The sequence below is a fragment of the Anaerotignum lactatifermentans DSM 14214 genome, from assembly GCF_900142265.1.
Lineage (GTDB): Bacteria > Bacillota > Clostridia > Lachnospirales > Anaerotignaceae > Anaerotignum > Anaerotignum lactatifermentans.
Map to the genome: position 1 here is coordinate 1 of NZ_FRAH01000024.1, position 46,520 is coordinate 46,520.

The 46,520-nt window shown below is 51.1% G+C and carries 46 protein-coding genes and 4 pseudogenes; 11 read left to right on the forward strand and 39 right to left on the reverse strand.

The window, feature by feature from the left end; translation table 11 throughout:
- The 6 genes and pseudogenes from BUB35_RS07940 to BUB35_RS07965 all read right to left on the reverse strand — a co-directional run.
- On the reverse strand, nucleotides 1–615 hold a 615-nt coding region (locus BUB35_RS07940), incomplete at its 3' end, for a DNA-methyltransferase (protein WP_143158960.1).
- A complete protein-coding gene (locus tag BUB35_RS07945) occupies nucleotides 612–3,047 on the reverse strand; it encodes a VirB4-like conjugal transfer ATPase, CD1110 family (RefSeq protein WP_072850728.1) in 2,436 nt (811 codons plus the stop codon). The genes BUB35_RS07940 and BUB35_RS07945, both read right to left, overlap by 4 nt.
- A complete protein-coding gene (locus BUB35_RS07950; RefSeq protein ID WP_072850730.1) occupies nucleotides 2,959–3,399 on the reverse strand; it encodes a PrgI family protein in 441 nt (146 codons plus the stop codon). The genes BUB35_RS07945 and BUB35_RS07950 overlap by 89 nt, the downstream gene beginning before the upstream one ends.
- A 36-nt stretch (nucleotides 3,400–3,435) precedes the next feature.
- Nucleotides 3,436–4,305 carry a VirB6/TrbL-like conjugal transfer protein, CD1112 family gene (locus BUB35_RS07955; protein ID WP_015573975.1) on the reverse strand — a complete coding sequence of 290 codons (870 nt, stop codon included), beginning with the start codon at nucleotides 4,303–4,305 and terminating at the stop codon, nucleotides 3,436–3,438.
- 19 nt (nucleotides 4,306–4,324) lie between these two features.
- Nucleotides 4,325–4,495 (reverse strand): Maff2 family mobile element protein, encoded by a 171-nt coding sequence (locus BUB35_RS20265; protein WP_072850733.1) that lies wholly within the window; start codon nucleotides 4,493–4,495, stop codon nucleotides 4,325–4,327.
- Nucleotides 4,496–4,505: 10 nt separating this feature from the next.
- A pseudogene (locus tag BUB35_RS07965) lies at nucleotides 4,506–6,038 on the reverse strand (recombinase family protein); the annotation flags it as partial.
- Between the two features lie 219 nt (nucleotides 6,039–6,257).
- Here BUB35_RS07965 and BUB35_RS07970 point away from each other — a divergent pair.
- On the forward strand, nucleotides 6,258–8,846 hold the full coding sequence (locus BUB35_RS07970) for an SNF2-related protein (RefSeq protein WP_007888782.1): 2,589 nt from the start codon (nucleotides 6,258–6,260) through the stop codon (nucleotides 8,844–8,846).
- Nucleotides 8,847–8,891: 45 nt separating this feature from the next.
- On the opposite strand, the pseudogene BUB35_RS07975 reads toward BUB35_RS07970, so the two are convergent.
- From BUB35_RS07975 to BUB35_RS07990, 3 genes and pseudogenes are all read right to left on the reverse strand, one after another.
- Nucleotides 8,892–9,500: pseudogene (locus BUB35_RS07975) on the reverse strand (aminoglycoside 6-adenylyltransferase); the annotation flags it as partial.
- A 488-nt stretch (nucleotides 9,501–9,988) separates the two neighbouring features.
- Complete coding sequence (gene aph(3')-IIIa, locus BUB35_RS07985; protein WP_001096887.1) at nucleotides 9,989–10,783, reverse strand: aminoglycoside O-phosphotransferase APH(3')-IIIa; 795 nt, start codon at nucleotides 10,781–10,783, stop codon at nucleotides 9,989–9,991.
- A gap of 92 nt (nucleotides 10,784–10,875) precedes the next feature.
- A pseudogene (locus tag BUB35_RS07990) lies at nucleotides 10,876–11,277 on the reverse strand (GNAT family N-acetyltransferase); the annotation flags it as partial.
- Between the two features lie 105 nt (nucleotides 11,278–11,382).
- On the opposite strand from BUB35_RS07990, the gene BUB35_RS19575 reads away from it, so the two are divergent.
- The 3 genes from BUB35_RS19575 to BUB35_RS08005 are packed head-to-tail and all read left to right on the forward strand — an operon-like array spanning nucleotide 11,383 to nucleotide 16,087.
- On the forward strand, nucleotides 11,383–12,399 hold the full coding sequence (locus BUB35_RS19575; protein ID WP_072850737.1) for a DNA methyltransferase: 1,017 nt from the start codon (nucleotides 11,383–11,385) through the stop codon (nucleotides 12,397–12,399).
- Nucleotides 12,400–12,406: 7 nt separating this feature from the next.
- The gene (locus BUB35_RS08000) at nucleotides 12,407–12,925 is read left to right on the forward strand and encodes a hypothetical protein (protein ID WP_009860794.1); all 519 of its coding nucleotides are present in this window, start codon (nucleotides 12,407–12,409) and stop codon (nucleotides 12,923–12,925) included.
- Between the two features lie 6 nt (nucleotides 12,926–12,931).
- Entirely contained in the window at nucleotides 12,932–16,087 is a 3,156-nt protein-coding gene (locus BUB35_RS08005) for a type III restriction-modification system endonuclease (protein ID WP_009860795.1), read from the forward strand.
- 19 nt (nucleotides 16,088–16,106) lie between these two features.
- Here BUB35_RS08005 and mobQ read toward each other — a convergent pair whose 3' ends face one another.
- The 7 genes from mobQ to BUB35_RS08045 form a co-directional block, all read right to left on the reverse strand.
- Complete coding sequence (gene mobQ, locus BUB35_RS08010; RefSeq protein WP_009860797.1) at nucleotides 16,107–17,813, reverse strand: MobQ family relaxase; 1,707 nt, start codon at nucleotides 17,811–17,813, stop codon at nucleotides 16,107–16,109.
- Nucleotides 17,814–18,251: 438 nt separating this feature from the next.
- Entirely contained in the window at nucleotides 18,252–18,458 is a 207-nt protein-coding gene (locus BUB35_RS08015; RefSeq protein ID WP_009860798.1) for a hypothetical protein, read from the reverse strand.
- Between the two features lie 4 nt (nucleotides 18,459–18,462).
- Complete coding sequence (locus tag BUB35_RS08020; RefSeq protein ID WP_014078521.1) at nucleotides 18,463–18,675, reverse strand: DUF6471 domain-containing protein; 213 nt, start codon at nucleotides 18,673–18,675, stop codon at nucleotides 18,463–18,465.
- A gap of 389 nt (nucleotides 18,676–19,064) precedes the next feature.
- Nucleotides 19,065–20,444 (reverse strand): DNA primase family protein, encoded by a 1,380-nt coding sequence (locus BUB35_RS08030; protein WP_072850739.1) that lies wholly within the window; start codon nucleotides 20,442–20,444, stop codon nucleotides 19,065–19,067.
- Entirely contained in the window at nucleotides 20,422–21,042 is a 621-nt protein-coding gene (locus BUB35_RS08035; protein ID WP_072850741.1) for a CHC2 zinc finger domain-containing protein, read from the reverse strand. Before BUB35_RS08035 ends, BUB35_RS08030 begins: the two co-directional genes overlap by 23 nt.
- Nucleotides 21,043–21,110: 68 nt before the next feature.
- Nucleotides 21,111–23,033: a recombinase family protein gene (locus BUB35_RS08040; RefSeq protein WP_014078520.1), complete on the reverse strand. Its 1,923-nt coding sequence runs from the start codon at nucleotides 23,031–23,033 to the stop codon at nucleotides 21,111–21,113.
- Between the two features lies 1 nt (nucleotide 23,034).
- Nucleotides 23,035–23,238 carry a transposon-encoded TnpW family protein gene (locus BUB35_RS08045; RefSeq protein ID WP_007885061.1) on the reverse strand — a complete coding sequence of 68 codons (204 nt, stop codon included), beginning with the start codon at nucleotides 23,236–23,238 and terminating at the stop codon, nucleotides 23,035–23,037.
- A gap of 262 nt (nucleotides 23,239–23,500) precedes the next feature.
- On the opposite strand from BUB35_RS08045, the gene BUB35_RS08050 reads away from it, so the two are divergent.
- The 3 genes from BUB35_RS08050 to BUB35_RS08060 are packed head-to-tail and all read left to right on the forward strand — an operon-like array spanning nucleotide 23,501 to nucleotide 26,314.
- Nucleotides 23,501–24,337: a hypothetical protein gene (locus tag BUB35_RS08050; RefSeq protein ID WP_072850759.1), complete on the forward strand. Its 837-nt coding sequence runs from the start codon at nucleotides 23,501–23,503 to the stop codon at nucleotides 24,335–24,337.
- A 31-nt stretch (nucleotides 24,338–24,368) separates the two neighbouring features.
- Entirely contained in the window at nucleotides 24,369–25,289 is a 921-nt protein-coding gene (locus BUB35_RS08055; RefSeq protein ID WP_007885059.1) for a DNA gyrase inhibitor YacG, read from the forward strand.
- Nucleotides 25,286–26,314: a virulence RhuM family protein gene (locus tag BUB35_RS08060; RefSeq protein ID WP_071432522.1), complete on the forward strand. Its 1,029-nt coding sequence runs from the start codon at nucleotides 25,286–25,288 to the stop codon at nucleotides 26,312–26,314. The genes BUB35_RS08055 and BUB35_RS08060 overlap by 4 nt, the downstream gene beginning before the upstream one ends.
- Nucleotides 26,315–26,380: 66 nt before the next feature.
- Here BUB35_RS08060 and BUB35_RS08065 read toward each other — a convergent pair whose 3' ends face one another.
- The 21 genes and pseudogenes from BUB35_RS08065 to BUB35_RS08160 all read right to left on the reverse strand — a co-directional run bounded on the left by BUB35_RS08065 (nucleotide 26,381) and on the right by BUB35_RS08160 (nucleotide 40,979).
- A complete protein-coding gene (locus tag BUB35_RS08065; protein WP_002596150.1) occupies nucleotides 26,381–26,656 on the reverse strand; it encodes a DUF6809 family protein in 276 nt (91 codons plus the stop codon).
- 13 nt (nucleotides 26,657–26,669) lie between these two features.
- Nucleotides 26,670–27,020: a TnpV protein gene (locus tag BUB35_RS08070; RefSeq protein ID WP_071432524.1), complete on the reverse strand. Its 351-nt coding sequence runs from the start codon at nucleotides 27,018–27,020 to the stop codon at nucleotides 26,670–26,672.
- A 154-nt stretch (nucleotides 27,021–27,174) separates the two neighbouring features.
- Nucleotides 27,175–27,270, reverse strand: a pseudogene (locus tag BUB35_RS19230) (recombinase family protein); the annotation flags it as partial.
- A gap of 111 nt (nucleotides 27,271–27,381) precedes the next feature.
- Nucleotides 27,382–27,570 carry a transposon-encoded TnpW family protein gene (locus tag BUB35_RS08075; RefSeq protein ID WP_000427739.1) on the reverse strand — a complete coding sequence of 63 codons (189 nt, stop codon included), beginning with the start codon at nucleotides 27,568–27,570 and terminating at the stop codon, nucleotides 27,382–27,384.
- Nucleotides 27,571–27,584: 14 nt separating this feature from the next.
- On the reverse strand, nucleotides 27,585–28,424 hold the full coding sequence (locus BUB35_RS08080; RefSeq protein ID WP_000200031.1) for an ATP-binding protein: 840 nt from the start codon (nucleotides 28,422–28,424) through the stop codon (nucleotides 27,585–27,587).
- Nucleotides 28,421–29,155 (reverse strand): replication initiator protein A, encoded by a 735-nt coding sequence (locus BUB35_RS08085; RefSeq protein ID WP_432765087.1) that lies wholly within the window; start codon nucleotides 29,153–29,155, stop codon nucleotides 28,421–28,423. Before BUB35_RS08085 ends, BUB35_RS08080 begins: the two co-directional genes overlap by 4 nt.
- A 132-nt stretch (nucleotides 29,156–29,287) precedes the next feature.
- Nucleotides 29,288–29,674, reverse strand: a complete 387-nt coding sequence (locus BUB35_RS08090; protein WP_000998386.1) for a cysteine-rich VLP domain-containing protein — start codon at nucleotides 29,672–29,674, stop codon at nucleotides 29,288–29,290.
- Nucleotides 29,664–31,331 (reverse strand): relaxase/mobilization nuclease domain-containing protein, encoded by a 1,668-nt coding sequence (locus BUB35_RS08095; protein WP_009249723.1) that lies wholly within the window; start codon nucleotides 31,329–31,331, stop codon nucleotides 29,664–29,666. The genes BUB35_RS08090 and BUB35_RS08095 overlap by 11 nt, the downstream gene beginning before the upstream one ends.
- A complete protein-coding gene (locus BUB35_RS08100) occupies nucleotides 31,303–31,701 on the reverse strand; it encodes a plasmid mobilization protein (protein WP_001126628.1) in 399 nt (132 codons plus the stop codon). Before BUB35_RS08100 ends, BUB35_RS08095 begins: the two co-directional genes overlap by 29 nt.
- Nucleotides 31,702–32,357: 656 nt before the next feature.
- Nucleotides 32,358–32,549, reverse strand: coding sequence for a hypothetical protein (locus BUB35_RS19580; RefSeq protein ID WP_000841357.1), 192 nt, complete (start codon nucleotides 32,547–32,549; stop codon nucleotides 32,358–32,360).
- Nucleotides 32,550–32,680: 131 nt separating this feature from the next.
- Complete coding sequence (locus tag BUB35_RS08110; protein WP_001909500.1) at nucleotides 32,681–32,878, reverse strand: helix-turn-helix domain-containing protein; 198 nt, start codon at nucleotides 32,876–32,878, stop codon at nucleotides 32,681–32,683.
- A complete protein-coding gene (locus tag BUB35_RS20345) occupies nucleotides 32,871–33,035 on the reverse strand; it encodes a hypothetical protein (protein ID WP_005924781.1) in 165 nt (54 codons plus the stop codon). The genes BUB35_RS08110 and BUB35_RS20345 overlap by 8 nt, the downstream gene beginning before the upstream one ends.
- Before the next feature lie 78 nt (nucleotides 33,036–33,113).
- The gene (locus BUB35_RS20350) at nucleotides 33,114–33,293 is read right to left on the reverse strand and encodes a hypothetical protein (RefSeq protein WP_005924787.1); all 180 of its coding nucleotides are present in this window, start codon (nucleotides 33,291–33,293) and stop codon (nucleotides 33,114–33,116) included.
- Nucleotides 33,294–33,463: 170 nt separating this feature from the next.
- A complete protein-coding gene (locus tag BUB35_RS08120) occupies nucleotides 33,464–34,231 on the reverse strand; it encodes a class I SAM-dependent methyltransferase (RefSeq protein WP_002586626.1) in 768 nt (255 codons plus the stop codon).
- A 50-nt stretch (nucleotides 34,232–34,281) separates the two neighbouring features.
- Nucleotides 34,282–36,201 carry a tetracycline resistance ribosomal protection protein Tet(W) gene (tet(W), locus tag BUB35_RS08125; RefSeq protein ID WP_002586627.1) on the reverse strand — a complete coding sequence of 640 codons (1,920 nt, stop codon included), beginning with the start codon at nucleotides 36,199–36,201 and terminating at the stop codon, nucleotides 34,282–34,284.
- A 640-nt stretch (nucleotides 36,202–36,841) separates the two neighbouring features.
- A complete protein-coding gene (locus BUB35_RS08135) occupies nucleotides 36,842–36,982 on the reverse strand; it encodes a Maff2 family mobile element protein (protein WP_072850743.1) in 141 nt (46 codons plus the stop codon).
- Nucleotides 36,983–37,187: 205 nt separating this feature from the next.
- Nucleotides 37,188–37,415 (reverse strand): hypothetical protein, encoded by a 228-nt coding sequence (locus tag BUB35_RS08140; protein WP_015573986.1) that lies wholly within the window; start codon nucleotides 37,413–37,415, stop codon nucleotides 37,188–37,190.
- Complete coding sequence (locus BUB35_RS08145) at nucleotides 37,412–39,196, reverse strand: VirD4-like conjugal transfer protein, CD1115 family (RefSeq protein WP_072850746.1); 1,785 nt, start codon at nucleotides 39,194–39,196, stop codon at nucleotides 37,412–37,414. Before BUB35_RS08145 ends, BUB35_RS08140 begins: the two co-directional genes overlap by 4 nt.
- Nucleotides 39,193–39,675, reverse strand: coding sequence for a PcfB family protein (locus tag BUB35_RS08150; protein ID WP_072850748.1), 483 nt, complete (start codon nucleotides 39,673–39,675; stop codon nucleotides 39,193–39,195). Before BUB35_RS08150 ends, BUB35_RS08145 begins: the two co-directional genes overlap by 4 nt.
- An 80-nt stretch (nucleotides 39,676–39,755) precedes the next feature.
- A complete protein-coding gene (locus BUB35_RS08155; RefSeq protein ID WP_015573987.1) occupies nucleotides 39,756–39,974 on the reverse strand; it encodes a DUF5348 domain-containing protein in 219 nt (72 codons plus the stop codon).
- A gap of 21 nt (nucleotides 39,975–39,995) precedes the next feature.
- Nucleotides 39,996–40,979 carry a DUF6017 domain-containing protein gene (locus tag BUB35_RS08160; RefSeq protein ID WP_015573988.1) on the reverse strand — a complete coding sequence of 328 codons (984 nt, stop codon included), beginning with the start codon at nucleotides 40,977–40,979 and terminating at the stop codon, nucleotides 39,996–39,998.
- 199 nt (nucleotides 40,980–41,178) lie between these two features.
- Between BUB35_RS08160 and BUB35_RS18690 the strand changes: the two genes are divergently transcribed.
- A complete protein-coding gene (locus tag BUB35_RS18690; RefSeq protein ID WP_330391129.1) occupies nucleotides 41,179–41,448 on the forward strand; it encodes a manganese catalase family protein in 270 nt (89 codons plus the stop codon).
- Nucleotides 41,449–41,632: 184 nt separating this feature from the next.
- Nucleotides 41,633–42,697 carry a sporulation integral membrane protein YtvI gene (gene ytvI / locus BUB35_RS08170; RefSeq protein ID WP_072850750.1) on the forward strand — a complete coding sequence of 355 codons (1,065 nt, stop codon included), beginning with the start codon at nucleotides 41,633–41,635 and terminating at the stop codon, nucleotides 42,695–42,697.
- A gap of 222 nt (nucleotides 42,698–42,919) precedes the next feature.
- Here the strand turns inward: ytvI and cysK are convergent, their stop codons facing one another.
- The gene (gene cysK, locus BUB35_RS08175; RefSeq protein ID WP_072850752.1) at nucleotides 42,920–43,852 is read right to left on the reverse strand and encodes a cysteine synthase A; all 933 of its coding nucleotides are present in this window, start codon (nucleotides 43,850–43,852) and stop codon (nucleotides 42,920–42,922) included.
- 224 nt (nucleotides 43,853–44,076) lie between these two features.
- Here cysK and BUB35_RS08180 point away from each other — a divergent pair, with 224 nt between their 5' ends.
- A complete protein-coding gene (locus BUB35_RS08180; protein WP_072850755.1) occupies nucleotides 44,077–44,946 on the forward strand; it encodes a methionyl aminopeptidase in 870 nt (289 codons plus the stop codon).
- Nucleotides 44,947–44,984: 38 nt separating this feature from the next.
- The gene (locus BUB35_RS08185) at nucleotides 44,985–46,181 is read left to right on the forward strand and encodes an MFS transporter (RefSeq protein ID WP_072850757.1); all 1,197 of its coding nucleotides are present in this window, start codon (nucleotides 44,985–44,987) and stop codon (nucleotides 46,179–46,181) included.
- A gap of 149 nt (nucleotides 46,182–46,330) precedes the next feature.
- Here BUB35_RS08185 and BUB35_RS08190 read toward each other — a convergent pair.
- The coding region (locus BUB35_RS08190; protein ID WP_200777584.1) for a transposase at nucleotides 46,331–46,520 on the reverse strand (190 nt) is incomplete at its 5' end.

The window sequence follows — 46,520 nt, forward strand, 5'->3', positions numbered from 1 at the left end:
GTATTTGCTGTTCGCGCTGCGCCCCAGTCGGTACCGCGCCGCCGTTTTCGGGGAAATGGGTTCGGCTATGGCTGCCGCGTCATAGTAGTATTTCTTTTCTTTCGTCAGCAGGAAGATATGTTCATAGCAGCGGGTCGGGCGGTCTTTGCAGCTTTCCGGCATGGGGTTTTCTTTCTGCCAGATAATATCGCTCCGCAGATACCACCCGTCCGAGCGCAGGGAAAAGGCTAAGAGCCACGGGATACCGATTAAATCTTTTTGCTTGATACCCGCCGCTTTTCGTGCGATTGATACGCTTTGCCCGTTCCTGCCTTTCGGGTTTTTCGGGTCGGTAGAGCTGCCTTTGCTTCCAGTGCCGCAGTAAGTGTCTGCGATATTCAGCCAGAGCGTCCCGTCCGGGCGCAGCACCCTCCGCAGCTCCCGGAAAATCACGGTCAACCGCCGGATATATTCCTCCGGCGTGTCCTCGCGCCCTATCTGCATGGTAAGCCCGTAATCGCGCAGCGCGTAGTAGGGCGGGCTTGTCACGGCACAATGGACGCTTTCAGAGGGAAGTTCCCGCAGGGCATACAGCGCGTCCCGGTTGATAATGGTGTCTGTCGTCAGCCCGTTCATGCTTCCCCCACTTCCTCCGGCTTCGTCGTCATTACCTTGTAAAGCTCCGTGTCCTTCGGGAAGCGGTCTACAAAAGGCAGCACCACGTTCCCGTAGAAGATAAGCCCCTCGCCCGCTTCGGTGTGGGTCACATACTTCATCTGCTGCGGGGAAATGCCTAACTGTCCTGCAAGGATAGCCCGGTCGCCCTGTGCCTGATTGAGCATGAGGACAAAATCGCTGTTCTCAAAGATATTCTCCACTTCGCGGGAAGCAAGCAGGTCTTTGACGTTCTGGGTAATGGCGGTCGGAATGCCGCCCCACTTACGGAAACGCTTCCAAATCTCCACGGAATAGGCGGCGGTCTGTTCTTCTTTCAAAAGCAAGTGAAATTCGTCCATGTAGTAGCGCGTCGCTTTTTTCTCTGCCCGGTTGACCGTCACGCGGTTCCATACCTGGTCTTGCACAATGAGCATACCTAACTTTTTGAGCTGTTTCCCAAGCTGCTTAATGTCAAAGCAGACAAGGCGGTTGGAAAGCTCCACGTTCGTCCTGTGGTTGAACACGTTAAGACTGCCGGAAACGTAAAGCTCCAACGCCGCCGCAATCCGCGCCGCTTCCGGCTCCGGCTGCTTCAAAAGTTCATTGTAAAGGTCGCCAAGGACAGGCATTTTCGCCGGGTCGGGGTCGGCAAGAAACGGTCGGTACACATTCCGTACAGCCCGGTCAATGACGGTCTTATCGACAGGCTGCAAGCCCTCCTTGCCGCCGATAACAAGCTCGCAGAGGGAAAGGATAAAGTCGCTTTTTAAGGCAAGGGGGTTGTCGTCCTCGGAATAGTTGAGGTTTATATCCATAGGGTTTACATACTGTGGCTTGCCGTCCATGCCTTTCCCCGCCGGGGAGAGCCGCACCACCTGTCCGTTGAGCCGCTGCACAAGGGAAAAATACTCGGCTTCCGGGTCGCAGATGATAATATCGTCGTCCGTAATGAGAAACGCATTTGTCATTTCCCGCTTTGCCGCAAAGGATTTCCCGCTTCCCGGCGTCCCAAGGATAAGCCCGTTCGGGTTTTTGAGCTGCTTCCGGTCGCAGAGTATCATGTTGTTAGAAAGCGCGTTCAGCCCGTAGTAAAGGGCTTCCCCGGTCTGGAAAAGCTCCTGCGTGATAAAGGGGATAAAGATTGCGGTACTGCTCGTCGTCAAGCCCCTCTGGATAGGGACAAGGTTCTCGCCCAGAGGGACGCTGCTCATCAAGCCTGCTTCCTGCTGATAGTCAAGCCGGGTAAGGGCGCAGTTATATTTCTGTGCGATACCCGCCGCCGCGAACACGTCATTTTCCAGTTTCCGCTTCGTGTCTGCCATGTTTACCACAAGGAAGGTCAACAGGAACATTCGCTCATTCCTGCTTTGTAAATCCTGCAAGAGATTTTTCGCTTCGCTGCCGAACGTGGCAAGGTCGGACGGGATAATATCCATGTCGTACCCGGAACGGACAGCTTTTTTCTGTTCCTCAATCTTCATCTTGTCAAGGTCTGTGATTTTCCGCTTAATGGTCTTTATGGCTTCCGTCTGGTCGATACTGCGGATATGTAAGTTTACGATTACGCCCGTTTCCAAGTCCAGAATGTCGGCAAGCATACGGTCGTTCAGTTCCGGCGCAAGGATTTCAAGGAAGCTGACTGCGCCGATTTTACGCCCCATGCGGAAATACCTGCCCTCCCCGAACCGGAAAGAGGACGGGGCGATAAAGTCCTTTGTAGTAAGCCCTGCCGGGGCAAGCCAGTCATAGGAAAACGCGAACGGCTCCCCGTCCGGGTGGAATACCCCATGCAGCACCTTTAAGCGTTCCTGCCCGTTTAAGGGGCGGGCGGTCACGCCAAGCACTTTAAAATTGTTGAGTATGTCGGTTTCAATACGGGCAAGGCGGGATTTTGCCGCCGCCGGATTGCCGGCTTCAATGGAAAATGTAATATACTTGTGCTTCACAAGCCCGTTGTTCCCTTTGGAGAGCTGATTTTTCAGCATACCCGCGTACTCGCTGCGGATTGAGTTGAAAGCGTCGTCCTGCATGGGAATATCTATGGCTTTTTCCGCTTCCTCCCGCTGCGTTCCCTGATTGATAAAGGAAAGCTGCACGCTTACGCTTGCGTCAAAGTAGTTGAGGAAGTCGCACCAGTTTTCAAAAATGGCGGTCTTATCGTCGCTGCCTGCAAGCTGATAGTTGATGTCCTCAAACACGATACTCTTTGAATACTTTTTATCCGTTACCTGGCAGATACCGTCCGGGTACATCTGCAAGTAGGGAATGGTCTGCTGCGCGGTGTGGGCTTTCCCGTCGCCTTTTGCCTGTCTTATAATGCTTTCAATCTGTTTCTTTTCGGCGCGGGTCAGCTTCCTTTTTCCCTTTGCGGGGACGGCTGCCCGCGCCTGCGCTGCCTGTCTTTTTGACAATCGCTGATACCTCCTTTTCAAGTTTTCTCTGCCGTTCCAGAACGGCGTAAAGGTTTTCCGTCTGGTAGGGGCGTTCCTTTGGACGGATAAACTGGGTCTGTATGATGTTCTTTACAATCACTTCAAGGGGCTGCCCGTGTTTCTCATACATGGCAAAGAGGAAGCAGGGCAGCATGACGACAATCATAGCCATAGCCGCAAGGCTCGTCCCTGCGCTGCCTTTGAGTAAAAAGAAAAGCGGCAAGCCTGCGCCCAGGGCTGCCGCAAAACAAATGAGCTGCCGCTTCGTTAGGTTGAAAGCGACTTTTGTTTTGACTTTGGATAAATCTTTCGGTACGGGTACATACGCCAAGTGAAAACCTCCTTTCTGCGGGGAAGCTCCCCGCGTTTAATGTGCATTGAGGATTGATTTTGCCAGTGCGCCGGATTTGAACAGGGAAAAACAGAGGATAACCGTATAGGCTGCAAGGGAGAATATCGCGCTGTGTAAGTTATCGGCGACAATCATATCATTTACAAGAACGGCGTAAATGCCGACGCATATCATAATGAGGAACCCTTGAAAGCCAAGGGCGAACAGCCCTTTCAGGTAGTTGTTCCCTATCTGTCCCCATTCCCGGTTTGTCATGGTTGCAAATGGGATAGGCGATACCGAACAGTAAAGGTAAATTTCAATCATTCTGCCGTAGAGGATAACCGTTATCAGTACGGACATGATTTTCATGCACAAGCTCACAAGGCTTGTTTCAAGCATGAGTAAGAGAAGTTCGGGGATTTCCATTCCTTCAAGCCCCTCCTGCATGGAAGCAAGGGCTTCGGCAGCGTCGATAGCCGTATCGCTGCTGATTACCCCCGCCGCGCCGGAAACAATGTGCTGCGCCATGTCAAAGACTGCCATAGTAATGTCAAAGGTATGCGTTACCAGAAAGACGGCAACGAACGCTTTGAAAAACCACTTGAAAAACATAAAAGTGTCAATGTCGTGCAGATTGTTCTTTTCCGTTACCATGCTGATAAGCTCCACGCATAGGACGTAGGTAATGACAAGCCCCGCAATGGGGACGATTACATTCTCCGACAGGTTTTGTATCATGGAGAAGATGTTCGCGTTCCACCCCTGCGGGGTCTTGCCTACCTCGTTTGCGATAGTGCCTACCTTTTCGTTTACGTCCCCGAACATAGTTGACAGATTCCCGTTAATGGCTCCGATTAAGATACCCTTTATCCATTCGTTAATCGCGTCAAGTATGCTCTGCATAGGCGGTTACTCCTGCGGCTTATCCGAAAAGTCCGGCAAGCTGCGGTACAAGGAGCATACCGATAAGGGCAACGCCGCCGCCCGCCATAAGCTGTTTCATGCCCTGGCTTTTTGCTAATGTGCGATAAAGAAGTAATAGAAGTGTAAAAAATTTTGCCGTTCCTATCCGGCACTTAGGGCTGTGTCGGATAGGTCAGGCGTTAGGCTTCCGGCAAGTCTATCTTGCCGACAAAGCTGTAATAAATCTCAATGTCCTGCCTGCGGGTGCCGTTCTCGTCATAGCTGCACTCATGCACGACGATTTTCTCAATCATTTCCCGCAAGAGGGTGGGGGTCAATTCTTCAAAAGCAAGGTGCTTTCTCACAATCCCCATGAATTTCTCGGCGTTGACGGTGGCGGCCTGCGACTTGGAAAGTTCCTCCTGCAAAGCGGCAGCCCGGTCTTTCAGTTCCCGCTGCTCCTGCTCATAGTCCGCCGACAGCTCCATGAAACGCTCGTCGCTGATTTTGCCGCTTACATTGTCCTCATACAGCCGCTTGATAATGCGGTTCACTTCGGCAATGCGTGTCTGGGCCTGTTCAAGCTGCTTCGTGGCTGCGGCGGTCTTTCTCTTGCCGCCGATTTCGTTCTGCTGGATGAGCAGCTTTACAAAGCGGCTCTCATGCCTGGCGGCGTATTCCGTCACTTGCCGGAGATTGGAAAGCACGCCCGCCGTCAAAAGGTCGGTGCGGATAAAGTGTGCCGTACAGTCACGGGTACGCTTCTTGTAGCTGCCGCAGATATAACAGTCCTGCTTGCGGTTCTTGTTCTGATACCGCTGCTGATACAGCACATGGCCGCAGTCGGCGCAGAACAGCATACCAGAGAACAGCCCCACTTCATCATAGCGGTTCGGGCGTTTTCGCTGCTTGCGTAACTCCTGCACACGCTCCCATGTTTCCGTGTCGATAATCGGCTCATGGTGATTTGGGAAGATAGCCTGCTTCTCGATGGGGTTCTCAACGCTGTGCTTGACCTTGTAAGAGGGCTTCTCCGTCTTGAAGTTTACCAGACAGCCAGTGTACTCCCGGTTTTCCAGCAGATGGACGACGGTGTTTGTCGCCCACTTGCACTCATAGCCGGGGTGGTAGCGTCGGGTGCTGCCCGTCCTGCGGTATTCCAGCGTCCCCGGCGTGGGGATTTGCTGCTCCGTCAGCATACGGGCAATCTTGGTCGGGCCATTTCCCGCAAGGCAAAGCTGGTAAATCTGCCGGACAACCGGGGCGGCTTCCTCGTCAACGATATAGTTCTCGTCCTTGTCCATGAGATAGCCATAGACTGGCTTGCTGGTTACAGGCTTGCCGCTCATGCCTTTTGCTTTCTTTACTGCCTTGATTTTCTTGCTCGTATCTCTCACCAGCCATTCGTTAAATAAGTTCCGCAGAGGGGTAAAATCATTGTCCATGCCGCCGTTTGCGCTGTCCACGTTGTCATTGACAGCGATAAAACGCACTCCCTTTTGAGGGAACAGCATTTCCGTGTAAAATCCCACCTGCAAGTAATTACGCCCCAGCCTGCTCATGTCCTTGACTATGACGGTGCCGACTTTCCCGGCTTCAATGTCTGCAAGCATGGCTTGAAATCCGGGCCGCTGGAAGTTCGCACCTGAGTAGCCGTCGTCGGTGTACCAGCGCAGATTGGTAAAGCCGTTCTGCTTGGCGTAGGCTTCCAAAATCCGTTTCTGGAAAGAGATTTGTCAAGGGTGTTTTACCATTCAGCAACGAATTAAGGCATAAACAATATCACATTTTTATAATGCTTTTTGACCACAATCAGTCCGGCACTGATTGTGGTCTTTATTTTGGAAATGACATTTTCCCCTTAAATAAAGGAATCAATCGTCGTTGCGTTTTTCGTCAATATCTGCCATAATAAAAAGAAGTGTAAATAAAAGAAAAAGGGGGGAATTGCCATGCCGCAAACACCGTTTCATGCCTATTACAAGGCCCGACTTTTGGAACAACTGCCGGAAGCAGAACAGTTCCTTCCGGTCTTTGCATCATCGGATATTGAAATCTATCCGTTTCAGATTGCAGCGGCCAGCTTTGCCCTGCGTTCCCCCTATCAGAAAGGTGCCGTTCTGTGCGATGAAGCAGGTATGGGCAAGAGCCACGAGGCCATGCTGGTCATCAATCAAAAGTGGCTGGAGGGATACAGCCGGATTCTGTTGGTCATTCCCAATGCCGACCTGCTGCACCAGTGGACGGAAATGCTGGAGCGATTCTATACCGTCCCATATGTGGTGCTGACCAATCGGGACCAATGGCGGCAGAACACCAGTGAGGACAACTCCAACGCTTTTATCCAAGATGCCATTGTTATTACTACCTACGACTTCGCCGCCGACAATGAGGAGGCCGCAAAGGTAGTTAACTGGGATCTGACGGTATTCGAGGAAGCCAATGCCCTCTCTCCAGTCTACCGGGAGGACAACAAGCAGGCCAAGGCCCTCAAGCGGATCGCCGGAGACTCCTTCAAGCTGCTGCTGACCGGCACTCCCATTGAAAAGAACATCATGGACTTATACGGTCTGATCTGGTTCATCGACGAAACGCTGCTGCCGGGAGAAAAAGAGTTTCTGGCCCGGTATCTGCGCCGACCAGAGAACTACCCGGAACTCAGCGAACAGGTCAGCCGCTATTGTTTCCGTACCCTCCGTTCCCAGGCCAAGCACTACGCCAAGGTGACGGAACGTGTGCTGCTGACCGTGGAGTACACCCCCGGCAAGGCAGAGCGGCAGCTCTATGAGCTGCTGTACGCCTACATCAACCAGCCGGAAAAGCGAGCCTTTCCCGAAATGAACCAATATGACCTGGCTCTGCGGCTGCTGGGCCTGTTGGGTTCCTCTACGGCGGCAATTTTGCAAACCATCAAAGGTATCGTCAAGCGGCTCCAGGGGCTGGAAAACGCAGCGGACGAACTAAGCCAATGGCAAGAGATTCAAACCGCAGCCGAAAGCATTCCCCAGGATGCCAAGGCCGGTGAGCTGCTGACCGTTCTCAAACAGGGATTTTCCCTGATGAAGAAAACGGGAGCCAAACAGAAAGCGGTTATCTTCACCGAGAGCGTGGAAACCCAGAAGATGCTCCAGAATCTTCTTTCTGACCGGTACCGCACTCTGGCCTACAACGGCAGCGCCGATTACTCCGTGATCCGCCAGTTCAAGGAGGATGGCGAGGTGCTGATTTCCACCGATAACGGTGCCAAGGGCTTCAATCTGGAGGAGGCTGCTTTCATCATCCACTACGACCTGCCGTACAACACCTTAAAGCTGGAGCAGCGTATCGACCGCTGCCACCGGCTGGGTCAGGAAAACGATGTGCTGTCAGTGGCCTTCATCGACAAGAACAACTTTGCCGATGTTCGCAAGCTGGAGCTGGTCAACAAGCGGATGTTGGTGACAGACGGTGTCTTTGGTATTACCGATGACGTGCTGGGCGGTTTTACAGATGATGTAAAAGCAGCCTTTCCGGTCATTGCCCAGCGGTTGCGGCCCAGGGCACAGATTGAGCAGGCATACCGCCAGACCCTGAGTACCCACGAGGAAGATAACCGGCAGACCGTCTCCGCAGCGGAGGATATTCTGTTTACCACCTTCACCAAGGAACTGGCCGACAAGGTGAAGATCAATCCCAAGTATGTGAATCGCCGTGGACAGGAGCTGAACAACGACCTCTGGGAAATTACCAAATGGTTTTTTACTCGTTATAATGAAAAGAACGATGATTGCCGTTTTGTGATTGACGAATTCAACCGTACGATCACGGCCACGGAGTACCGGGAACTGCCGGTGCTGTTCTACTACTGGACGGGGAGCCGGAACCGGCCCTATCGCAGCCAGAAGATGTACGGCATGGCAAAAGACTTCAAACCCAAGGCCGGACAGATTACCCTGTCCAGTATCATAGGCCGTGGGATTCTCCACGAGCTGGAGTGTGCCAACGAGGGAGTGCTGACCATCCCGACGGTGCAGGCGCCGTGCCAGATAGCCCTTTATACTGTCACCCTGGTTTCAGGCTCCAGCCGCACAGAACACGCCGTACTGTGCGGTTTGACGGATAGCGGCAAGGCCCTGGACGATGCAGCTTGCCGCAGCATCTTTGACTTGCCGGTGGAGAGCAGCACGGAGGATGAGCGGAGATCCCCCCACTGGTTAAAAGGAACCAGCCGCCCCCACCCGCTGGATCGGCTGGTGCCGAGTGATAAGATGATGGCGGAGCAACTGGAGCGCCTTTCGCCTGCCCAGGCCGAGGAAATGGAGCGGATGAAGCAGCAAGTGTCCGCTGATAAGGCGGCATTGAGCCGAGAACTGAACACCCTGGACAGCCAGGTACAGCAGGCGCAAGCGGAGCTGGAGGCCGTCACCGGCGACCGGCTGAAACGTCTGGCTGCACAGAAGAAAATCAACCAGCTTCGGCAGGAATATATGAAGCACCAGGAGAGCCAGTTCTTTGACGCCATGCGGCTGGATATGGAGCTGGAAGAAAAAATGAAAAGATAATCGAAACATTACCGGTGTTTCAATAGACCACGAGTATGTAGTGTGTTATACAAAGCAATTCGGACACCGGGTATTCCGTGGAACCGACAGAAAAACAGAACAATATAAGAATCCTGACAATGACCCCCGTGGCCCTTGGACAAGTGCTAACATGGTATCATACTCCGGATAGGCATAATGAAGCCTTTCCGCCACCTCACCGGATACCGCCCTGAACAATTGATGGCATAGAAATAATGCTTCCCATATGTTTTCATAGGAATCCATCCGGTAGGTGGACAAAAGTTTCTCCCACAAATCCTCGGATATATACCTTTCAATAAACTTATAGTTCTTGCCTACACTTAATTTAAAGCCTGTTTCGATGCCGACCTTCCATGATATCATTCTCAGCAGCTCATGGCGAACAATCTGATTAAAATGATCAATAGCAAATAAAATTTCCTTACGGCACAATCCTTTAATAACATAAGGTGTTACATTCCAAAATTCATTGCAGCAATCATCATACTCCCTTGCGCTTGGCTTTCTTACATGATAATCTATATCAGTCGGAACTATGTCCCTTTTAATTCTACAATCTTTATCAATTAGAACCTTTATTAATTTATCGCCCTTTAGGTAATTATCTAACTCTTCCAAGGGCAATAAGGTATCTTTATCTTCCTCTCTAAGATACTTAACTAGCCCCGGATAATTGCTTATCCTTACAGTTCGGATCAATTAGAATTAGCCGAAAACGGCGGCGAAGAAACGAACCACCGAGAAGCACCGCCGCATTGCCGAGCTTGATACCCTCATTGAACGACTGTATGCGGACCGGAAAAGGCGCGGTTGACCGCCTTGCCCTCAAAGGCTTAGGGGCATATCAACTATATATTGGGGCCGAGTGCCGTTACTTTAACACCGCCGCTAGCCATGAGCTTATGCTTCCTTTAGGACACTGTCCCAACAGACACTTTTTAAAGTATGCTGCACTAATCCTTATTTTTCACAGCATAGCGCAATGACAGACAGCCATGTTCTGCATTCTCTGTTCCCTGCAATTCCAAATTAACTTTTTCAGATAACAGAAGGTTATCAAATAGTTAGATGTCTAAAAAGCTTGTAGTTAAAGCTTTTTAGACATCTAAATCTAGGTACTAAAACAATTCATCCAGTAAAATATAATATTTTATTTTCTCCCAATCAGGCTTGATCCCCAGTAAGTCAAAAAATAGCTCGACATACTGTTCTTCCCCGATATCCTCCCTGATCGACCGGACGCAGAAGGCAATGTCATACCACTTGTCCGCCCTGCCGCTTCTCCCAAGATCAATAAAGCCACTTACTTTGCCATCTTTCACAAAGATGTTGCTGTCTCCCAGGTCGCCGTGGGAAAAGACAAGTTCCTCTTCGGGCTTTTCCGTCTTTAAAAAATCATACAGCTCGCGCGGATCTTTAAATGGAGTGTCTTCTTCCCAGTTTTCGCAATCCACATCGGCCAGATCGTTATTCAGTAAGTAATCCAATTCGGCTAAGCGGCTGTCTAAGCTATTCGTATAGGGACAATCCGATATGTCGATGGAGTGAAAGAGCCTGATGCACTCCGCATACAGCTCGATAATCTTTTCAGGGCTTTGTTCATCTTCATACTCTTCCGAGCAAAGGACGCCATCGGCCTCACTCATGAGCAGATTGCTCCAGCCATCATGCCGTTCAAAGTGCAGGACCTTTGGAACAGGCAGCTTTCCTTCCAGCCATAGCATCATGTCCTTTTCCCGTTCCACATCATAGGTGGTCCCTTTATACCGGCTGTCCGTCATTTTTAAATATAGGTTTTCATTTTCTCCCACCAGCTTATATACCTTAGCAGGAGACATTCCTTCCGTATCTTTTACGCAGCGGTATTTTTCGATCAGTTTTTTCAATTCCGGTGATATTCTCATTTTAGCCATTTATTATTTCCTTCCTCTTTTCTACAGTATTTAAAGATACCCCAAGAAGCTAATTATAACAAGACGAACTCCAATTCACTGTTCCTTGCATTCTAAAACCTTAAATACCAGAAAACAGCTTTTTCAAAGTTGTTTTCAAAGTTGGCGTATAACATAGTATCGACGGAGCCGATTTTGAAACCACAATTATGATAGAATTTACAAGCTATAAGGTTATTGTCCTGGGTTTCAAGCATTAGTCCATGCAAGTTTTTATGCTTTGCCCATTCTATAGATATATTGATAAGCGCGCTGCCTATGCCTTGCCCCCTGAAATCCTTACATACGGCGATATCTTCTATATAAGCGTACCGGTTCCAATTTTTTCGCAGTTTAACTTTTCCGACGCATTTATCGTCTTGGTAGTAAAGATATATTATCTTATCAGTATTGTCAATATATTCAAGGCAATCTGCCTCCTCATCCTCTTCATCCTCTTCGTCTTGGTAGGACTTGCTACTGCCGATGCTCGTCCAAATTTGCACTATGATTTAATCAATCCGGCAGATGGAAGAAACTACGGATGCCCCGAAAAAGGCTGGCGATATGATCGAAATACCATGAATCGGCTCATTCAAGAGGGCAGGATTATTTGGCCCGACAACCCAGATGGGCGGCCGCGCAAAAAATCATTTTTGAACGAGCTGTCAGACAATCTTCCTGGTTTTTCATCTGTTTTCAGCACTGGCGTTTATACAAATACTGCAACCAAGGAAATTGGAGGATTGTTTAATAAGTATTTATTTGATTTTCCAAAGCCAGTCGAGGTTATTAAGCAATTAGTTTCCCAAGTGTCTAACACGGATGACATCATCCTTGACTTCTTCTCCGGTTCTGCTACTACCGCCCATGCAGTGATGCAGCTCAACGCTGAGGACGGTGGAAATCGGCGCTTTATTCTGGTACAGCTTCCCGAACTGTGCGACGAAAAGAGCGAGGCATACAAGACCGGGTACAAGAATATCTGCGAGATCGGTAAGGAGCGAATCCGGCGGGCTGGTAAAATGCTAAAAGATGCGCTTGAAAGTTCCGGTTTGTTTGTTCGTGCAATGAAACGCCATCAAGATCAGCATGATTCACTTGAAGGATTTGCTTATGCGGAGTGGGAAGAAAGTCCAGAGGTAATCAATGCAAAAAAAGAAATGGCAGCAAAACTGGATGTGGGCTTCCGTGTTTTCAAGCTGGACACCTCCAATCTGGAAACCTGGGACGCCACCCCCATTGAGGACGAGCAGCTCGACCTGCTGTATCGGCGGATGAACAGCATGATTCATCGGGTGAAGCCGGAGCGCACCGACCTGGATATGATTTATGAAATCATGCTCAAACTGGGTGTGCCGCTGACCTACTCCGTGACACCGTTCTCCATCAATAACAAGACTGTCTATGGCGTGGGCGATGACTGCCTGCTGCTGGTCTGTCTGGCCGAGGATGTGCAGCCCGAGGACGTGGAGCAGATGACCGAATATGCCCCGGCAAAAATCATCATCTCCCGTGACAGCTTTGCTGACGATACCGCTATGGCTAATGCCTACTATATCCTGCGGGATCATGGGATTGAGCTGAAACTGGTGTGAGAAAGATATGAATAACACTCTAAAATGGTTTCATGTAATCACAAAAACCATTGTACATTGCTTACTTGGAACAATCGAATACATTGGTATTCCATTTTTACTTGCTTGTCTTTCTACATTCATTTCCCCTATCTCCAGCGGTAATACTTTGTGGCTTTGGATTGAGCGGATTGCTTTTTGCTTTACGATATACGAAGTAATTATTGTTGGTGTGCGAAAAATGCAGATTGACATACGCAAAGATGCACTATTAGCACTAAAAACCGCCTACGAACGAGCAGCCCTGTATTGTGAAACAGGAAATCAAGACATATATCGGAACTTAACTTCAAAAATAGATCAGGTGCTTGACAATGGGATACTAAATCAACTTGATGTTGTGCAGAGCTATAAAAATCTCAAGCTCTACATGGACAGCAAAAATATTGTTGGAATCAAATATGAGATTATCAATATTCAGCACTCCATTGAAGCAGATAATCTCTTATGGAACTATACCCTGTTCCTGCGGTTATTTAAGAGGTGAACAGGCATGAAACTGAAATTCAAGAATCAAGCCTTCCAAATGGATGCAGTCAACGCTGTGGTGGATTTGTTTGCCGGCCAGGAGAAAACACGGAGCACCTTCTCCGTCATGGAGGAAGCCCAGACCAATTTCTTAAATGAGCTGGGCCAGGGCAATGCTCTCTACATTGACCAGGAAACATTGACCGCCAATATGCACACCGTCCAGAAGCGGAATAACCTGCCCCTGACCCCCACAGCGGAAGGCTGCCAGTTCTGTATTGAGATGGAAACTGGCACCGGCAAGACCTACGTCTACACCAAGACCATCTTTGAGCTGAACCGCAAGTACGGATTCACCAAGTTTGTTATCGTGGTGCCGTCGGTGGCCATCCGGGAGGGCGTCTACAAATCCTTTCAGGTCACGCAGGAGCATTTCGGCCTGCAATACGACAACGTGCCATGCCGGTACTTCATCTACAACTCTGCCAAGCTGTCCGACGTGCGGCAATTTGCCACCAGTTCCAATATCGAAGTGATGATTATTAACATCGACGCTTTCAAGAAAGCGGAGAACATCATCAATCAAGCGCAGGATCGGCTCAACGGTGAAACGGCTATGGGCTTTATTCAGAACACACACCCTATCGTTATCATCGATGAACCCCAGAGCGTGGACAACACCCCCAAGGCCAAGGAAGCCATTGCCACGCTCAATCCCCTGTGTGTGCTGCGGTACTCCGCCACCCACCGAGAAAAAATCAATCTGCTTTACCGCCTGACTCCGGTAGACGCCTACCAGATGGGGCTGGTCAAGCAGATCGCCGTATCCTCCAATCAGGTTGCCGGTGGCTTCAATCAAGCCTATGTGCGGCTGCTTTCCGTCAGCAACGACAAGGGCTTTAAGGCCAGAGTGGAACTGGATGTGAAGGGCAAGACCGGAGCCGTGACCCGCAAGGCCATGACTGTCAAGCCGGGCGACGATTTATTCCTGCTGTCCGGCGGGCGGGAACTGTACGAAGGCTACACCGTTACCGGAATTGACTGCACTCCCGATTTTGAACATATCGAGTTTGGCAATACCCAGGAGGTCAAGCTGGGCAAGGCCATTGGAGACGTGGACGAGAACATCGTCAAGAAGGCGCAAATCCGGCGCACCATCGAAACCCACCTTGACAAAGAGCTGCGGTATCTGGACAAGGGGATCAAGGTACTGTCCCTGTTCTTCATCGATAAGGTGGACAAGTACCGCCACGAGGACGGCACACCCGGCATCTACGCCACTATGTTTGAGGAGTGCTATCAGGAGCTGATCGCAAAGCCCAAGTATGCGCTCCTCCGAGAGCGATTCACCACAGATGTGAGCAAGGTACATAACGGCTACTTCTCTCAGGACAAGAAAGGACGCCTGAAGGACACCAAGGGCGACACCCAGGCCGACGATGACACCTACAACACCATCATGCGGGACAAGGAGTGGCTTCTCAGCTTTGAGTGTCCGCTGCGGTTTATTTTCTCCCACTCGGCGCTGCGGGAAGGCTGGGACAACCCCAACGTGTTTCAGGTCTGCACCCTGATCGAGCAGAAGTCCACCTTTACCTGCCGCCAGAAGGTGGGCCGTGGCCTGCGCCTGTGCGTGAACCAGGACGGTGAACGCATCGAGGACAAGAATATCAATGTCCTTCACGTCATGGCCAACGAGAGCTTTTCCGAGTTTGCTTCCACCCTCCAGAAAGAGATCGAGGACGAAACTGGCGTCAAGTTTGGTGTACTCCAGCTCAGTTTGTTTGCTGGGATGACCTATCAGGAAGAAGTTACCCGTGAGCATACGATTGACAGAGAAGAGGCCCACGAGCTGGTAAAAACCTGGATGGACGACGGCTCCATTGACAAATGGATGGCCGACCCCGAAATGACGGCAGCGGAAGAAAAAATTACAGCGGAATTGGAATCAGGGAAAATCACCGAACCGCCCAGCCCCGTAACGGAAGTCATGCGCCAAATTAAAAACGGTGCGACCGCTGAACAGGCAGCAGAGGCAATTATTGGAATCACCAGTACAATCACTACCGTAGAGGAACATACCGTCACCCACGAGGAAGCTACGGAGCTGCTGGAGCATTTTGAGCAGAAGGGGTATATCACCAGCACCGGTAAGGTCAAGGATACCATGAAGAACGCTTTGAAGAACGGAACCCTTGACCTGCCGAAAAAATATGAAGCTGCCAGAGAGCGTTTTGAGCAGATTATCGCCAATGCCGACCGGAAGCCCCCGGTGCGGGATGCCTCCCGTGATGTGGTGGTACGGCTCAACAAACAGGTCATGCTCTCCCCGGAGTTCCTGGAGCTGTGGAGCAAGATCAAGCAGAAAACCGCCTACCGGGTGAGCATTGACACAGAGCAGCTGGTGAAGAACTGCGTCAAAGCCTTTCAGGAAATGCCCCATATCCCCAAAACCCGTCTGGTGTCCCAGACTGCCGATATTCACATCCAGCAGTCCGGGATCAGCCACATGGAACGGGAAATGCGGACGATGGAGATTGCCAACGATTATCAGGCCCTGCCGGACATCATCACCGCCATCAGCGATGAAACGCTGTTGACCCCGGCTACCGTCAATCGGATTCTGGTAGAGAGCGGACGGTGTGGCGATTTCCTCAACAATCCGGAGGCATTTCTGGAGCAAGCCGTAGAGCTAATCCGCAGCCACCGCCACGCCTTGGCTATCGACGGTATCCGTTATGTGAAGCTGGATGGCCAGGAATATTATGTGCAGGAAATCTTCGACACCACGGAGTTGCTTGCTAACCTGGATCGAAACGCCGTAAAGGTGGAACACAGCGTCTATGACTATGTGGTTTACGACAGCTCCACGGTAGAGAAGCCGGTGGCGGTGGCCCTGGACAACGACCCGGATGTGAAGATGTTCTTCAAGATTCCCAGCCGCTTCAAAATTGAAACCCCCATTGGCACGTACAACCCCGACTGGGCTGTGTATCTGAATAAGAACGGTGAGGAAAAGCTGTACTTCGTCCTGGAAACCAAGGGTGACACCAGCTTTATGCACCTGAAAACCAGTGAGCAGCTAAAAATCCACTGCGGCAAGGAGCATTTCAAAGCACTGGACGCAGGTGTGGAGCTGGAGACTGCAACCAGTTGGACGGAGCTGCGCAAGCGCATTTGACAGAGATAGAAAGAGCTTTTTATCTCACATCTCGTCCTTGATTCTTGCGCTTTCCCTTGTTGGAAATCTGCTGCTCCTTCTGCGTCTGGCGCACCATTCTCCGCACGGCCAGCCGCTCTGCATCCTCGTCCAGCATCCGGGACACCGCCTTTTTACTGTCAAACATCAGAAGTGGGCTGTACTTCTCAACGTAAACCTGCTGTGCCTGGTTCTCCGCTTCCTGTTCTTTGCCGGGGCGGATGGCCTGTCTTGCTTCATACAGCTGCACTGGGTCGAAGCCCTGGGCCTGCTCCCGAAGCCCGGCATACTCGTTCAGGGCAGCGTCCAACTCGGCGGAATATTTCTGTTCCTGTTCTTCCAGCCGTTTCAGGCTCTGCTCCATGGCGGCGATGTCTTTGGGAAATTTATCGGCGGCATCTTCCTCGGAATATGCCAGCGACGCCAGAAGCAGATTTTTCTCCGAACGCAGTTCCTCCAAATCCTCTGTCAGTGCCGCAATCTTAGCCGCCAGTTCCCGGTGCCAGAATACATGAACCGCAGAGAGCGCCTTTTTCTCGGAAAGCAGACTGCGGCGCTCCTTCGTCTTATCCCGAATGTCCTTTGCAAGCTGATTGTACTGTGTGAGGGCAGGGCGCAGCGTATTCAGCGAAGCATTCAGGCGTTCCTTGCCCTTGCGGAGATACCCCAGCTGATAGCAGAACAGAAGCAAATTTTTTCGCAGATTCTCCATGGTCTCGGCGAGCGCCGGGATGGTATTTTTAACTGCCTGCGCCAGCTTTTTGACCTGTCCTCTCAGCTCCCGGAGCAGGGCATTGTCCGCCTTGATCTGCCGGTTTAGTTCGCACCGGTCAGAGATAATGCCCTTTTTCTCCATGGCTCTGGCAACCACACCCTCATGGACCGTGGGCCGCTCCAGCAGAGCACGCTCGGCATGGCTGCGGTGGTCGATGCGTTCTTCGTGCCCGGTGCGCTCCAGATGGCGGTTTGCCACATCCGCCCATGCAGCCCGCCACAAAACAAGCTGCTCGTCGCTGTTCCAGTGTTCCGTGATGGGATTTTGCCTGCCATATTTGGTGCTTTTAGGATATTTGGATACCCGTTCATAGCCCTGCGCCTGCGCTGCGGACGGGGCCATATACACCTTCTTTTTGCCCACTTTGTACTGGTACTGTTTCTCCCAGCCGTCGGCCTGTGCCTGTTTGAACTCAGCGGCGGTAAAGCCCTGTTCTTCGCCGTCTTTGACGCAGAGATATTCTTTCTCGGTCTTGTACTGCCATTTTCCCTTTTCATCCAGCGGGCGCACTGTCAGCAGGATATGGGCATGGGGATTGTGTCCGGGGGGATACGGGTCATGGATAGCAGCATCAGCGCACATTCCGTCTGCCACAAACTGCTCCTTGATGAAATCTTGCAGGAGCTGAATCTGTTCCTCCCGGCTTAACTCTATGGGCAGCGCCGCCACAAATTCACGGGCAAGGCGACTGTCCTTTGCGGTTTCGGTTTCCTCCACAGCGTTCCACAGGATTTCTCGATCCTGCCACTCTGCGGGGGCGGTGGCTGGCAGAAAAACCTGCCGCCACCCAAGGCCCTGTTTGCGGGTGTAGTCGTGCTGCACCCCGTCATACTCGTTGAGCATCCGGGAACAGCTCAGATAGGCCGCAGCAGCTACGGCGGAGCGTCCAGCTCCACGGCTGACTATTTTGGCCTCCAAATGATAAATCGCCATTGTCTATCGTCCTTTCCGAAGGGCTACTGTGAAACGCAGCAGCCCTTCTTCCGTACTCGATTACAACAGGTACGTCGTGAAATGCGACGTACCACCAGCAGGGGTGGAGCGAATCGTTCCACCCCTGTATCTGTGTCAAGCTGCCGGTGGCAGGTTGACGCAGGCAGGCGGCGGGATGGGGTGGCAATATACCACCCCATGAACAGGGGATTCCAAAACGAAAACCCCTGCGCCGACTGCATGGGCAAGGCTGGCAGTTTGGCAGAAATGCAGCCTTGTCCAGCGGCTCCCGCAGGAGTCGCAATCCCTCTCGGAGAGCGCACGTGCCCGACCAACGGGAGGGCTACCACCGCCTGCTTTAGCAGGTGGTGAGTAAGTGCGCCCTTCGGGATGAAAAAGAGGAAGGCCCCCGGTTTCCCGGAGACCTCCCAGCCATTTTCAATCGTGCGCTGCCAGCTTTCGCCGCAGGTATTCTTCCAGATTATCAAGCCCTACCGCCTGTACTTCCGGCAGCACTTTTTCCAGCACAGCGCCCTCCTGAATGAGCCGCCTTGTCCGGGCTTTTCGTGCCTTCACCCGGTCCCGTGCCTGGGCTTCCTCCAAGCGGTGCTTTGCCTGTAACAGTTTCTTTTCTTCACTTGTCATAGGTTTACCTCCGTTTCTGCCAGATCAGGTCATAGCCCAGCACATCGGCCAGCTCCACGACCTCTTTATAGCGAATAGATTCTCGCTGGAGCTTGGCGGACAGGTTGGAAACACTGTCCGACCAGCCGTATTCCTCATGAAGCCGGTCAACCAGCTCCTGCATGGTGTATCCCGCCCGGACGATCTGTGCCTTAATTTCGTTGCGTACCGTCATCATCAAAAATCCTCCTAAATTTACTTGATAAAAAAGCGAAGCCGGTACGCCCTCTGGCATAGCCGCTTCGCTGTGTCGTGAAAAATTCTCTTATCAATAAATCCGTTCAGAATTGCCGGTGTGATGTCCCGTCCATAGGTCGCACCTTCCGACTTTCCCGTTCCGTGTGACTTGGTTTGAAACCGTGCATTTTCCCATGGTTCCATGCACTCGGTTCACCGGGGTGAGAAGCACGGTTTCGCAAAATGATTTCTTCCAACCGTCAAATACTTTTCGATTCCCACTTGCCTTGATTTACCCCTCCGATTTTGCCAGCGATTTTTGATATACAACCGCTGAATTGCTATAAAAGGGAGAACAACTGTCAATCAAAGCGTACGTACGTACACGATTCAGCGCCGCCATTCCTCCGGCACATCTTCCGGTACGTACGTACGCATCGAATCGCCGGAAAACACTGATATATGATTTCTCACCAATACTTCAACCCCCAGAAAACCACGCACCCGCCGTCCGGCTGCGTTGGTCACATTGTTGCAGTATTCCAGATTGTAGCGGCTCTGGCAGGCGATCAGAGCTTCGCTGAAGCTGCGTGGTTTCAGGGCAGGCAGGTTGTTCTCGGTGCAGTAAATCTGGTATGCTTCGTACAGTTCTTTGGAGCTGGCAGATAGATCGGCTTTCAGGCGAACATACCCGTCAGAATCCAGAAAATCATAGACATTGTTGTTGTCCCGTTTGACTGCCTCCCGGTTTTCTCTGGTGCGGTCACTTTCGGTGAACTTGAAGTTGTTGGCGGCCAGCCGCTGCAATCCCTCAAAAGCCCACAGCAGAATACCCTCCACCTCGGCTTTCATCTTCTCGGCCAGGTCGGGATCATCCACACGGCCAGCCGGTTTTTCTTTTGTGGTCAGCACCAGCTGACGGCGGTAAAATCCGTCGCTCCGGTCAAACAGCGCCTGCAAATCTCCGTTGGAGAAAGCCAGCAGCCGGGCGCACATCCATCCCTGATAGCTCTGCTTGCCCTTGCGCTCCAAATCCATTTTGCCCTGGGCGGTGACGATGGATTTTACATAGTTGGTCTGGCGCAGAGCCTCCATCCGCATATCGTCATCCACGCACAGGAGGATATGCTCCAGATCAGCACGGGCAAACCGGTTCTCGGATATTTTCCCGATGCTGCCGTCCTTCATGTTGGAACCGAACAAAGTTCCCAGCACAGCGCCGATCTGCGACTTTCCTTCGCCGCCGCTGCCCTTAATCACCATCATCCGCTGTCCCTTATTGCTGGGGATCAGGCAGTAGCCGATATATTCCTGCAAGGTGGGAATATCCTCCGGGTAGAGCAGACCATCCAGAAATTGCAGCCAGAGAACAGGCTTTGGGGCGTTGGGGTTGTAGGCCACGGGGAAACGGTTGCGGACGTTTTCCGGCTTTCCCTCCGCAAAGGTTCCATCCAGAAAAAGCGTCCCGTTGGAAAGGTGAATCCGGTCCGGCTCCGGGGGAAAATCCTCCACCAGCGCCGCCAGCTTCATCAGCTCCACAATGTTGCTGATTTTGCGGGGAATGTTGCTGACCGCACAGCATTTCAGCTCCTCAAAAATCTCTCCCCGCAGGGGCAGTTCGTCTGTCACACGGCCTTCGGGCGTGAAAAAAGCCCCGTTTGTGAAGATGATCTTGTGCGTCTGCAAGAACTCCTCACAAAACAGGGCTTCGTTGATGCTTTTGCCATCGAACCAGACGGGCATCCCGTCAAGCTGCGTTTTGTTTTTCATGGGCGTTATCCTCCTTTTTCAGCCTGTCCAGCCGTTCCTCCAAACCGGCAATCAGGCCATCCTTGTTCAGCATTTCTACGATTTTCACCCGCTGTTCCAGTTCGGCGGCAATGAGCAAATCCGCCAGATACTCCACATAGTCCAGCATCTGGCAGGCTTCCACAAACCGGTCATCTAAACTGTCATCTGGATTGGATGGGGCGTAGTTCTGTTTCCAACCTTCCAGAAGATGCAGATAATCACACAGCACCCGCAGGCAGCGCACTTGCTCCTGCCGGTATGCTTTCAGCAGGGGACGCTCCGGTTTGGGCAGGGCAGCTGCCGCAGGCGGCTTGTCCGGGCCAATCCCAAAATCCTGGGCCAGCTTCTGTGCTGCCTCGTAGCTGCTCAGGTCAAACAGCTTCGCCACAAGGTCGATCACATCGCCGGTGGCTCCGCAGCCGAAACAGTAAAAATAACGCTCGTTCAGCTTCATGCTGGGGTGCCGGTCCTCATGGAACGGACAGCTGCACATCCCGTTTCGGCTGACTTGCAGCCCATAGTGTTCAGCCGCATCGGGCACACAAATATTCTGTTTTACCAGTTCAAAGAGTGTCATAAAAAATCCCTCCGTTTCAGGGCATAAAAAATGCGGCCTGCCCGGTTTATTTGGGCAGGCCGCAGTCTTTATGCAGTTTGTGATGCTTCCGTTTCTTTGGCTTTCCGCTTTTCCTGCCGGTAGAACTTCTCCCGGCAGGCGGGTTTGCAGAATTTAGCGTTGGGGCGGATAGACTGGAACGACTCTCCGCAGCACTGGCACACCAGCTGGTACGGTTCACCCGGAACGATCAGCCCTTCGGCAATCTTCTGTTTGCGCTCCTTCTGGCGCAGATATTTTTCATGGTCACGGATGCGCTTCTGGCGGCGCTTTTCCTCCGCAGCCAGTTCTTCCTCGGTGGGTTCGGGCATGGGCACTTCAAATTTCCCGATAAAGTTCAGGTAAATCTCGATTTCCTGAACCCGTTCCCCGGTGCTTCTGTCCGGGGCATGGACCAGAATCTTCTCCACAAATTCATGGATCATAGGGGCGGTCAGCTCGGTGAAATCTGTATATTTCTGTGCCAGCGCCAGAAAGTGACTGGCACGGTCCGTGTCCTCATGGAACTGGTTCAGCTGCGCCTGCTCGGAGGCAAGCAGCTGTTCCAGCTCGGCCTGTTCCTTCTCATATTCGGCACACAGCAGCTCGAACCGTTTTTCCTCCAACTTGCCCATGGCATAGGTTTCATACAGCTTTTTAATCAGCACGTCCAGCTCGGCGCTGCGCCTGCGCTCCTTGGCGACCTTGCGTTTCAGCTCCTTGGCTGCTTCCTGCTGGCGAACCTGTGAAATGCTGCGAACCTTCTGAATAAATTCCTCCCTGTTCTGGATGGCATAGCTGGCGGTAGTGCGGATGGTTTCCAGAATCAGGGCGTTCAGAGCCTTGGTGCTGACGCTGTGGGAAAAACACATCTGGGTTTCTCGTTCGATGGTCAAGCAGTAGGTGGAACAGTTATAGGTGTCGTTTCTGTACTCCTTGCCATCTGCCCGTGTGTGTTTGCCCCGGTGGTTATACATCTTTGCTCCGCAGTCGGCACAGAACACAAGGCCGGTCAGGGGATTGGCGACGCCAGTGGTATCTGTCCGGCGCACCGTCCGCTTCACCTGCTGGGCCAGCTGCCAGGTTTCCGGGTCAACAATGGCCTCGTGGGTATTCTCAAAAATCAGCCAGTCGGACGGGTCATTTTTTACCCGCTTATCCCGGTAGGACTTTTTGGAGGAACGGAAATTCACGGTATGCCCCATATATTCCGGTTTCTCCAACATGGAGCTGACCGTAAAGCCGTACCAGTCATAGGGGCGGCTGGTGTCCACGGTATTCTTCCGGCTGCCCCTGCCGTTGCGGGCCAGATAATAGGCGGGGCACTCCACCTTCTCGGCTGTGAGCATTTTGGAAATCTCATAGGGGCCGTGTCCCTCCACCGCAAGCCGGAAAATTCGCCGCACCACAGTGGCAGCTTCCTCGTCCACCAGCCAGTGGTCCTTGTCCTCCGGGTCTTTTTTGTAGCCATAGATGGCGTTGTTGGTGGTGGGCTTGCCCGCCTTGCCCTTGACACGGTATGCTGCCGAAACCTTTTTGGACTGGTCACGCAGATACCATTCGTTCATGATATTGAGAAAGGGTGCAAACTCGCCGCTGTCCTGTTCCTCGCTGTCAATGTTATTGGCGACAGCAACAAAATGAACCCCATTCTGCCGGAACATTACCTCGGTGTAAAAGCCGGTTTGCAGGTAGTTTCTGCCGATCCGACTTAGGTCCTTACACAGCAGATGGGCCACCTTGCCCGCCTCAATGTCCGCCACAAGGCGCTTCCATGCGGGACGGTCAAAGTTGCCGCCGGACCACCCATCGTCTGTGTAGTGGACGATATTGGTGTAGCCCCGCTGTGCTGCATAGCTTTCGAGATAACGTTTCTGGTTCAGAATGGAGTTCGAGTCGCCCGTGAGGTCATCGTCACGGGACAGGCGCTCATAGAGCGCAGTGATTTTTTCTTCCGTCTGTCTGTTTGCCATATCAGGCGCTCCTTTCAGACGGACGGCTCATTTGTGGCAGTTCCATTATACCACATTCCGGCTGATTTGCCAGCCCGTCGTTGCGGATCAGCCGCAGAATTTTATCTTCCATCGTTTCCTCGGCGGTTTCGCTGAGGTAGACACGAACTTTATAGGTGGTGTTGCCAATGTGCCGGGTCAGAAACACGGCGTTTTTATCTGCCATAGAACCTCTCTTTCTTGCGCTTTCGGCGCATCCGGTGTATACTGTTGTTATAGTTCCGTTGTTTGTAACCTGCGATTGTGTTACTGCTTTTTTGTATCAAGCCTGAACATGGCGAAAGCCCCCTTTCTCCTGCGTGAACGAGCGAATGTAACCCAAGTAACTTGTTTTTAGATTACTCTTTCACTAATAGGAGAAATCTGGGGTGCAAAACGGAACCATTTTTGAAAAATCGCAAAATATTTTTTTGAAAAGAGGTGGGGTCATGGCGTATCTGTCTGATGACGAGCTTCTGGATACCGAAGGTGGCTTCACCGGATGGGACGCTGGGGCGGAAGAAACGCTGGAACAGGCGCTTGCGGAAGAACGTCTGGCCGAGCTGGAAAATGAGCTGGAGCAGGACGAGCATCCCATCGACTATGAAGCAGAGCTGGAGGACGAGGAAGAAGAAGCTGCCCCGGTCAGCGATAAGCGGCTGAAACGGGAGATGCGGGCCGAGGCCATACGGCGGCTGGAGGAAGCAGCCCGCACCGAAAAGGATTTCCGAGCCGTGGTGGAGGAATGGAACAAGCTGGACCGGAACCGGGAGCGCCGGGAACGGGACCATGAAAACCTCCGTGGGGATGTGCCGCTGGAGTATCAGGCGGTCCCGGAACCGAAGCTCATTCCCCGCTGGATGAACAACCCCACATACCGGCAGCTGATGGCCGGGAACTTTCTGGACATCCTGTTTGACTGCCCCTATGAGATGCACAACCTGACCGCTGACTCCTTTATTTCCCGCATGGTGGAGGAACTGAGCGAAGAACATAAGGAAGTTTTGTATTTCCTCTCTTTGCGGCTGTACAGCACCACCCGGCTTGCCGCTGTCCGTGGGCAGTCTGACCGCAATATCCGCAAACTGCGGAAAACCATCCACAAGAAATTACAGCGCCAGATGTATGACCATCTGTGCGGCAAGCAGGAGCATGGCGGCAGCCTGACCTTGCGGGAACGCCAGTTTTTGGAGGAATACTCGAAAATTGCAAGGAAACAGGGCAAGGACGCCGTGATCCGGCGAGAGAACAAGACCAAGCGCAGAAAAAAGAAAAACCACCCCTGATAATTGGGACGATTAAGGAGAAAGGGCGTGTATGATGAAAAATTTGTTTGAACAGTCCCGTTCCCATTGGGTGCGGTACGATCACTACGAGCTGAAAACAGCGGAAGATGGCAAGCGGTACATCACCCCCGGCAAGAGTGCAAAGCCGGATGTCTACAATCCGCTGAAAGAGGTCCCCAACATTGTGCTGGATGCCCTGAATGTAGGGATGTTGATGATGGGACGCAAGCCGGAAGCAGAAGTGGAAAAGGCAGTGATGGAGTTTGTCACCCGGTACGGCCTGCTGGGGCTGATGACCGCCCTGCCCACCACGCCGTCTTTTATGGACTATGAGGCGGTGTACCTACCGAAAAACCACTTTATTAAGGAAGAATCCATGGCGACGGACAAATATCTGTCCCTGTTTTATCCCTTTGATCAGCTGGATTTGGTGAAGAAAGGCATTGAATCCACATGGAATGTGTCCGGTGACCGGACGATGGTTGCCCTGACCATGACCTTCATGGACGAGCCGATGGCGAAGAACATGAGCTTCCAGCGGGAATATGCGGAACCCTACGACTGGGTTGCCCAGCAGTTCAAAGATTGGGCCTTTACACTGACCACCGCCATTTTGTACTACAATGACTATGATTCCATTGACGAGGACGCACGGGGGCTGTATCGCAAGGCCATGGCTGCGTTCGGCGGGATTGCCCCCAGCTACCACATTGAGCTGTTGGATAAGCCCACCATCTATTGGGATTTCCATTCGCTGCTGCTGGGCATCCAGATGATGTTCAGCTTCATGTTGGTAGACGGTGACCAGCCCCTGCGCCTGTGCAAGCACTGCCAGAAGGTGTTTCTGGGTAGCCGGTCCAACGCCGCCTTTTGCAGCCCACGGTGCAAGAACCAGTATAATGTCTACAAGAGCCGGGGAAAGAACCGGACGGATGGAGGTGACGAGGAATGAGCGAGGAACAGGGACTGACCCCGTATGAAACCAGAGAAATCCTCTTTTATAAGACCGAAAACGGAGAAGTGCGGGTGGAAATCCTGCTCTTTCAGGAAAACCTCTGGCTGACACAGGCAAAAATGGCAGAACTGTTCGAGGTACAGAAAGCGGCCATTTCCAAGCACCTGAAAAATATCTTTGAATCCGGCGAACTGAGCGAGGATTCAGTTGTTTCCAAAATGGAAACAACTGCGGCGGACGGGAAACGGTATCAGACCAACTATTATAATCTGGACGCCATTATCGCTGTGGGGTATCGGGTGAACTCCAAAAAGGCGACCATGTTCCGCATTTGGGCAAACAGGGTGTTGAAAGAGTTCATCATCAAAGGCTATGTGATGGATGACGCACGGCTGCGGGAGCCGGAGAACTTTTTCGGCAAGGATTATTTCGAGGAACAGCTGGAGCGTATCCGGGACATCCGGGCCAGCGAGAGAAGATTTTACCAGAAAATCACGGACATCTATTCCCAGTGCAGCGCCGACTACGATGTGGAAAGCCCTATTACAAAGGAGTTTTTCGCCACGGTGCAGAATAAGCTCCACTATGCGGTCACCCATCATACCGCCGCCGAGATCGTATATGGCCGTGCCGACAGCACTAAGCCCAACATGGGGCTTACCACATGGAAAAACGCCCCCAAAGGCCGTATCCGCAAATCGGATGTCACCGTCGCCAAAAACTATCTGAACGAAACGGAAATGCGAAACCTGAACGAGATCGTCACCATGTACCTGGACTATGCGGAACGGCAGGCCCGCCGGGGAAATGTCATGTATATGGCCGATTGGGTCAAGCGGCTTGACGCATTTTTACAGTTCAACGAGGAAGATATTCTGCATGATAAAGGCAAGGTGACCGCCGCCATCGCCAAAGCCTTTGCTGAGAAAGAGTTTGAAAAGTTCCGGGTATTGCAGGATCGGACCTATCAGAGCGACTTTGACCGGCTGGTTGCGGAAACTTCGGATGATCTGACAGAATAACCATATATAACAGAAAGCCCACGCCACCGGTCTCTTTCCGGCTGCGTGGGCTTTTTCGGCCATCGCTTATTTCTTGTTTTGCAGCTGTTCATGGGCCTCCTGCTGGACAATCAGCCCCGCCGAAAAGCCATACTTGAAATGGCTCTCACTTTCCTCGCACTGAGCGATAGCGTTCTGCGCCCGGAGTTCCTCCACCAGAGCATAGTCCTCTTTGCTGAGCCGCTGGGATAACTGCTCCATCAACGCCGCACAGGTTTGGATCGCCTTGCGGTATTCCGGGGATGTGGGAACAACGGTTTCACAGGGATAAAACTCCCCGTTATACATGGCTTCCAAAATCATTGCGTTCCCTCCCTCAACAGTAGACCAACTCCGCCAGGACGATTTCCTCGGCCCTGTTGTGGATGGAGTTCATGGAGCGCACCCATGCCATCTGGTCGGCAGATTTCAGGGCTTCTGTGACGCCCTCTTGCTGCATCATGGCTTTTTCGATAATTTCCAGCCGCTCCCGGCAGGCGGTGTCGATTTCCTCCAAATGGGGAAACAGCTTTTCAGTGACAATAAGATCGGTATACAGAATGGGCCGGTGTTCTTTTAAGTAGGCACGGCGCAACCGGCCATATTTCCCGATATGATACTCTTTGGTGTCCGATAACACAAGATCGGGGATGAAATAGTCGCCGCATTGGGTATAAGTCAGTTCCATACAAAGCTCCTTTCGAGGGAATGTGATTGACAGTTATGGTAGGTTTGAGGGCATCCCTCCTTTATCATAACTGTCTTTTCATTCGCCACAAATGAGCCGCCAGTCATGATGTAATGTTTTTTGGTGTATTCCACCCTCTATACATTACATCATGGTTGGAAATGGAATTGCTCTCGCCTTGCAATTCGTCCTCATGGGACAATCTCGGATAAAGGGCGGTAATGAGGTTTTGGGTGGCTTGTCTTAACATAAAATCCTCCGTTTCCGACAGCCAGCCCCACTATTCCGTGGTTTCATTGTACCACGGAACAGGGGCGGCTGTACAGCGGTAAAAGTGATAAATCTGCTTCTTTACAGCTTGTCAAATCGCCTTTTTTTGTGTAGCAGCGGCTTCCGCTTCCAGTACCCTCGCCATCTTGTCGGCGGCGGTGCTGGTGGTGTCTTTCTTGAAAAAGCCGGACACGACAAGAACGGTATTCCCCATGCGGATTTCCGTCACGCAGTCGGGGCGGCGGGTGGTACGGTGGTCGTGCTGCTTGATATTCTCCATAGGCAATACTCCTTTCATTCAGCCAGCAGTTTCTTCATGGTTTCCATTTTCCGCTTTGCGGTTTCCTGCCGGAAGTTGACGCCAGTAAAGCGTATCGGGACGCACATGGACAGCAGTCGGTCATAAATCCGGGAATGGGCCGTGTCTGTCGGCTTTTTCAACTCGTCCAGCGGGCGGTTGGTGGTGGCGATCAGCGGCTTGTTGCTGCGGTATCGGGTATCAATCACATGGAATACCTGTTCCAGTCCATAGTCGGTGCCACGCTCCATGCCGAAGTCGTCAATGATAAGCAGCGGATAGCGGCAAAGGCGGGAAATATACTCATTCCGGCCTGTAAAGCCGGGAGAGAGGTCGCCCAGGATAACGGCGAAGTTCGTCATATATACGGGGACTTCTTTCTCCATGAGGGCGTTTGCGATACAGCCCGCAAGGTAGCTTTTCCCGTTGCCGACGTTCCCCCAGAACAGGCAGCCGATGTTTTCGGCCTGCATTTCTTCCCAATGCTCCGCATACCGCCGGGCAATCCCGGTCTGCGGGTTTCTGCCGTTGTCGTTCTCGAATGTCCATTGCTGCATGGCTGAGTCGGCAAAAGCCCTCTGTTTCAGATTTTCCACGGCTTCCACATGGCGGCGGTGTTCCTCGGCGGCCTGCCGCTGCTCACGGGCGGCTCTCTGGCAGTCGCACTCTGCCGGGTGGCGGTCACGGCCAAACAGCTCCTTACCCTCCGGGAAGTAGGCTTCTTTCGGCGTATGGCACTTTCCGCAGTAAAGCAGTCCGTCCTCGCCGATATAGTCCTCCATCTCCGGGGCGGCGGTTGTCATGTTCTCCAAAATATCTTTGATTTCACTTGTCATAAGCTTTCTCCCTCCATACAGGTATAGTCGGGGATGCCCTGTTTTACGGCTCCCTTTTTGTCATTGGCCGCCCATCTGTGCAAGGCGGCGGCATAATTCTGGTAGGCTTTCCCGCTGGCGGCAAGGTAATGGCTCATTTCCTCAATCAGCCGTTCCAGCCTGTCCGGGTATTCTGCCTGTAACTCGTCATATTCGTCCTTTGACAGAAAAATATTCTCATATCGGCCATAAGCTGTGGGCGGCTCCCCACTCGCTCTCATTGTTTGGTTCTCTATTAAGTTGTTTATATTAGTTTTGTTAGGGGTCGGTTTTCCGACCATCATAGGGTCGGTTTTCCGACCGTCATAAGGTCGCTTTTCCGACTGTATGAGGGTCGCTTTTCCGGCCATCAGTTGGTCGGAAAACCGTACCACTGGGACAGGCGGCACTTTCACATAAAGCCGATTGGGTGCGGAGAAGCCCCGCCGTTCCCGTTCTAAAAGCCCGGCTGCGTCCAGTTCTTTCAAGGCTCCCTTGATGGCGGTACAACCCTTGTCCAGCATTTCCGCTATCTCCGCAACGGGGTAGACAATGAATATCCTGCCCTCGCCGTCCTGCCAGCCGTTCTTCTGTGACAGGGTGGAGCGGTCTAATAAAAGCGCATACAGCAGCTTGGCGGTCTGTGAAATCTCCATTTTCAGCAGGAAACGGGGGTATGGAAGATAGGCGGGCAGCGTGGTGTCTGCCCTGATATAATCAGCGATAGTATCACCTCCCTCTGTGTTGTGTCGTTTTTGGGCTTTGTCACGCATTAGGACGGCATTTCCGGGGGGAAAGGATAAATGTATCGCATACCCTTTGACACCCACGAAAAAAGCCTTGATTTATGCGGGTTTGAAAGGCTCTAAAGCGTGACATTTCTGCCTTTGTTTCCGCTTTCTCTCGGCGGCTTTGCGTTTCTTCATGCACCCGGCGCAGCCGGGGCAGTATTTCCCCCGGTTGGATTTGGGGACAAAGGCCGCCCCGCAGACCGCGCAGCGTTTCCGGCTCCCCCGGTACAAGAGGGCTGCGGCCAGCTCCCCGTCAAGGGGCAGGACAGCCACACGGAACCAGCGGCACATGAGGGAATAGGAAATGCTCTGGACGCACACGCAAGGCTCCCCGTCGTCTAACAGCAGGCAGTTCCCCTCGTCGTAGTTACAGCACTCATGCACAAGGCGGCGGGCTGCCTGGTGCTGGCGGTAGTCCATGCGGGACGGCTTATCGTTCATGGCTCTGCTCCTTTCTGCGGTGCGGCTCTTCCCGGCGCAAAATCTGGTCGATGTTCCGCTTGACGGTCTGCAACTCCCTGAACCGCTGCTTCTGTTCGTGATAGGTGTTGTACAGGCCGTCTTTCTCGGAGATAAGCTGCTCGATCTCGGCCTGCAACGCTTTTCGGCCGGGCAGCTTGGTAAGCCCCTGTGCCTTGAAATACCGGGCGGCGGCTTCGGCTATGATAAAATCGCTCTCGTTTGCCTGGCGGTATGCGGCGCGGGCTTTCTCGGATTTCTGCGCTTTCAGCCCCTCGCGGATGGGCTTGGTCTTGGCATAGGCAAGTACCTGTTGCCGCAACTCCCTTTTCCCTTGCAGCTTCGTTTCCAGTGCTTTCAGTTCGCCGCTGGTCTGGCGCATTTCCTGATAGGCGGTAGCAACGGCGGCTTCAAGCTGTTCCGGGGAAGAAAAGCCGTACTGTTGGTAGATGGTCAGGGTCTTGGCGGCCTGTTTCAGATTGTGTATCTTCGCCCATCGTTCATAGCCTTTGCCCTTGCCCTCGGCCATCTTCTGCTCAATGTCCACAAGCCGCTGCACACTGTCCTGTCTGGGGTCGATTTTCCCTGTCTTTTCGCCCTGTAAGCGGCCTTTCCCGGCGTGTAGGTATTCGGGTATGGCTGCGGTCTGTTCGGCGGCTCTGGCGGCTTGGTGCTGCGGGGTGTAGCGAACCGTTACGCCCCTCTGGGCGTTCTGCTCCAAAACGGCAAGGACGGCGGTGCGGTCAAAGTCGCCGCCCAGCTTCCGGGCGGTGATAGGCTTCGTCCTGTCTGGCGTGAGGTAGGACAGCCGCCCCCGGCTCTCCTTGACGGTCACACCCTCCCGCAACAGCAGAGAGGAAAACTCGTCAAAGCTGGCAGCGGTGGCAAGGGCTTTCCGTAGGGTCTGCCGCAGCTTCTCCTTGTTCGTTTCAAACTTGGTCTGCCGGGGCGTGATACCGCCTGCAATCATGGGGGCGTTCTGCTTGTCCAGTGCGGCCTGTCCCTTTTTCTGCGCCCAATATTCCCGGTCTGTGACACGGTTCTTGCTGCCGTTCAAGAGGTCGATTTGGTAAAGTCCTTCCCGGTGGCACATCTCCATGACCTCGGACTTGAAGTAGCGTAGGGCTGCGTCGGTGCAGCGGTGCTTGCACCCGGCTTTCGTGTCCGCTGGCCTGTCCATGTAGGGCAGGAACGGCACTTCCTCTATCCGCAGGCTGTTAATGACGATATGCACATGGATGTTGCCGCTGTGGTTATGCCCGTCCGGGTGGGTGCAGACAAGGGCCTGATGGCCGGGGAAATGCTCTTTACAGAATTGCTCCCCCAACGCCTGCGCCCGGTCTACGGTCAGGCCGTTGTCCGGCCCGTCCCGTGGGTCAAAGCTGATGATATAGTGGTGGCTTTTCACATCCTCCCGCCGCTGATTTTTCTCATAGCGGAGATTGGAGCGCATACACGCAACGGCAAAATCCTCGCCGCCGCAGTTCAGCGTGGACAAGCGATAATCCTCACGGGGGATAAGCCTGCCGTTTTCATCAAGGACGGGCTTCATAGTAAATTCGTCATGCTCAAAGAGCAGGTATTGTTCGGCGGCTCCGTAGTCGGCGTTCTTAGAGCCTAAATGCTTGAGTGTTGCCAACGGCGTCACCTACTTTCTTTAGGACTTCATACTTGAGGGCGGCAAGGTCGGCGGCCGCTTCCCGCAATTCCTTTGCCATAGCCGGGTAGGGGCTATGCCACTCGTTGAGGGTGCGGGCAATCTGGTTGAGATTGCCGCCAATCCTGCCGTACTCGGCTGTGAGCTTCCCGACAGCGGAGAGCAGCTCGTCATTGACTGACGACACATGGAGTACGGGGCGTATGGTAGTGCGCCGGATGGCCTGCCGGAGAAATTCGGACTGACTGATACCATAGGGCGCAAGCCGTTCTGTGAAGTCGGCGTATTCTTCATCGGTCAGCCGGGTTTTCACAACATGGCTGCGGTGGGGGGTGTTGTATCGCTTCGGCATGGGCTGTAAACCTCCTTTCACTTATCACAAAAAATGCTCTTATCTGTTAGCCATTTCCGGGGCGAAAGAGAGAAAAAACTTTTCGCCGGACGGAAATCTTTTTGCGGCGCAAGCCGCATAGCAGGGTTTGGGGAAGGCACTCCCCAACAAGTTTCCCGCGAGGGGCAAAACCGCAGAATTGCGGATTTTGGCACCGTGGTAGAAACTTGCTCTAAGTAAGCCGTAGATTTCCCCTTGCACTTACTACTCGTATAGCTGCCGCCTGTTTTGGCCGGATTTCTGCAAAAATCTTACGGCGTGGGGCGATTTTTACCCGCAGTTCTTTCTTTCCGCTAAAGATACATTTCAAAGGCCGCCAGCTACCCGCTTGCCGGGAATTTTCTCAAATTTTCCTTTGCCTTAGAAATACAGAAAATGCAGATTTGGCTACCGCCGCAGAAAATTTTTTGTTTCCGGCTTCACCTACCTACTACGGATGACTTTGCGATTTTGCCAAACGGATAAAGAAAAAAGCAGCAAATCTTTTTCAGACTTACTGCTTTCGCTGGCCGCCGATGGGCGGTGGATATTCAGTTTTGAAAGTTCAGGTCAGGTTGGCCCGATGATGGATAGCACAATAAATTCCTGTTTTCCCTTTAAGGCATTGTGCATTTTTTCTATTTCTCTTGATGATTATTTTTTTCATAATCAATCAATGTACCTATAACAATTCCAATCAACATTCCGATACCTGCACAAATAGAAATAGCAAAAAGATTTTGCAAAAACGCCCATGCCAACACACCTATGCAACCACCGACAATAAATCCTGTTAATAAGCCAATAGTTAAGTATTTATTACTTTTCATATTGCTATATCTCCCCTAAAAGTATATTTGTCGTTGGTTCTATTATACTATGACCTGCTTCCTTTAGGAATAGATGAATTGTAAACTGGCTGGAGTGAAACCGCTAATGACAGCCAGTGTTTGTTCTTTGTTTATCGGTCAAAGCGAAATTTGAACAGGGCGGCAATGAGCTGTTGCTTTATATGTTCCTCAACTTCGGCGTTGACTTTCCCGTGTACTTTGGAACAGTAGCGGATATATCCGGCATAGTGGGAAAGAATGGTGTCGATTGCGTCCGGGTCGCCCTCATGGGCTTTGACGATTGTTTCATAGGGGAGAAGTTTACTCATAGTCATTTCCCTCCATGAGCCGCCTTAACCGCTGCAAGGCAAGCCGGATATGCCGCCCCGCTGTGCTGCGTGTCCGGCCAATATGTACGCCGATCACTCGCTGCGGCTGGCGCAGGAAATAGTAACGAAAAATTTCTTCCTGCGTCTGCTCCGGCAAAAGGGCAAGGGCGGCGGCAAGCTCCGCATGATACAGAACGGCGGTCTGGCCGCAGGCGGTAAAAAGATATTCTTCAAGCTACTCCGGCTCGGCAAGCTGGACAAACTTTTCACTCATCAGATAATCAAGGGAAACTTCCCGTTCCCACCTCCGGCGCAGCTTCAAGATTTTATCTATGGCTGCGTGACGAATGACTACCTTGCAAAAGGCATTGAATGTGTACTGGATATGCACCTTGTAGGCTTCATCTTCGGTCATGGAAATTCCCCCTCTCTGAATAATAGTGCGGGGCGGCAGTACTCCTTGCTGTCGCCCCTTGATTGCCTACCAGCAAAGACGGGCGGGGCTGTCAACGACGGCGCGAAGCGGCGTTCATTTTATCGTTGACTGGCTCGGCTGGGTTTGCTATTTACCCGACAAACTTGAATTTATTTTAAGCTATCACGTTTTACCTTCTTAAGCCTTACTATCATTACCATAGGAATTTCTTTGTTGGTTTTAAAACATTCTTCATAAAATCCATCAATGACAAATCCAGCTCTAAAACAAAGGTTAAAAATATCTTGTATGGAACGATGATAATAAATCTGCTCTTTCGGTTGCCCTTCAATCGCTATATCATAGTAACTGTGCGGTGTCATATATTTTTCAGTCAACGTGACAAAACAAGGGTGTTGCGTTGCAAAGACAAAAATTCCGCTTTCCTGCAACAGTTCATAAACAGCCATAAGAAGTGGTTCAATATCCGTAATATCCATAATTGCCATATTAGAAACTGCTTTCGTAAAGGCTCGATTTCTTTTTAATTCTAATATACTTTTTCTATCGGTCGCATCCGCCACACAAAATTCAATTTGTTTTGCATATTGTGATTGCCGTCTTTTAGCCAATTCTATCATTTTTTTGCTGTAATCAAAAGCGACAACCGAAGCGCCTCTTTGTGCAAGATACGAAGAATAATTTCCATTGCCACACGCAATATCCAAAATGTAATCCGCAGGATTAGGAGATAGAAGTTCCGTTACTTTGGGACGCACTACCTCTCTGTGAAATTCATTAGATTCGTCACCCATTGCATTATCCCAAAATTGTGCGTTCTCCTCCCAGATTTTTTTACTTTCCTCTGTTCCCATGTTCTCTCCCACTCCCCAAATTTGCTTTTTTGCTTCCATTAAATCTTCCTTACTATATTCCATTGTTACCCTCCATAACTTCTGATTGTTGCCGTCTTGACGATTATGTATCTTTACATTACCTTCTGAAACATATGGCGCACCTTGTCCAGGCGGCTGTTTGGACGGCGGGGCTGGATGACCGGCTGACCGACAGCGGCCTGATATCCTTTCAGCTCTGTAAGGCATACGCTCCGCCCGTTGGTGTAAAAGGCCAGATCAGTACGGTATGCCTGTATACAGCGGGCGGGAATCTCGCCAGTAAAGACAACTTCATCCTTTTTTACCTGGGCCGTTTCGATGGTGGCACAGTATTTCGGTGCATCATGATAAGCCCTGGAAAGGTATTCCTGGGGCGCATAGAGGATGAAGGAGAGATAAGGTTCCAGCAGCTGCGTCCCCGATTCCTTCAATGCCTGTTCCAATACAATCGGGGCCAATGAGCGGAAGTCCGCCGGCGTGCTGACCGGACTGTAATAAAGCCCGTATTCAAAGCAAATCTTACAGTCCGTTACGTTCCAGCCGAACAAGCCCTGCTCCAGCCCGTAACGGATACCATCCCTGACAGCGTTTTGAAAACTCTGGTTCAAGTATCCCAGCGAAACCCGGCTCTCGTATTGTACACCGGAGCCAAGCGAGAGTGGTGTAACAGACAGTCCTATGGATGCCCAAAACGGGTTGGGCGGCACCTCGATATGGATGGTGTGGCTGGCTGCTTTGAGCGGCCGCTCCATATAAATGACGGAGGGTTCCTTTACCACTGTTTCAAGCTTGTATTTTTCCGACAGCAAAGCGGAAACAACCTCCAACTGCACCCGGCCCAAAAAAGAAAGAATGATCTCATGGGTGATGGAATCCACTTCGCAACGCAAAAGCGGGTCAGTATCCGCAAGTTGCGTAAGAGCGTCCAGCAGCCGTTCTCTTTGCGCTGCCGTTTTCGGCGCAATCGTCGTCCGCAGCATGGGGAGGGGGTCCTCGCGCCACCTTTTACGAGGGAGCCGGGTTTGGTCCCCTAATACATCGTTTAACCTCACGCTGTCGCTGGGAAGGATAACAATTTCACCCTGATAAGCGGTGTCTGTCCGAACAATTTCCCCTTTGGATGGAATACGCATCTCTGTGATTTTCAGCTTTTCTCTCCCGGCCAGGGCCACCGTATCCCGCAGGCGCAGCGTTCCGCTGTATAACCGTAGATAGACACGCCGCTGGCCGCAATCGGTGTACTCAACCTTGAAAACGCTGCCGCATAGGGCGGCGCCCCCCTGTTCCCCAATCGGTTGGAACAGCCCTGTCACCGCATCCATCAACGGTTGAATGCCAAGGCCATTTTTGGCGCTGCCATGATAGACTGGGAACAGGGAGGCGTCTTGAACCCGCTGCTGTTCCTCCCGCGCAAGTTTTTCCCGGCTGATTGGTTCTCCTGCGATATACTTTTCCAATAATTCATCGTTATTTTCGATGACCGCATCCCATGCTTCTATGTCGGTATTTTCCTCCAGGACTATTTCCGGGGACAGCGACACCGTCTGCTTGATGATAATATCGGCGGAGAGCTTATCCCGAACAGACTGAACCACGCTCTGCAAATCAACGCCAGCCTGGTCGATCTTGTTGATAAAGATAACGGTGGGAATGTTCATTTTCCGCAGGGCATGGAACAGAATACGGGTCTGGGCCTGCACGCCATCTTTAGCGGAGATCACCAAGATGGCCCCATCTAAAACAGCCAAAGAGCGGTACACCTCCGCCAAAAAATCCATGTGGCCGGGCGTATCCACAATGTTAACTTTACATCTGTGCCACTGGAAGGAAGTGACTGCCGCTTGAATGGTAATCCCACGCTGCCGCTCCAAAAACATGGTGTCCGTCCTCGTTGTCCCTTTTTCGACGCTCCCCGGTTCTGAAATGGCTCCGCTGGCATATAGCAGGCTCTCCGTCAAGGTCGTCTTTCCAGCGTCTACATGGGCAAGAATTCCAATATTGATTATTTTCATGTGATTGTCCTCCCTTTACAGCCCCAAAGGGCATAAAAATCCCCAGCAGTAAAATACTTTTACCACTGGGGATTATAATTTGCGGACATACACATATACAGCATACACCTGTTTGTGATTGCTGTTTTTTGGATATGTCAAAATTGATAAGGCAAAAGTATTCTTAAATTGGGTACAAAAAACCAAGCCCCCATAAAAGGAACTATCATAATCCTTTGTTCCCACTATTTGATTATAGTTTTATTTAAGAATACCTTGCCGCATATTTTTTACTCCTTTTCTGGAATGAAGCTATTATATCACATCAGTTTTAGGAAAGCAAGTACCTAAAAGAAATTTTTCTTCCCCTTATATGTAACAATCATACCGGCTTCCTAGCGTTCAGAATGTTTTCTGCTGTCTGCTGTGGTGTTTGGTTGGAATTGTCCAACCAAAAGCCGATCCGTGGTGTTGTCTGCATTTTACTAAATACAAATTCAATGTATACAGAAAGATATAAGGAGTGGGAGGGATTCCGCCGTAGTTGGCATTGTAGGAAAATCCAAAAGTTTAGATTTTCCCACAATGCTTATCTTTTGGTCTTTGGTTCGGAATAGTGTAGTGCTGGCGGTCTATCTCTTGTTTTCGGTTGCTTGCTTCCTTACCGTACATGAGCATTTGCCCCTGGGTTGTCGTTTCCATAACCTTCCAGAAGGTTAATCACGCCCCAGATACCAAGTCCGGCTCCCAGTGCGATAACAAGGGTCTGTAATACTTCGATTGCGCTGTTAAAAAATGCCATGAATTTCTCCTTTCCTGCCGCGATAGCGGCTGCCCGGAAAAGGGCATAAAAAACGGCGGTCAGTTTTGGTAACTGCCGCGGTCATGTGCCGCCGGGTTCCGGCGGCTCCCCGCGCCGCGTAAAGTCCTGCGGCGCAGCGGTATTCAGTTGTAAACATAGGGAAACATGGTTTTTTCAGTGGGCGCGCGTATCATGTAACCGATAGTTATAATCTGATTGTTAGCTGCTGCGATTCCTCCTTTCTCACGTCTGGGTGTCCATACTGGCGGAAAAGTGCTTCAACAAAACGCCGGGTGCTTTCTTCCGCCCATTTTCGCCAGTATTCCCTTTCTGCGGCGTCAATGGCTTCTTGAAGCTCCACAAGTGCCGCCGCAAGGTTTTCTATCATTTCCCGCTGCTGTTTCTCTTTTTTCTTTCTGATACGTCGGTTCATGGTTTGTCCTCCTGCAAATCGGCTTCGCTGATTTCGTAACAGTCAAAGGGTTCCTCCGGCTTGACGATTGCGGGGCGGCGTTTCATGTAACGCTCAATATCAAAGGCGTTTTTCTTGTCATAGTCGGAAAGGTATTTGTACTTCGGGTGCTTTGTTATATCGTACTTGTCGGAAAAGAACGGGCGCACGCCCCTTAGCTGCAAGATACATTTCCCGCCGTCCATGACGGCGATTTCGTCCTCCGACATGAGCTGCTTGCCTAACTTCTGGTAATTTAACCCGTGGGACAGCTCCCGCCCTCTGGTTTCAGATGTGTTAAGGCTGTCAATGGTTTCTTTCCCCAAAAGCTCCGACATTTCTTTCAGCGTGGTCTTTTCCTTGCCGCCTAAGAAAAGGGTCGTGTCGCAGTTGCCGACGATGGTATCGGCATTGTCCTTGTAGATTGCCTTTAGCTGTGACTGCGATTGCAGAATGATAGAAGCCGATATTTCCCGGCTCCTTATGGTGGCAATCAGCTTTTCAAACTTCGGTATCTGCCCGATGTTCGCAAACTCGTCTAAAAGGCAGCGCACATGGACGGGCAGCCGCCCGCCGTACACATCGTCGGCTTTATCGCACAAGAGGTTGAAAAGCTGCGTATAAAGGATTGATACGACAAAGTTAAAGGTATCGTCTGTATCGCTGATGATAACGAACAGTGCCGTTTTGCGGTCGCCCAGTGTGTCAAGCTCCATTTCGTCGGTTTCCAGAAGTTCGCGCAGCTCCCGTATGTCAAAGGGGGCAAGCCGCGCCCCGCAGCTTATGAGGATTGAGGAACGTGTCTTGCCCGCGCTTAACAGGAATTTCTTATACTGCCTTACGGCAAAGTGTTCCGGGTCTTTTTCTTCCAGACGCTCAAACATGAGGTCAACCGGGGACTGAAAATCCGGGTCATCCTCGCGGGCTTCGCTTGCGTTAATCATTTCAAGCAGCGTCGTAAAGTTCTTCTCGTCCTCCGGGGCTTCATACCAGATATAGCCGATAAGGGCGCAGTAAAAGAGCCGTTCCGATTTTACCCAGAAATCCTCCCCGGATTTTTCCCCGTCGCCTTTGGTGTTGGCGATTATGGTATTTACCAGTTTCAGAATGTCCTTTTCGCTGCGGAGATAGGCGAACGGGTTATAGTGCATACTTTTCTTGAAGTTTATCGTATTCAGCACTTTTATCTTGTACCCGCCCCGCTGTAAGAGCTTCCCACATTCCACAAGGACAGTCCCTTTCGGGTCTGTGACAACATAGCTGCTGTGCATTTGCATTAAGTTCGGCTTCACAAAAAACCTCGTCTTGCCGGAGCCGGAACCGCCGATTACAAGGATATTTTTATTCCTTGCATACTTCGGCTGCTTCGGTCGGCTGCTCATCATCAGCCGTTCGGTCTGGGTCAGAATGACGTTGTTTTCAAACACCGGGTCTACATACGGCTTTATATCTTCGGCATTTCCCCAACGGGCAGAGCCGTATTCCACGCCTTTCCGGTATTTCTTCGCGTTCTTGCCCTTGAAGTAGACAATCAGCCGGATAAGCACCGCCCCCGCTATGCCGATGAGCAAGTCCATAGGGTGTAAGCTCGGCGCAGCATTTTCAAAGGCTGCGGAAAATCCCGTCCCAAGGGCAAGCAGCTTTTCGGACAGGTCAGCCCCCGGCGATAAGCGGAACGCCTGCGCTGCTTTGCCAAAGAGCCAGACAAAGAGCAGATAGGGGATATTCGGGATAATCAGCTTTTTCAAGTCTAAGTTGTTCAACGCTCAATCCCCCTTTCCTTGTTCTTGACTTTCTCCCGGTTCGCATTGAGCTGTTTCGCCTTATCCCGGAAAACGGCTAACGCCTTTCGGATAGAAGGCTTCTGCTCCCGTGAGAGCTTCTTTGCGGAAAACTCTTTAAAGGCTGCGGTCAGCGCGTCAGCGTCCCGCGCCTTAAAGAAAACAAGGTACCGGGGCGGGCTTTCCGTCGCGTCCTTTTTCAGCGCAAAGTCAATCCCGTATTTTTTCGCGGTACTCTCAAAGGCTTTGATATTGTCCTTCGTGATTTCGATATTGGAAACGCCTGCATTCTGCTTCATAAGCTGCTTTAGGGTCTGTTTGCCGTGGGGCATTTGCCGCCTGTCTGCCTGTTTCTTTACCTGTGAGAGAAAGAATTTCATGGATTTTTGCAGCACTTCCGCAGACAGCTTCCCGGTCTTGATTGACAGGGCAATCACTTTTTCATTGACTTCCTCCTGCAATTATCGTCCTCCTTTCGCAAAAGTCTGTGTCCAGGCAGAAAAAGGCAGCCATTTCCGGCTGCCCTGTGCCTGCCGTTTTATTAAATCCGCACCCTAAGTCCGTTCAAGTCCTCGGCGCGGATACCCACCAGATACCAGTTCTGCCCGTACTCCATGCGGGTCGGCTTCCATTTGCCCCTTACAAACACTTCCAGACAATCCCCACAATGTAAGCCCCCGTAGTAGGCGTTAAGGTCAAAACGAATGTCGTAACGGTCGGTCAGCTCGTCAAATACCAATGCTCCGGTTCTCTGTGCCATAAAAAATCCTCCTTTTTCTGTTTACAGGCTTTCGCCCTCGTTGCAGGAATAATAGTCCGGGTCGCCAAACTGGGGCTTTCGCGGAGCCAGTGCGCCGCTTGCCATGTCGTGGGCGACAAGGGAAGTGTAGTAATTGCCGATAGTGGACGGCGCGTTGAACAGTGCCGCCCGCAGGTACTGCTTGATATTGCGTATCTTCGTGGTGTTCTCCCTCATACATTCAAGGACGAACCGGATATGTTCGCTGTCCAGTTTCATAAACTTTGACTTTACAAGCTCTGCCGGGTAGTCGTCCCCGGCGATACGGATTGTCCTGCGTCTTGTGCAGACCGTTTCAAGGATAAGGTCAATGATTTCATCTATCCGGTCATGGTCGTAGGGCATATCCTGTTTGAGAATGTCATAGCAAATGTTGTCTTTTATGATTTCCTCATATACCCGGTATGCGTCGTTCGGTTCCTTTCGTTTCCGTTCCTGCGGCGCAGCCGCTTGTCCCTCTAAGGGAGAGGGGTTAGGGGAAAGGATAGGAATGGAATGGGTACTTTGTGTATCAGTATTTGATTTTTCTTTTTTTGATAGATTAGTTCTTTGTATCTCTTTATTTAATTGCATTGGATTTTCCTGCGTAGGTTTTTCCAGCGTAGGGTTTTCCTGCGTTGGATTTTCCAATGTTGGATTTTCCAACGTAGGTAAATCCGGTTTAGGCGGTAGCTGTGGCTGCTCATAAATCACATAGTCGGCACCCCGCAGGCGTCCTTTTGCGTCGCGTTCCCTTGAACGGACGATATACCCGGCGCGTTCCAGTTCCCGCACCGCTTCCCGGATAGCGTCGATTTGCTCCCGGTTGATATGGGACAGCCCCGCAAGGGTATAGTCCCAATCTTCGGGAAGTGAGAGCATTTGCGACAACAAGCCCTTTGCTTTCAAGGTCAGCTCCTTGTTGCGTAAGTGGTGGTTGCTCATTACGGTATATCCCGTGTTCCGTTCCACTCTGAAAACTGCCATAGCTTATCAGCTCCTTTGCTGTGGATTTGTTACGCAGCAGAACGGGGATTTGAGGGGAAAAGGTATCTTTCCCTTGCCCCGACAGTTTTCCGTTCTGGAAGCCGCATAAATCAAGGCTTTTTCTGCCCCTACTGCGTAACACGAGGGCATAAAAATAGCGGCGTTCCTGTTTTCCCGGTGTGGGAATGAGAAACGCCGCTTGTGCGGTTCAATATTCAGTTTTAGCGTGTATGAAAGCAGCTTGTCCTATCTGTTTTACATGATATGTTGTTCTTTCGCAGTTGCAGCAGAGCAGAAAGCCCGCAGCACCTATGAATACCTCATCGACTTGGCGGAAGACCCGGACGTTCTGGCTCCCCTGCGGTTCCTGCGGGAACGGGAAGTGGTGCACTTCCAGCGGTTCGGCGAAGCACTGGAAATTGCCAGAGATCATCTGAATCAAAAACACTGGTTCTTCCAGAACAAATAAACAAACTCCCCAAAAAGCAGCAGGAAGCCTTGTTATCCCCAACAGGCTTCCTGTTTTTTGTATGCCTTTTTCTTTTCATGAAAATCATAGAAAAAAACGTGTTCTTTCTGTGAAAAAGTCTTATAATAAGAAGTAAGATTCATATGCTTGTGTATGACGCACAGCATTGGGAGGTGACCGCCGTATGCGCGATTTTTATTTGAAAAACAGACAGGCTCTTCAGGATTTTCTCATTCTGGGTGGCACCATATTGTTTTGTTTTCTCTTTTTCCGCTACTTGTTCCCGATTTTTCTGCCTTTTCTGGTGGGCTGGCTGCTGAGCCTTCTGTTCCGTCCACTGGCAACTTATCTGGAAAAGCGGCACATTCCCCGCTGGATTGGATCTTTGTTTTCCATCCTATTGTTTCTGGGGGTGATCTCCCTTTTTGTTGCGCTGATCGGCAATCGCATTGCCGCACAGGCGCAATCTTTCCTGCGGCTCATGCCCCAGTACATGCTCCTGATTCAAAACGCATTGAATCGGTTTTGGACACAGTTGGATAGTCTGCTGGTGGTACTGCCTGACCCTCTGCAAAATCTGATTCAAAACTCCACAGAGCAGCTGCGGGGCAATCTGTCCTCCATACTGCTTTCTCTGGTGCAGAGCACAGGTTCTTCATCCCTGACTTCCGTACCGAATTTTCTGCTGGGTGTGCTCATTGCGCTGCTGTCCTCCTATTTCTTCACAAAAGATGCAGCCCTCATTCGCAGCCTTTATGAAAAATATGTGCTTTCCCTGTTCCGCACATCCATCCATAATACAAAGCGGAATCTGAAAACATCCGTATGGGGCTATATCAAAACACAGCTGATTCTGATGATTTACACCTTTGCCATCACATTCATCGGTCTTATGGTGCTGCGTTCTCCATTCGCTCTGCTGCTCAGCGTCATTATCGCCATCATTGATGCCCTGCCTTTCTTTGGCAGCGGATTCATTCTCTGGCCGGGTGCAGTCATCCATCTGATTCTTGGCTCTCCCAAGCTTGCCATTGGTTATATGGTCATTTACGCCGCTGTACAGATCATGCGGCAAATCATGCAGCCAAAGATTCTTGGTACACAGATTGGTCTGCACCCGTTGCTGACACTGTTTTCCATGTACTTCGGTTATAAATGTATCGGCTTCTGGGGTCTGATTCTGGGACCTGTCATTGCCGTTATGCTGCAGGCATACTTCCAGACCCGTGAAAAACCACCAACCACATAAAAAAAGCGTTTTCGGTTTAGGGGCATCTTCATAAGAAAACAAAAAAGCCAAAGCCCTTATCATTACAAAGGATTTTGGCTTTCTTATTTTGTTCAGATTTTATTTGTTATGTTTTCTTATGAAGACAGCCGTTGCAATTCCCCTTAAGAAATTAAGGAAAAGGAAAATCAATGTTTTCTTAAGGGGAAATTGCTTTTACCGAAAACGCTTTTTTCTTATACTTTATGCCTGAAACATGGGTGTGGACAAATATCTGTCGCCAGTATCGGGCAGCAGAACGACGATGTTCTTGCCCTTATTTTCGGGACGTTTTGCCACTTCCAGAGCCGCATGGATGGCTGCCCCTGCGGAAATGCCCACCAACAGACCTTCTTTCTGTGCCACTTCTCTGCCTGCTGCATAAGTCGCTTCTTCTGTAACGGTGATAATTTCGTTATACAGCTTTGTATCCAGAATGGAAGGTACAAAGTTTGCGCCGATGCCCTGCAAGCCATGGCTGCCAGATCTGCCTTCTGTCAGCAGAGGAGAGGAAGCAGGTTCCACACCGATAATCTGAACATCGGGATTCTTTTCTCTCAGATAACGACCTACCCCAGTGATGGTGCCGCCGGTACCAATGCCTGCCACGAAAATATCCACTTTGCCGTCGGTATCTTCATAGATTTCAGGACCTGTTGTTTCATAATGTGCCTGCGGGTTTGCAGGGTTGTCAAACTGTCCGGGAATGAATGCGCCGGGGATTTCTTTTGCCAGTTCTTCCGCTTTGGCAATGGCACCAGCCATGCCTTTTGCCCCTTCTGTCAGCACCAATTCCGCACCGAAAGCAGACATGAGCAGACGGCGTTCCATACTCATGCTGTCAGGCATCACGATGATGGCTCTGTAGCCTCTTGCCGCTGCCATAACAGCCAGACCAATGCCCGTATTGCCGCTGGTAGGTTCGATGATAGTCGCGCCTGCTTTCAAAAGACCTTTTGCTTCCGCATCTTCCACCATTTTCTTTGCCACACGGTCTTTGGCACTGCCGCCGGGGTTCAAAAACTCCACTTTTGCCAAAACTTTCGCATCCAGATTATGGATTTCTTCCAAATGTGTCAGTTCCAGTAACGGCGTTTTGCCGATCAATTCTTCTATATTTTTGTAAATCTTTGCCATGGGAATCATCCTTTCCGCGATTTTTAAACATAGTATCACTATAGGTTTTGTATGTCAAGCTATTTTTTTCAGCCTGCATCTGTTCTCATATTACCACATTCCGCCGCTGCCTTCAAATAAACTTCATGCTTGTTTCGCTTTCTTTTCCTTGTATACGTTCTTTTTTTGTGCTAGTATTTTAATGGAAATATTCATTGATTGAGATATAGAAAGGAACGATTCAAATGAAAATCGGACGCAACGATCCCTGCTGGTGCGGCAGCGGAAAAAAATATAAAGTCTGCCACGCAGATTTTGACGAAAAACTGGCAGAACTGAAATCCAAAGGGGAAAAAGTACCTCCCCACTCTCTCATCAAAACACCGGCACAGCTGGAAGGCATCCGCAAAGCCGGCAAACTGAACACAGAAATTCTGGATATGGTAGCGGAAAACATCCACGCAGGCATGTCCACAGAAGACATCAACAAACTGGTTCATGAATACACCATCGCACACGGCGGCATCCCCGCACCTCTGAACTACTGCGGATTCCCTAAGAGTGTCTGCACATCCGTAAACGATGTCATCTGCCACGGTATCCCCTCTCCCGATGAAATCCTGCAGGATGGGGACATCATCAACGTAGACGTTACCACCATTCTGGATGGTTATTACGCAGACGCATCCCGTATGTTCTGCATTGGTCAGGTCAGCGACGAAGCAAAAAAACTGGTGGAAGTCACAAAAGAATCTGTTGACCTTGCCCTGGCAGAAGTAAAACCTTGGGGTCATCTGGGTGACATCGGCGAAGTTATCAGCAAACATGTTTATGCTCACGGCTATACTGTCCTTCATGACATCGGCGGTCACGGTGTTGGCAACGACTTCCACGAAGAACCTTATGTATGCCACATCGGCAAAAAAGGCACCGGCATGCTGCTGGTTCCCGGCATGGTATTCACCATCGAACCCATGGTAAACGAAGGGGAAGAAGATTTCTTCCAGGATGAAGAAAACGGCTGGACTATCTACACAGAAGACGGTTCCCTTTCCGCTCAGTGGGAATACACCGTTGCCATCACCGAAGACGGCGTAGAAGTCATTACCCATTGATAGATTTCACACAAATGAAAACGTGAGGTGTTGCATTTATGAACGGTTCCAAACACATTTCCAACTGTTACAGCGCCTTACAGGGACTCTACTGGATGAGTTACGGCGCCATCTATACCTTTGCCGCCGTAGTCCTTTTAGACAGAAACTTTACGGATTCACAGGTCGGCACACTCATTGCGCTGGCCTGTGTTTTTTCCGCAGTGTTTCAGCCCTTCGCGGCTGCGGCAGCTGACCGGGGAAAGCGGTTTTCTCTGCGGTCTTTGATGACGCTGATCTGTCTTTTGACCATCGTCCCTATGGTTCTGCTGTTTTTCTTTCCACAGCAAGCCCTTTCCGGCGTTTGTTATGTGATTCTGCTTCTGCTGCATCTTGCCTTCCAGCCTCTTTTGAGCGCATTAGGCATGCATCTGCTCAATAACGGATATTATCTGAATTTCGGCGCTGCCCGCGGCATCGGCTCCATGTCCTATGCTGTCCTTGCCTTTTTCCTTGGGTCTTTGACGCTGATTTTTGGTCTGCGGTGTCTGCCTGTCATCGGCAGTCTGCTGTATCTGCTTATGGCGGTATTATTGCAGGCATTTCCAGAAACCAAACGAAGCGGCTCATCCATCGTGTCCTCTCGGGGCACCGTTTCCATACTGCGGGAAAACCATCGGTTTGCTGTCCTCTGTCTGGGCATCATCCTCATTTTCATTTCCCACAGTGCCATCAACACCTACATGATTCAGATTCTGCAGAAAATCGGCAAAGGCAATCAGGAACTGGGGCAGGTCATGGCATATACAGCCGTACTGGAATTTTTCGTGATGATCGGCTTTTCCAGATTCGTCAAAGGACGGGACTGCGGCAACATCTTACGTTTCACTGCCATCTTTTTTGTGCTGAAAGCCATTTTTGTTCCCTTGGCACCTACTCTGCCTTTGATTTACGTGGCCTTTCTGACACAGATTTTTTCCTTTGCCCTGTTCACACCGGCTTCTGTTTACTATGCAAATGCCATTCTTCCTGCCGGGGACAAAGTAAAAGGACAGGCAATGATCACCATTGCCATCACCATCGGCAACATCGCCGGCAGCTTTCTCTGCGGCCATTTCATCACCCTTTGGGGCATCACAGCGGCTATCCTGGTGACCGCTGGCATTGCCATCATTGGTCTGATCTGCTTCTTCCTTGGCGCGGAAAAAACAGGACCCATTATCTTTTCTGAAACGCAAAAAAGTACCGAATCATAAGAAAATCAAAACCACCCGTTGAACGGGTGGTTTGATCAGACCCTATAAGGGTCTATCTCTTGTGGTAGCCCCCTAAAGGGGGCATTGAATAGTCTGGCAACCACACTTTTAACTCTGGCTGCCCCCTACTCGGGGGCACTTTTTATGCCTTATTTCACCGGCTCACCCGTGAACGGGTCTGTAAATTCCTTTAAACTTATTTGATCATTCATAATATCATCTTCCAGCTGATTTTTGATGTATTCTTTTATTGCCGTTTCATATCTGCCTACTGTATCTACAAAATATCCTCTACACCAAAAATGTCGATTTCCATACTTGTACTTTAAGTTTGCGTGT

Coding starts and splice junctions, on each gene's coding strand:
- BUB35_RS07955 (WP_015573975.1), bottom strand. CDS start 4,305: ATGCAGAGCATACTTGACGCGATTAACGAATGGATAAAGGGTATCTTA.
- BUB35_RS07970 (WP_007888782.1), top strand. CDS start 6,258: ATGCCGCAAACACCGTTTCATGCCTATTACAAGGCCCGACTTTTGGAA.
- BUB35_RS19575 (WP_072850737.1), top strand. CDS start 11,383: ATGAATCGGCTCATTCAAGAGGGCAGGATTATTTGGCCCGACAACCCA.
- BUB35_RS08000 (WP_009860794.1), top strand. CDS start 12,407: ATGAATAACACTCTAAAATGGTTTCATGTAATCACAAAAACCATTGTA.
- BUB35_RS08005 (WP_009860795.1), top strand. CDS start 12,932: ATGAAACTGAAATTCAAGAATCAAGCCTTCCAAATGGATGCAGTCAAC.
- mobQ (WP_009860797.1), bottom strand. CDS start 17,813: ATGGCGATTTATCATTTGGAGGCCAAAATAGTCAGCCGTGGAGCTGGA.
- BUB35_RS08015 (WP_009860798.1), bottom strand. CDS start 18,458: ATGACAAGTGAAGAAAAGAAACTGTTACAGGCAAAGCACCGCTTGGAG.
- BUB35_RS08020 (WP_014078521.1), bottom strand. CDS start 18,675: ATGATGACGGTACGCAACGAAATTAAGGCACAGATCGTCCGGGCGGGA.
- BUB35_RS08030 (WP_072850739.1), bottom strand. CDS start 20,444: ATGAAAAACAAAACGCAGCTTGACGGGATGCCCGTCTGGTTCGATGGC.
- BUB35_RS08035 (WP_072850741.1), bottom strand. CDS start 21,042: ATGACACTCTTTGAACTGGTAAAACAGAATATTTGTGTGCCCGATGCG.
- BUB35_RS08040 (WP_014078520.1), bottom strand. CDS start 23,033: ATGGCAAACAGACAGACGGAAGAAAAAATCACTGCGCTCTATGAGCGC.
- BUB35_RS08045 (WP_007885061.1), bottom strand. CDS start 23,238: ATGGCAGATAAAAACGCCGTGTTTCTGACCCGGCACATTGGCAACACC.
- BUB35_RS08050 (WP_072850759.1), top strand. CDS start 23,501: ATGGCGTATCTGTCTGATGACGAGCTTCTGGATACCGAAGGTGGCTTC.
- BUB35_RS08055 (WP_007885059.1), top strand. CDS start 24,369: ATGATGAAAAATTTGTTTGAACAGTCCCGTTCCCATTGGGTGCGGTAC.
- BUB35_RS08060 (WP_071432522.1), top strand. CDS start 25,286: ATGAGCGAGGAACAGGGACTGACCCCGTATGAAACCAGAGAAATCCTC.
- BUB35_RS08065 (WP_002596150.1), bottom strand. CDS start 26,656: ATGATTTTGGAAGCCATGTATAACGGGGAGTTTTATCCCTGTGAAACC.
- BUB35_RS08070 (WP_071432524.1), bottom strand. CDS start 27,020: ATGGAACTGACTTATACCCAATGCGGCGACTATTTCATCCCCGATCTT.
- BUB35_RS08075 (WP_000427739.1), bottom strand. CDS start 27,570: ATGGAGAATATCAAGCAGCACGACCACCGTACCACCCGCCGCCCCGAC.
- BUB35_RS08080 (WP_000200031.1), bottom strand. CDS start 28,424: ATGACAAGTGAAATCAAAGATATTTTGGAGAACATGACAACCGCCGCC.
- BUB35_RS08090 (WP_000998386.1), bottom strand. CDS start 29,674: ATGAACGATAAGCCGTCCCGCATGGACTACCGCCAGCACCAGGCAGCC.
- BUB35_RS08100 (WP_001126628.1), bottom strand. CDS start 31,701: ATGCCGAAGCGATACAACACCCCCCACCGCAGCCATGTTGTGAAAACC.
- BUB35_RS19580 (WP_000841357.1), bottom strand. CDS start 32,549: ATGAAAAGTAATAAATACTTAACTATTGGCTTATTAACAGGATTTATT.
- BUB35_RS08110 (WP_001909500.1), bottom strand. CDS start 32,878: ATGAGTAAACTTCTCCCCTATGAAACAATCGTCAAAGCCCATGAGGGC.
- BUB35_RS20350 (WP_005924787.1), bottom strand. CDS start 33,293: ATGACCGAAGATGAAGCCTACAAGGTGCATATCCAGTACACATTCAAT.
- BUB35_RS08120 (WP_002586626.1), bottom strand. CDS start 34,231: ATGGAATATAGTAAGGAAGATTTAATGGAAGCAAAAAAGCAAATTTGG.
- BUB35_RS08135 (WP_072850743.1), bottom strand. CDS start 36,982: ATGGCATTTTTTAACAGCGCAATCGAAGTATTACAGACCCTTGTTATC.
- BUB35_RS08140 (WP_015573986.1), bottom strand. CDS start 37,415: ATGAACCGACGTATCAGAAAGAAAAAAGAGAAACAGCAGCGGGAAATG.
- BUB35_RS08155 (WP_015573987.1), bottom strand. CDS start 39,974: ATGGCACAGAGAACCGGAGCATTGGTATTTGACGAGCTGACCGACCGT.
- BUB35_RS08160 (WP_015573988.1), bottom strand. CDS start 40,979: ATGGCAGTTTTCAGAGTGGAACGGAACACGGGATATACCGTAATGAGC.
- ytvI (WP_072850750.1), top strand. CDS start 41,633: ATGCGCGATTTTTATTTGAAAAACAGACAGGCTCTTCAGGATTTTCTC.
- cysK (WP_072850752.1), bottom strand. CDS start 43,852: ATGGCAAAGATTTACAAAAATATAGAAGAATTGATCGGCAAAACGCCG.
- BUB35_RS08180 (WP_072850755.1), top strand. CDS start 44,077: ATGAAAATCGGACGCAACGATCCCTGCTGGTGCGGCAGCGGAAAAAAA.
- BUB35_RS08185 (WP_072850757.1), top strand. CDS start 44,985: ATGAACGGTTCCAAACACATTTCCAACTGTTACAGCGCCTTACAGGGA.